This is a genomic window from Demequina globuliformis (assembly GCF_000975155.1).
GTDB classification, from domain to species: Bacteria; Actinomycetota; Actinomycetes; order Actinomycetales; family Demequinaceae; genus Demequina; species Demequina globuliformis.
The window spans coordinates 930,474-984,953 of record NZ_BBRG01000001.1; the positions used below are offsets into that span (position 1 = coordinate 930,474).

Here is a 54,480-nt window from a genome sequence, read left to right on the forward strand (position 1 = left end):
CTTCGTCATGGGCTCTCCTTGGTCCATCGGTCTCACCCACCCCCACTCGGCTCATTGTCTCTCATTTCCCTGAGACTCTTGTGCACTGCGCGTTGCGAGCGGTCCGCGCCGCTCTGCCAGGGGATACGCGGGCGACTATGCCAGCAGCGCGCGCGTGGCGCCGGCGGCGTTCGCGTCGGTGAGCATTCTCAACGGGTCGGCGAGGAGAGGCCGGAATGCGGCCTCGGCGGCGCCGACGGCGATGCGGTCGTTGCCTAGTTCGGCTCGGGCGATCTCGAGCCCGTCAGCCATGGGATCGAAGGCGTGCTTGGCGACCCCGCTCACGATCTCATCGTGACGGAAGTCGAGGAGGTCCCCAAGGAATCCGCCCAGCACGACCATGCCTGGGTTGAGCACAGACACGATGTTCGCGATCCCGCGCGCGAGGATGTCTGCCTGGCGACCGGCCTCTGCCTCGAGCGCCGGCGAATCCGACTGGGCGAGCCGAGTAGCCAGGCCGCCGGGGCCAAAACGGTCGACAGAGGCGGCGGCGCGGAGACGGCGGATGTTGACCTCGGACTCGAGGCAGCCGATGCGCCCGCAGTGGCATGCGATGCCGTTGCGGTCAACGGTGATGTGCCCCAGTTCGCCCGCGAAGCCGTCCTCGCCTGCCACGAGGCGACCGCCCGCGAGGATGCCGCCGCCAATGCCGGACGGGGATCCGTTGAGGTAGATCACATTTCTGGCCCCGCGTGCGGCTCCGAAGATCGACTCAGCGACGAGGCCCGCCTTCGCGTCATTCTCAACCCACACGGGCATCTGGAGCTCCTCCTGGAGCATTGCGCCAAAGGGCTCGTATTGCCACTCCAAGTGCGGGGCGCGGACCACGGAGCGTTCCGCGATGTTCACTAGTCCCGGGATCGCGACGCCCGCTCCCCATACGGTCCGGCCGGGGTGCGCCGTAAGGATGTCCCGCGCCATCGATACCGCCGTGGCGATGGCGTCGCGCGCGGTGATCGTCGCCGTGACCTCGGTCATGCGGGAGTCGAGCACGCGACCTCCGAGCGCGACGAGCGCGACCTCGATTCCGTCGACGTCGGGGTTGACCGCGATCGCGGTGTTGTCATCACACGGGCTCACCGCGGGGCTCGGACGTCCCACTCGCGTCGTGGCGGTCGCGGACTCGTACACCGCACCTGCCTCCACGAGGTCTCCCACCAGGGCGCCCACGGTGGAGCGGTTGAGGCCCGTTTGCTGCGTCAGTTGCGCACGCGTGATGCCGGGCGCGTGGTGAACCCGGGTGAGGACCGCAGCCAAGTTGCGCTGCCGGGTCGCCTCGTTGCGCGATCCCCGTTCAGCGGCGACGGCGCCGGTGGCCTCGTGTTCCATGAAGCACACTTTACTTACTTCCGACCTTTTGTGGCTACCGCAAACGTTTACAGCGACACGCACGCCACGCCCCACCCCCGCGGCGCCCCGAACGCGCACTGCACCCCGGCATCGGCCCGATTGACACGCATCCGCGTCGGGTTTATGTTGTTGCCATCACTTAAATAATGATCGACGATGATCGGAGAGCCGCCATGGCACCCACCCCCACTCGCGAGGACAAGTTCTCGTTTGGCCTCTGGACCCTGGGCTGGGAGGCGCAGGACCCCTTCGGCGGCCCCACCCGCCCCCGCCTCGACACCGTCGAGGCCATCCACGGGCTGGCCGACGCCGGCGCCTGGGGCATCACCTTCCACGACGACGACGTGTTCCCGTTCGGCTCCTCCGATGCCGACCGCGACAAGGCCATCGCCGACCTCAAGGGCGCGTGCGACGACACGGGCCTGGTGGTCGAGATGGTCACCACCAACCTGTTCAGCCACCCCGTGTTCAAGGACGGCGGCTTCACCTCCAACGACCGCGATGTGCGCCGGTTCGCGCTGCGCAAGGTGCTACGCAACATCGACCTCGCCGCAGAAGTGGGCGCAACCACCTTCGTGATGTGGGGCGGCCGCGAGGGCGCTGAGTACGACTCCGCCAAGGACATCCACGCCGCTCTCGAACGCTACCGCGAAGCAGTGAATCTGCTGGGCGACTACGTCACCGACAAGGGCTACGACATCAAGTTCGCGATTGAGCCCAAGCCCAACGAGCCCCGCGGCGACATCCTGCTGCCCACGGTGGGCCACGCTCTCGCCTTCATCAACTCCCTTGAGCGCCCCGAGCTGGTGGGCCTCAACCCGGAGACCGGTCACGAGCAGATGGCTGGCCTGAACTTCACGGCCGGCATTGCCCAGGCGCTGTATCACGGCAAGCTCTTCCACATTGACCTGAACGGCCAGCGCGGCATCAAGTACGACCAGGACCTCGTGTTCGGCCACGGCGACCTCCACAACGCGTTCTCGCTGGTAGACCTGCTTGAGCACGGCGGCCCCAACGGCGGGCCCAGCTACGACGGCCCCCGCCACTTCGACTACAAGCCCTCGCGTACAGAAGACAGCAAGGGCGTGTGGGAGTCCGTGCGCGCCAACATGTCCATGTACCTGCTGCTCAAGGAGCGGGCGGCGGCGTTCCGCGCGGACCCCGAGGTCCAGGAGGCGCTGCAGGAGGCCAAGGTCCTCGAGCTCGGCCAGCCCACCCTGGGCGAGGGCGAGTCGTACAACGACCTGCTCGCTGACCGTTCCGCCTTCGAAGACTTCAATGCGGACGCGTACTTTGGCGGCAACGGCTTCGGCTTTGTCCGCCTCCAGCAGCTCGCCTCGGAGCACCTGATGGGCGCCCGCGGCTAACTCCTCCTAGGGCCGATGCTCGGGTGGGGTCCGTACGGGCCCCACCCGAGCATCGGCTCGCCTCATTTCCTTACGAAAGGACGCGCGATGACGCTCGTCGCCGGAGTCGACTCCTCGACCCAAAGCTGCAAAGTGGTCGTGCGCGACCTCGACACCGGCGAGGTGGTGCGCACGGGCCGTGCCTCGCACCCCGACGGCACGGCAGTGGATCCCGCCGCATGGTGGGAGGCGCTTCAGTCGGCGGCCGCGGACGCCGGCGGCCTAGGCGACATCGCGGCCATCTCGGTGGGCGGCCAGCAACACGGCATGGTTGCGCTCGACGCCGATGGACGAGTGGTGCGGGACGCGCTGCTGTGGAACGACACCCGCTCCGCCGGCGCAGCCGAGGACCTGATCGCTGAGTACGGCGCCGAATCGCTCGTCGAGCGCACGGGGCTGGTGCCGGTCGCCTCCTTCACGTCCACGAAGCTGCGCTGGCTGCGTGACAACGAGCCAGACAATGCGGCGCGCGTCGCTGCTGTGGCGCTCCCGCACGACTGGCTCACGTGGCGCCTGCGCGGCTACGGACCCGCTGACGAATCGCCGCTGGGTCCGGTTCTCGATGAACTCGCGACGGACCGGTCCGACGCATCCGGCACCGGCTATTGGAACCCCGCCACCGGCGAGTACGACCGCGAGCTGCTTGTCGCGGCATTGGGACACGACTGCGTCCTCCCGCGTGTCCTGGGGCCATCGCAGCAGGCCGGGCGCGGCATCAGCGGGCTCGAGCCACAGGGCGCCGATGTTGTGGTGGGCCCCGGTGCAGGTGACAACGCGGGCGCGGCGCTGGGGCTTGGGGCCGTGACCGGTGACGTGGTGGTGTCGATCGGCACGTCCGGCACGGTCTTTGGGGTGTCAGCTGAGCCGGCGCGCGACGCGAGTGGGGTCGTGGCCGGATTCGCCGACGCCTCGGGGGCATTCCTGCCGTTGGTGGCGACCCTCAACGCGGCGCGCGTGCTTGATGCGTTTGCACGGGTGCTCGGGGTGACTCACGATGAGCTCGGCGCGCTTGCGCTCGACGCCGAGCCCGGCGCAGGCGGCGCGGTGCTCGTGCCCTACTTCGAAGGCGAACGCACGCCCAACCTCCCGGATGCGACCGCATCGCTCACGGGCCTGACGTTGGCATCGACCACCCGTGAGAACCTGGCGCGGGCGGCGATTGAGGGCATGCTGTGCGGCTTGGCGGACGGCCTCGACGCGGTGCGCGAGCAGGGCCTGTCGCCTCAGCGCCTGCTCCTGGTCGGCGGTGCGGCTCAGAACGAGGCCGTGCAGACCATTGCGGCGCAGGTGTTCGACGCGCCGGTCGAGGTGCCCGAGCCCGCCGAGTACGTCGCCCTTGGCGCCACTGTCCAGGCGGCGTGGGCGCTCACGGGCGAGCGGCCGGCTTGGGAGGTGTCGATCGTGGCATCGCCGCCGGTCGACACCCGCGATCACATCCGCAGCGCCTACCGCCAGATGGCTCCATCTCGCTGATGCCGACGCATTCCGGCGTTCTTCGCGCCGCTCATCCCTGCTTGCTGCTCATCGGAGCCTGAAATGGAGCACCGGCCGCCATACACGATCAAAGTTGGCGGCCTGTGCTCCGTTTCGCGCGTTCGTCGACACATTCGCACTACGCGTTCGGCTCGTACAGGCTGCGTTCCGCGAAGGTGGCGGCGTCTGGGCGGCCGTGCGCGCTCCCGGTGCTCGCTGACACCTCGCCGGTCTCCCGCGCCTGCCCCCACTGGTGACCCTGGACGACCTGACCGATGCGTGGCCCAAGCGTATTGATAATGATGGCGGCCGCGACCAAGGCGGCACTGAGCATCAGCGGGAATGTAGCGAGCATCCAGGTCACTGCGCTGGCCACGTAGTACCACCCGGGCACCGCTTCCCAGTCCAACAGCCAGTCGCCAAACATCCAATTCGTGATGGGGGTGGTGGCCGCCTGCGCCACGACTCCAAATGCAAGCGCTCCGAGCGCCGCCCACAAGCATGACTTCGCCGCCTTCTCCACGATCCCCACCTCTCTTGGGGCACGCCTAGCGCCCCGGTCGTAGCCCGACGGTAGTGCGGAAGCCGCTGCGAGGTGGAAGAAAATGCTTGTCTCGTTCGCGAAAAACAGCGAAATGGAGCCACTTGGCGAAAAAGGGCCGATGCCCGGGTCACCCGAGCATCGGCCCTTCTCTTGGTCGGGGTGACAGGATTTGAACCTGCGACCTCGTCGTCCCGAACGACGCGCGCTACCAAGCTGCGCCACACCCCGAAATTCAGCCGTGCCAGGATACCTGATTCACGGCGGGCCGCCTAACCGCGCGGTAGCAGCGTGAGCATCGTCGCCTCCGGACGGCACGCGAAGCGCACCGGGGCGTACGGCGACGTGCCGAGCCCCGCGGACACGTGAAGCCACGCGCTGTCCTCGCCGCCGGGGGCGTCGGGACGCGGCCCGGGCCACCCGTGCAGACCCGAGGCACGGGACGTGTCCAGGTCACAGTTCGTGACCAGCGCACCCATGCCGGGCACACAGACCTGGCCACCATGCGTATGGCCCGCAATCAGGACATCGGCCCCGTCACCGTGCAGCGCGCCCAGAGCACGCAGGTACGGAGCGTGTGTCACGCCAATGCGAAGGTCGCCACGGTCAGGCTCGGGCGCGGGAATCGCGTCCCGCTCCAGGTGGGGATCGTCGAGGCCCACGAAGGTCAGGCGCGACCCCATGACCGTCAACTCGCCGCGCGCGTTGTTCAAGTCGAGCCAGCCTGCCCCTGTCATGCCGGATGTGAGGCGCTCGATGTCGTGCTCCGCCTCGTCTCCCCGAACCTTGGTGGGTGCGGTGAAGTACGTGAAGGGGTTCTTGGGTCGTGGCGCGTAGTAGTCGTTCGAGCCGTGGACGAACACCCCCGGGAAGTCGAGGAGGGGCTCCATCGCGTCCAGAACTGCGGGGACCGCGTCCAGGTGCGCGAGGTTGTCGCCCGTGTTGATCACGAGGTCGGGGCGGAAGTGCGCAAGGTCGCGCACCCACTCAACCTTGCGGCGCTGGCCCGGCGTCATGTGGAGGTCGGACAGGTGCAGGATGCGCACTGGCCGGCTGCCAGGAGCCAGCGCCTGAGCCGACACCTGGCGCACGGTGAAGGACTGAGCCTCCACCAATCCCCAGGCGAGTGCCCCGGAAGCAGCGAGACCAACCGCGGTAGCGGCGCGCTTCATCGATCACCCTTTCGTGGTGTGCAGGCGGGGGTGGCGACCACCCCGCTAGTCATCGTCGTTGCCGCGACCGTTGCCGTTGCCGTTCCCGTTACCGTTACCGCCAGGCAGCGGGCAGGCCTCGTTGGTGTCTTCGTTCCACCAGTCGCTGTCGTCGGCGCACTGCTTGCCCTTGTCCTCCTCTTCCTCAACCCAGCCCTCGGGCGGGTTGGAGGAGAACTCAGCCGGAGGCCACGAGCTGCCCCAGTAGTCACTTGGCGCCTCGGACTTGTCCCAGCCCTCTGGCCACTTGGTCCACCAGCTGGGCCGGCTTTGGGTCGACAGCTGGATGGTGATGGTCGTGCCGGGGGTCATCATGGCGCCGGATCCAGGCGACTGCGTCATGACCGTGCCCTCTTCGACATTGGGCGCGTAGACCCGGGAGTCGGACACAGAGATCTGGAAGCCACTCTCGTTGGCGACCTTGCGTGCCCACCACTCGGTCGAGTCGGTCACGTACGGTACGCGGACGGGAACGCCGTTGAGGATCTCGTCGGTCGGCTCGTCGAAGTCAGAGATCTCGGTGCCGTCAAGCGCGCGGCTCATGAAGTCGGACCAGGTAGGACCGGCGATCGTGGAGCCGTACACGTAGTTGTACCAACGGTCGTTGATGGTGACGAACTGCTGCTCCACGTCTTCATCGGGGTTGCCGAGCCAGAACACGGACACCAAGTCAGGCGTGAAGCCCGCGAACCAGGTGTGCTTGTTGTTGTTGGCCGTTCCCGTCTTTCCAGCTGCCGGGCGGCTGTCCTCGAGCGGGAAGAACCGCCCTGAGCCTTCCGTCATCACGCCCTGCATCGCGTAGGTGACGCCGTCGGCGACCTCCTTCGAGATGGCCTGGCGGCAGTCAGGCTGGGGAACGTCGAGTTCATTGCCCTCAGCATCGGTGATCGACTTGATCGCGAGCGGCTCGCAGTGGATGCCGTCGTTGGCGAAGGTCTGGTAGATGCCGGCCATGGTCAGCGGCGAGGAGTTCTGCGGTCCCAGCACGGAGGAAGGCACCAGCTCAAAGTCGGCGCCGTCGGCGCGCTCAAAGCCCATCGCCTCAGCGGTGTCACGCACGTCACACAGGTCCAGCTGGCTTGCCATCGCCGCGTATGCGGTGTTGATCGAGTCTGCCGTGGCCTTCATTACGGTCATCTGGCCGCGGTTGTCGGCGTCGACGTTGCCTGGCTTCCATGGCTTCTGCCCCACGAGCACGGGGCCCTCACACGTTTCCGTCCAGTTCTCGCTGGTCCACTCTTGCTGGCGGCCGGAGACGTACTGGTTGAGCGAGTGACCTGTCTCCAGCCAGTTGGCGAGGATCACGGTCTTGAAGGTCGATCCCGGGGAGAATCCCTTCGAGCCACCCCACTCGCGGTCGACTGCGTAGTTGATCGACGTGGAGTTCTCCGCCTCCGCGGACGGGTCAAAGATGCGGTTCTGCGCCATCGACAAGATCTCACCCGTGGACGGCTCCAGCGCGACCATGGCCATCGCGAATCCGTTGGGGTCGTCGGCAGGCAGGGAGTCGTACAGCTCTTCGTTCGCGATGCGCTGCTTACCGATGTCGAGGGTCGTGACGATGTCGAGTCCACCACGCAGCAACAGGTCGCGGCCGTTCTGGTCGTCAGTGTTGAAGACCTCGTCCTTGGCAATCACCTTCGTGACGTAGTCACAGAAGAACGGAGCGTCTTGCGAGGCGGCGCATGACGACAGCGGGCGGGACACGTCAAGGGTGTCCTGCACGGGTACCGCTTCATACTCGTCGAACTCGGCCTGAGTGAGCATGTCCTGCTCGAGCATGGTGCCCAGCACCGTGTCGCGGCGCTTCTCTGCATCTTCGTAGTTGTCTTCACCGTCGAAGGTCCGGGTGGGGTCCCACCGGGACGGGTTCTGGGTCACGCCGGCGATGGTCGCGGCCTCGACGGCGTTAAGTTCCTTCGCGGGCTTAGAGAAGTAGTACTGCGCGGCAGCCTCGACGCCGTAAATGTTGGGGCCAAACTGCGCGATGTTGAGGTACTGCTGGAGGATCTCCTCCTTCGCGCAGTCCACGCCGGGGTTGTCGCCGGAACACTCGTTGCCCAGTGACTCGGTGAGGTTCTCTTCCAGGCCAAGCGCAAGGCGCCACTCGCGGATCTTGCGCGCGAGCGAGACCTCAGTCGCGGCGTCGGCTGCCTCGTCGTCCTCGGCGTTTTCCGCAGCGGTGCGGAGCTTGTTCTTCACGAGCTGCTGGGTCAGGGTCGAGGCACCGGGGTTGGAGTCAGAGGTGAGGTTCGTATATGCGGCGGACATGACGCCTTCGCCATCCACGCCGTTGTGCTCCCAGAAGCGCTTGTCCTCAACGGCGACGATCGCCTGCTGCATCCACGGCGAGATTTCCTCAAGCGGGACCACGACGCGGTTCTGGTCGTAGAACGTCGCCAACAATGTGGTGCCGTCGGAGGCGTAAATGTTGGACTGCTGAGGGAGTTGCACGTCCTGAAGTTCCGCCGGGAGTTCCTCGAAGAGTTCCGAGGTACCCGACGCCGCGGAGCTCGCGACGGTCGCAGCGGGCAGCGCGATGCCGGCGATCAAGAAACCGCCGATGACGGAGAAGGCGACGAATGCGACCAGCGCGCTAGCGAGCTGCACAACAGTCACACGGCCATCGCGGCGCGCGTCGTCAGACGTGAAAAAACCCATGAACCTACCTTACGTTGCCCGTGTAACGCTCCAGAGTGCCGGAACGTTTCCGGCACGCGCGCGATACGCTCGTCGTATGACGACCTGGGAATACGCCACTGTGCCGCTGATCGACCACGTGACCAAGCAGATCCTCGACCAGTGGGGCGAGGACGGCTGGGAACTGGTCCAGGTGATCACCGGCCCCACGGGGGGGCTGGTGGCCTATCTTAAGCGACCCAAGGCATGAGCGCACGGGCCCGTCTCGAAGCGCTAGGGCTCACGCTGCCTGAGGTCGCGACACCCGTCGGCACCTACGTGCCCGCGAAGGTGCACGGAGACCTGGTGTACACCTCCGGTCAGTTGCCGCTGGTCGACGGTGAACTGCTCGCAGTGGGGGTCGTGGGTCAGCGGTCGGGCGACGTGAGCCCCGAGCGAGCGCTGGAGTGTGCCCGCGCCGCCATCATGAACGCCATTGCTGCCGTGGCCTCGGCCGCCGGCGGCATCGACTCCATCCAGTCGATCGTGAAGATCACCGGATTTGTGGCGTCGGCGCCTGGGTTCACTGCGCAGCCTGCGGTGATCAATGGTGCGAGCGGGATTCTTGCTGATGTGTTTGGCGAGGCCGGTCGCCACGCGCGCTCGGCGGTGGGGGTCGCCTCGCTGCCGCTCGGCGCTCCCGTAGAGATCGAGATGATCGCGCAGGTGCGCTCGGCTTCCTAGGGCCGATGCCCGGGTCGCTTCCCGGCGGCACGGGTACGTGGGCTGCTGCAGTCATCACGCCGTGAGTGGCACTCCGAGCGCCGGTGAGGTGGCACGCCGAGCACCGGTGAAGTGGCACGAAATGGCTGTTTTAGCTGCCCAAAACAGCCAAATGGAGCCATTTGGCGGGGGAGGTGCGGGCGCGGCGGGGTTAGCGAGAGCGGGCGCGGAGGCGCTCGGGCTCGTACACGTCTACCGCGCCAATGTGCACGTCGATCCACCCGCGACCGGCGAAGTCGGCGAGCGCCTTGTTCACCGTCTCGCGCGAGGCACCGACCAACTGCGCAAGTTCTTCCTGCGTGAGGCCGTGACGCACGGTCACATGGCCGCGCTCCATGCGGCCAAACCGGTGGCCGAGGTCGAGGATCGCCTTCGCGACACGACCGGGGACATCGGAGAACACGAGGTCCGCCATCGAGTTGGACAGGCGGCGAATGCGCTGCGCCAGGGCGCGGTTGAGGTGGCTACCCATCTCGAGGTGGCCAGCGAGCCACTCGTCGAGTTCCTCCTTGGGAAGCTCATACACGACCGTGTCCTCAACGGCGTGGGCGCGCGCCACCCGCGGGCCGGGATCAAACACGGACAACTCGCCGAGCATGTCGCCCACACCAAGCAGCCCCAACAGGTTTTCGCGTCCATCGCGGGCAGTGCGGGCGAGCTTCACCTTGCCCTTGACGATGATGAACATCGCCGAGCCTTCATCGCCCTCGCTGAAGATCACGTCGCCTCGCGGCAACTCCATGCGCTCCATGCGCTCGATCAACGCGTGCGCGCTCGCGGCGTCCATGCCGCCCAGCAGAGGCGACGATCGCAGGAGCTGTTCCTCGCGCGTCGCGTCAGGCATGGCGGCCACTCTGAGCTTTCGCTCGATGCTGCTCACCCAGCGCCTTTACCATCTGTGCTGTCACCGCTTCCAGGTTCTCTTCCACTCGCGTCTCGTACGACTCTAGTCGGCTATCCAACGCAACGAGGGTCTCCACGCTGCTGGGTGTCGCACTCGGAGGCTCGGGCCATACCGAGCCCGCCAGTTCCGTGCTCGTGGGAGCGTCCGCTGCCAACGCCTCCCAGGCATCGGCCAAACCCAGGCGGTCGAGTTCGTCGGCGTCGGCCAATTGCGCTATCTCCAAGTCCTTACGGGCCTGGACCAGGCGACGCCACCATCGCACGCGAGCCAATTCGCGGCGCATCTCTTTGCGACTGTGGCGCAAGTGTGCGATCACAGCATCGTGCGCGGCCAACAATCACCTCCGAGGACTCGCGGTCAAGCGCGGCGCTTCACCACTGGCAATATCGGCCAATGCGGTGCCGCCCTTGAGGGTCGCCTAGGGTTTGAGGCATGGCTTCTCGCACTCCGCTCACCGTCGCCACCGCAGACATGGAGGCGCCGCCCGTGTCGCTCACCCGCCGTGCCCGCGCCGTGAACCGCGCTCTCGCGGAGGTCTACCCTGACGCGCACTGCGAATTGGACTACGAGACGCCGTTCCAACTACTCGTCGCGACCGTGCTGAGCGCTCAATGCACCGACGTCCGCGTCAACCAGGTCACGCCCGGACTGTTCGCCGTGTACCCCGATGCCCCAGCTATGGCCGCCGCCGACCGGGACCGCCTCGAGGCTCTGATCAAGCCCACCGGGTTTTACCGCGCCAAAGCTGAATCGCTCTTGGGACTGTCGCGCGACCTCACGGAGAAGTACGACGGCGAGGTGCCAGGCAAACTCACGGACCTCGTGACGCTACGCGGCGTGGGGCGCAAGACCGCCAACGTGGTGCTCGGCAACGCCTTCGACGTGCCGGGAATCACCGTCGACACCCACATGGGACGTCTCGCCCGGCGGTTAGGCCTCACGGTGAACGAGGACCCTGTGGTCGTGGAGCGCGAACTCATGGCCCTCATTGAGCGCCGCGAGTGGACGCTGTGGTCCCACCGCGTCATCTTCCACGGACGCCGCCGCTGCAAGGCACGCAAGCCCGAGTGCGGCGAGTGCGAGATTGCTTCGATGTGCGCGAGCGCGCCCGGAGCGAAGGTTCGCCCGGCTACATAGCCAGACGTGGGGGCGGGGACGCGACCGTTCGCCGCGTCCCCGTCCGCCTACTTCTGATCGCCGCCAGGGTTGTCGGCCTTGGCCTCGGGCCCAGGGTTGGGGTGCTGGTCGCCGGGTCCTGGCACATCTTCTGGTTCACCCTCGCGGTGCAGGTCGACCACGTCGATCTCCTCCGCCTTGCGCCCGTGCTTATTCGCCAGCGCCTGGGCAAGGTCGTCGTCGAGCGGGGTCGAACGCAGGTCGTACAGCTTGCGGTAGTAGCGGTCGCGCCACACGAGGATGATCACACCGATCAGCGCGGACGCCAGCGACGCGAACAGCACCGACATCTTCACTTCCTCGACGCGCTCACCGTCAAAGGCCAGTTCGCCAATGAGCAGCGACACTGTGAAGCCGATTCCAGCGAGCGAGCCCATTCCGAGCACGTCCCACCAGGACAGTCCGCGATCGAGTTTGGCCTTCGTGAAGGTCGCAACAAGGAAGGTCGCGGCCAGGATGCCCAGAGGCTTGCCCAGCACCAGGCCGGCCACTACACCCTGCGCGACCGGGTCGCTCACGGCCACGGAGATGGTCTCCGAGTTGATGGTCACGCCCGCCGCAAAGAGGGCGAAGACCGGCACGGCGATGCCCGCGGACACGGGGCGCCACAGGTGCTCCCAGTGCTCCGCCATGGAGTGCTTCTCGCCCTTGCGTGCAATGGCGGGAACCATAAGACCCAACGCCACACCGGCGATGGTCGCGTGGACACCGGAGGCGTGCATCATGGCCCAGGCCACGACGCCCAGCGGGATCATGACCCACCAGTACGTGATGCCCTTGCGTGCGAGCCAACCGAACAGCAAGATGACGGCGAACGAGGCCACGAGCCACAGGAACTGAACCTCGTCGGTGAAGAACACGGCGATGATCATGATCGCCAGCAAGTCATCGACCACGGCAAGCGTCAGCAGGAACGCACGCAATGCTGCAGGCAGCCAGCGGCCGACAACGGCGAGCACGGCGATCGCGAAGGCGATGTCCGTCGCGGTGGGCACGGCCCAGCCGTCCATGGAGCCGCCGTCTTGGAGGTTCACGACCACGTAGAAGGCGGCGGGGACGAGCATGCCGCCAATGGCGGCGACGATGGGCACAATCGCCGTCGACGGCTTGCGGAGCTCACCCGCCACGATTTCGCGCTTGAGCTCGAGGCCCACCACAAAGAAGAAGATCGCGAGGAGGCCGTCCTTGGCCCACGTTCCCACGGACAGGTGCAGGTGAAGCGACTCGGGGCCAAACTCGAAGTCCCGCAGCGATTCGTAGGAGTCAGCCCAGGCGGTGTTGGCCCACACGAGCGCGATCACCGTGCCGATGAGCAGCAAGATGCCACCCGCGCGTTCGGTGCGGAGGATGTCCGCGAGATTGCGCTCAGTCGAAGGAGTCAGACGCGAAAAGAGACGCGTGGGGCTGCTACCGGCCATGGATGGGTCCGTTCGCTCGGGGGGTACGGGTGAACGGAGAACAGCCTACCTAGAGGGTGATCGCGGTGACGATTCTGCCTGGTCAGGCTTGGGTGCCTTGGGCTGCGGCGGGTCAAAGCGGTAGCCCACGTTGCGAACGGTCCCGATGAGGTGCTCGTGTTCGGCGCCCAGCTTGGCGCGCAAACGGCGGACGTGAACGTCGACGGTGCGGGTACCCCCGTAATAGTCGAAGCCCCACACTTCTTGCAGCAACTGATCACGCGTATACACGCGACCGGGGTGCTGCATGAGGTACTTGAGGAGCTCGAACTCCTTGTACGTGAGGTCGAGCGGCACGCCCTTAAGCCGGGCGGTGTAGCCACCGACGTCGACGGTGAGTTCGCCTGAGGAGAACTCGACGGCCTTCTCGAGCGGGTCTTCCTGGCTCGCGCGCCCCATGAGGAGGCGGATGCGCGCCTCGACTTCAGCGGGAACCGCGTCCGCAAGCACCACGTCGTCAGCGCCCCAGTCGGCGTTGACGATCGACAGGCCGCCTTCACGCAAGACGAGCAACATGGGCGCGGTGACGCCGGTGACCTGGACCAACTTGCAGTTGGAGCGCGCCTGCGCAAGGTCGTGCCGGCCGTCGACGATCAGGACGTCGGCATCGAACGCGTCGAGCATCGCGGTCGGGTCTGGTGGGAGCGCTCTCACGCGGTGCGACAGGAGCCCGAGCGCAGGCAACACCTCATCTGCCCCGTCTGGTGACGGGGTCAGCACTAGTAGGTCAGCCATCGTGCGCCCTCCGTTATGGCTTTTACTGTAGCGGCACGAACTCTGAGACACTAAACCCCATGAATCCCACGACCCGCGCGTCGATCACCGCTGTCGCGGCTGCTGTCGTCGCTGGCACCGGCGTCTTGGGCACCCGTTGGCTGGCGTTGGGCGTGGCCGTCATCATGCTCGTCATGGCAGTGGGGTGGCCGCGCTTGTTGCGCGTCGCGCACACCTGGGTCAGCACGGCCGTGATCGGGGCGGGCTCGCTCATCGCGTTGGGCTCGGTCGTGATTGGCCGCACGGAGCCGTACTTGCGCTACATGGTGGTCGCGATCGCCGCCATCACTATCGCAGCGCTCCTCACAGAAGTGTTCTTCCCCTCCCCGCGCGGGCGTGCGGTGACCGGCGTCGCCGCGACCGCGGCAGGCGGCGCGATCACCGCGACTGGGGCCGCGTGGGTAGCCGCGAACCGCACCGCGGGAGCCGAGGACTTGGTCGTCACCGCCGCTGCCGCCCTGGCGGTGGCGGCCGTCGCATCCGTCCTCACCTCCAGCGGCAACGTCAACGCAGTGCTCGCCCTCTTGGCGGGCGCAGCCACAGGCTCCGGTCTCGCATTCGCCTTCGACTCCATGCCTTGGTACGCGGGCACCGTGGTGGGCGTTGTCGCGGGTGGGTCGGTGGTGCTGATGAATGAGCTGTCGCGCCGTGAGCCACGCCCCATCGACGTCTGGGCGGGAATAGCCTCGGGCGTCACCCCTGTTCTTGCTGCAGGAGTACTTGTGTACGTCGGCGGCGTCCTGCTCGTCGGCGCGTAGCCCGCTGTGGAGGGTTCCATGCTCGTCAATGCACTGGTGGTGCTCGTGCTGCTCGCGGTCGCGAGCGCGTTCTATTGGTGGTGGCAACGCCGTCAAGGGCGCGTGCAGCACGTGGAGCGGGCCGATGCCGTGACGAGTGAGCAGTTGGGCGCCACTCGCGGGTACTACGCGACTTTTGTGCAGTTCTCGACGCCCATGTGCTCCAAATGCCCTGGCGCAGCGCGCCTGCTCACGACCATTGCCGGCGAGCAGCCGCACGTGGTGCACATCGACATCGATGCCTCGCAGCGCTTGGACCTCGCTCGCCGCTTCGACATCATGCGCACCCCCACCACGCTCGTCCTCGACGGCGACGGTCTTGTCGTCGCGCGCATGGACGGCGCCCCCACCCCCGATCAAGCACGGGCTGCACTCGCCGAGGTTGACTCCGCCGGCACCGAGTACGCCATCTAGACCCGAGCACACCATCGAGACCAAGGAACCCTCATGACTGATTCCGCCCCCGCCGTTCAGGACCGCCAGGTTGACCCGCGCGGCGTCCGCTTCGGTGCGGCCGTCACACTCGCCTTCGCGCTGATTGCGGTGATCGCCGGCGCCAGCACCCTCGGACTGGTCACCATGGCCATCCTCGCCGTGCTGTTCGCGCCCGGCGCCATCGTTGGCCCCCAGGCCACAGCGCAGTCCTGGCTCTTCTCGCGCCTGGTGCGTCCGCGAATCGGCCCTCCCCACGAGACCGAGTCCTTCCGTCCTCCCCGGTTTGCCCAGCAGATGGGCTTCGCCATGTCGCTGCTCGCCCTCGTCCTCGGTCTGGCCGGCGTGGGAGTTGGTTACATGATCTTCGCCGCGATGGTCCTGGTGGCTTCCTTCCTCAACGCCGTCTTTGGGTTCTGCCTTGGTTGCGAGATCTACCTCGCGGTGCGCAAGGCCACCACTCGCGCGGCGTGAACACGCGGCCTTGCCGACCACCGCACAAGCCGTAGTAAAGTTGGGCACACTATGACTGCATTGGAAGCTGTCTTCACGGCCCTCGCTGTGCTTGCCTTCGGCGGCGCGGCTTGGACGTCTGGCATCGTCGCCTGGCGTCTGCTGAGGAGTCCTCGACGTTGACGTTCACCATTCCCGACGACATGGCGCCCGAGGCCTACCCCCTGGCGTGGCTCGTGGGCCACTGGCAGGGCCATGGGGAGATTGAATACCCCGGCATCCCCAAGGTAGAGATCCTCCAAGACATCGAGTTCGACCACGACGGCGGCCCCTACCTCACGTACAACTGCACCACGTGGCTGCGGGGCGAGGGTGACGATGCTGGCCAGGTGTGGAGCGTCGAGTCCGGATTTTGGCGCGTAGCGCCCCAGGCGCCCGAGGGCGTCGAGTTGCAGGACTTCCAGCACCCCCTTGAGATCGTCATGACGGAGGCTTCAGGGGTGCTGACCTGCTACATGGGCGCCGTTGGCAACGGACGCATCGATATGGCAACGCGGTTCGCGGCCGCCACCGAGTCCGGACCCGAGGTGCGCGGCGCCACCCGCATGTACGGCCTGGTCGAGGGCGAGCTGATGTGGGCGTGGGACCTCGCTGCCTTTGGGCAGGAGCTGCAGTCCTACCTGAGCGCCCGGCTCACGCGCGTCGAGTCCTAACCGCGCAGGCACGTAGCCTGGGTGGAATCTCTTCACCCTTGGAGGCGTTCCCCAGCCATGACTTCCCCCTTGTTGACCCACCACGGCGCGGTCGAGGCCGCGGGCCCAGACGCCGGCGTCGCCTGGCACTACGGTGACCCCACCGCGGAGCAGCGCGCCCTCGCTGGCGGGCGGGCGGTCGTCGACCAATCACACCTGGGCGTAGTGACCGTCACCGGTCCCGACCGACTCACGTGGCTGGACTCCCTCACGACCCAGCAGGTCGCGTCCCTCCAACCCGGCGAGTCGAGCGAACTGATGATCCTGTCCCCGCAGGGCCGGGTGGAGCACGTCGCAGGGATTGTGGATGACGGCGAGACTGCCTGGCTCATCTCGGAGACCGCGCCAGCCTTGGCCACGTTCCTGGACCGCATGAGGTTTATGTTGCGTGTCGAGGTGGCGGACGTCACGGAGCAGTGGGCCGCGCTCGGCGAGGCCGTGTCCGCGCCAGCCGCAGCCGGTGAGCCCGTGACCTGGGTGGACCCGTGGCCACACATCAGTGCCGGCGGCACCACCTACAGCGCCGACCCGACCGCCACCCACCCCGGCTCCGAGCGGGCCTGGCGTCTGGTGTTGGTGCCCCGGGAGGACATCGAGTCGGAGGTCGAGGCCCGCCTTGCCGCAGGGTGGATGCTGGCCGGAACGTGGGCGAGTGAGGCGGAGCGGATCGCCGCACACCGCCCCCGCGCCGCGACCGAGGTCGACGAGACCACGCTGCCGCACGAGTTGGACTGGCTCCGCACGGGCGTGCACCTCCACAAGGGCTGCTACCGCGGCCAAGAGACCGTCGCCAAGGTCCATAACGTGGGCCGGCCGCCGCGTCGCCTCACGATGCTGCACCTGGACGGGTCCGCACACGTGGTGCCTGATCTAGGCGCAGACGTCACGATGGGCGAGGACGGCAAGGTGGTTGGGCGGGTCACGTCCGTCGCGCGCCACCATGAGTATGGCCCGATCGCGCTGGCCGTTCTCAAGCGCTCGGTCGACCCTTCCGCGGTGGTCACGGTGCCCTCCGATGGTGGGTTGCTCGCGGCGAGCCAGGAGCTGATTGTGAACGCCGATGGCTTCTCCGCCGACCGTCCCGACAAGCCCGGCCCCACCATGAAGGGGCTGCTGATGGGCAAGGGTTGCGCAGCTGACGGCGGCGACATTCCGGCGTAACCCGTCGCGCGCCTGCCGCGCCCGTCGGTAACGGCGGGGTTACGGTGGGAGGCGTGGAACTCACAGTGACGCAGCTGCGAAAAGACCTGACACGGGCACTCGAAGCCGTGAAGGCAGGTGACGAGGTCGTCATCACCGAGCGGGGCGCGCCTATTGCGCGCTTGGGTGGAGTGGAGTCCTCCACGTTGCTGGCACAGCTCGAAGCCGACGGCGTTCTCACCCCACCTGCCCAGTCGCGCGCCGTGCCTCGCTTGCCGGAGGCGGAGGCCGCGAAGGACGCCCTGTCCAGCCTCCTGGGCCGGCTGCGGAGGTAAACGGTGGCGCTGGTCTATTTCGACACGTCCGCCCTGGTCAAGCTGTGCGTCCTGGAGACGGGTTCACCCCTGGCCGTCGCGCTGTGGAAGCGGGCCGATGCCGTGGTCACGTCCCGAATCGCCGACGCCGAAGTGCGGGCGGTGCTGGGCGCTGCCGAGCGCATAGGCCGCCTCGATGCCGCCCCCGCAGGGCAGGCACGGGCCAGATGGGACGAACTGTGGCCGTCGCTGGCCACCATTGAGGTCGCATCCGACGTCGCGGCGCTGAGCGGTGACCTCGCAGACCGACGGCCGTTGCGGGCAGGGGACGCGCTACACCTCGCGAGCGCCCTGCAACTGAGAGACGCCGACCCGGTGTTCGCCGCGTGGGACCGGGGCCTCGCCGCTGCGGCGCACGCGGAGGGCCTGACTGTCCTTCCCCCTACACTGGCGTGAGTCTGATCGCACTCGACAGTCAAGGGAAGTCATGTTCGGCACTTTGCAGCAGCTCATCGTGTTCGCCCTGTCGACGGCCGCCTTCGTAGGCGCCATCTGGGGTCTCATCGACGCGGCCCGCCGTCCCAACTCCGCCTTCCAAGCCGCGGGCAAGCAATCCAAGACGTTGTGGGTCGTGATTCTTGCCGCCGCGACCGTCGTGGCGTTCCTCGCGCTGCCGTGGCCGCTGGGCACCGGCGGGGGCATTGGCGGCATTCTCGGGATCGCTGCCGTCGTGGCCGTCATCGTCTACTTCGTCGACGTGCGGCCAAAGGTGTCACAGTATGGAGGGCCGCCTCAGGGCCGCAACCGCATGAATCAGGGCGGCTGGTAGGGCCCGTGCGCGCGGTCGTGCAGCGCGCCAAACGCGCTTCCGTCACGGTGGACGGCGCCGTGACGGCCTCATTCACGACGCAAGGACTCGTCGCATTGGTGGGCGCCACCCACGACGACGGCGCGGACCAGGTCGAGACGATTGCGCGCAAGATCGCTGAGCTGCGCATCCTGGACAACGAAAAGTCCGCAACGGACGTGGGTGCCCCCGTCATTGTGGTGTCCCAGTTCACCCTGTACGCGGATGTGCGCAAGGGCCGCCGGCCCTCGTGGAACGGCGCCGCGCCCGGGCCCGTCGCGGAGCCCCTGGTGGAGGCCGTGGTCGATGCGCTCCGAGCCCGCGGGCTCACCGTTGGTACGGGGGTCTTTGGCGCCATGATGGACGTTGAACTCGTGAACGACGGCCCCATGACGATTCTTATCGAGGCGTAGGCCCGTCGGCCCCGTTCTCGCGCTGCATGGCCGGGTAGCGCCCTCAGCGGCACCACCCGGCCATGTCCCCCCGCGTGGGACCGCTACTGCGTTGGCAGCGCGAAGAACACGTCGTCGCCAAAGAGGCCGGGCGTCACCCGCATGAGGCCATCCAGGGAGTCGGGCACCAGGTACGCGATGCGGCCGTCCTCGGTGGCGTCGGTGTACAGCTCTGCGAGGGAGTCGAAGTCGGGCTCCAGGCCCATCACGAACGAGTCGTGAGCGCCCACCACAGTGCCGTCGGCGGTGACGTAGTCAAAGCTGAGCTCAAAGGTAGAACCGGTGTCCTCGCCCAGGTAGGTGGCGGCGACGTCCGCGATGACCCACTGGCTGCCCTCGGGGGCCTCGTCGTTGAACTCGTTTGCGGCCGCGATGTCCGCAGCGGCGTCGGCGGTGAAGTCGGTGAGCTCGACGCGCCAGTCGTTGTTCTCAATCACGTCACCAAAGGCATACGGGTTGTCGCGAGTGCCAGCCTCGGCGGTGGCCTCCTGGGGCGCGGCATCCTCGTCGCCCGCCTCAGCCGCTGCGCTGGGCTCAGCCCCGGCATCGGCCTCATCCTCGGTCACCACCACCGTGTCGCCGCCACCGGCCTCCTCGAATGCGTCCGAGACCGCCGTGGCAGCCACCGCGAGGAACACGATCACTCCCACGATGGTGCCCACCACGGAGACGATGATCGCCGCGATGCCCATGCCCTTCTTCTGGCCCTTGCGAGTCACCGCGACAATTCCCAGGATGAAGCCGACTGGCAAGAGAATCCAGCCCACAATCAGTGCGCCGGGGATGCACGCGAAAAGGAAGCCCGCGGCGGCCGTGATCAGCGCGATCAGTCCCATGCGGTTCTTGGCGGGCGCCTCGGCGGCGGGCGTCGGCATGGGCTGGGGAGCGCCGGCGGGAGCGGCCGGAGGCGTGGGGTTCTGCGTCATGATGTCCTCAGTTCGTAAGGTCGGGCGGCGCCGGTCGGAGCCGCTGTCCCGGATGGGTTGACACCACCCTGTCCGGGGGCCTGTGCCGGGCGCATCGGCCATTCGGTCAGCGTGCATGGCCGATCGGACACCAACCGTGGCCAAGCGGCGGGTGTGCGTGTCGCCCCCTGCAAATAGGGTGTGCGGTATGGAACCGCCCGTGACTCAGCCGCCGCCCCTGCGCCGCTCCGGTGTGCGGGCATGGGACTTTGGGCTGTACGGGCTGGGCTTCCTGTTCACGGTGATCGGGCTCATGAATCTCCCGCCAGCGTGGACAAACGGGTCTTCGAGCATGCTCGTTCTGGCGTGGGCCCTCGGCGTCGGCGCATGGGTGACGGTGTTCTTCCGTCGCTCGCGCCCGCTCCTGGTAGTTGGCGCAGGCGCCGTGCTGGCGCTGATAGGCAGCGAGTACCTGCTCATGCTCATCGGCGTGTACCACGCGCTCGTAGTCGCCAACAGGCGCCGTCAGCTCGTTCTCGGCGGCGCCGCCACGGGAATCGTGGGCCTCTTTTGGCTCCGCGAGATCACCACCGTATGGGGCGACCAGGCCGCCTACGCCGCCGACGAGTCCGCACTAACAGCCGCGATCGTCAGCGGCTTCGTTGCCTTGGCAAGCCTGGCCGTGACCTTCGGACTAGCGGCGCTGTCGCATAGCCAGCGCGCAGCCGACTCCCAGCGCGCGCGGGCCGACACCGAGCACACGCTCGCCACACAGTTGGGCGACGAACTTGCCCGCCAGGCCGAACGCAGCGAGATCGCGCGCGAGATTCACGATGGCCTCACGAACAAGTTGGCGTTGGTGTCGATGATGAGCGCCAATGTGGAGAAGGCGGTGGTCCAGGGTGACCCGCGGGCACCGGGACTGGCGCGCGAACTGCAAGGCCAGGCGCGGCTCGCGCTCGCCGAGTTGCGTGGCCTGGTGGAGAACCTGCGCACCGAGCCGGATTCAGCGCACGCTGCTCGGGGGAGCATGCGGACGGTGGGCGAGGTCATCACGGCTACGCGCGCGGCGGGAACGCCCGTCGACGCGATCGTCATCTTGGACGGCGCGCACCATGCGCCCGAGTCCCTGGACTCCGCGGTCTACCGACTCGTTCAAGAGGCCCTCACGAATGCGGTCAAGCATGCACCGGGGCGCACCATCTCGCTCTTCCTGGAGGCCAACCCCACCTCCGGAGTGCGACTGCGTGTCACGAATGTGCTCGCGGCCGTGCCGCACTCGGGCGATGGTCGAGGCGCCGGCGCTGGGCTGGTCGGCATCCGCGAGCGCGTCACCGCCTTGCACGGGACGCTCTGGGCAGGGCCGTACGAGGGCGAGTTCATCGTGGACGTGACCGTCCCGTGGCCGGCGCCGTCCGTCTCGGCGGCCGATGCCCCTGCTGGGGCGGCAACCGGCGTTCCGGGAGAATCTAGGGTGGGCCCATGAGCTCTGACGGCCCGCACGCGTCGCCCGCCACCATCACGGTCGTGATCGCCGACGACGACCCGATGGTGCGCAACCAGGTGCGCTTCCTGCTCGACACGAACGACTCGGTCAGGATCGCGGGCGAAGCGGCCGATGGCCACCAGGCCGTCGCCGCTGTCGCCGCCCATCGTCCCGACCTTGTGCTGATGGACGTCTCGATGCCAGGGATCTCCGGCATCGAGGCCACCCGTGCGATCGCGGCCACCGGAGCAGGCACGCGCGTCATCGCGTTAACCGCCCTTGGCCATGACGACGTGTTGATGGGCATGCTTGCGGCCGGCGCGGCCGGGTTTGTTCCCAAGGAGTACGCGATCGAGGATCTCGAGGCCGCGATCACGTGCGTCGCCCGTGGCGACAGCTATGTGTCACCCCACTGCCAGCCCGCGCTCATTCGCCAGTTGACACAGGGCGGGGCCCACGCGGGGCGCGATCAGGCTCGGCAGCAGTTGTCCTCGCTGTCCGACCGGGAACGTGAGGTCGCCAACCACGTGGCGACGGGCGCCAAGACCGCCCAGATAGCGTCGGCGCTGTACGTGTCCGAGTCGACCGTGAAGAGCCAACTGGACTCCATCCGCACCAAACTGGGCGTGTCCAGCCGCGAGGAGATCGCCGTCTTGGTCGAGCGAGCGCGTTAACTGGGGCGAGCAGCGTCCCGCACCAGCAAGTCGCCCACCTCGCAATCGAGCACCGCGCAGATCGCGGCCAGCGTCGAATAGCGGATGGCCTTCGCGCGGTCATTCTTGAGCACAGACAAGTTCACGACAGAGACCCCGACCGCCTCGCTCAGCGCAGTCAGAGTCATGCCTCGCGCATCCAGGAGCTCGTCGAGCCGGCAGTGAATGCCCGTGTCCTCGTTGCTCTCCGCTGGGCTCATACCAGGCCCTCCGTGTCGCGCTGGAGGCGTTCGCCCACCTGAAAGGCGGCCGCAAACGCTCCCACCACGAGATACACAAAGAACGGCGCAAGACTCGTCTCGAAGATGACGTAATCGTCGTAGGTGTAGTCGCTCAACGCGGACAATGCACCGTTCGTCGTCATGTTCATCAGCACTCCTGAACCAAACCACCCGACCAAGAGCACGCCAGCTCCAATGTAGATCAGTCGCGATGTCCGCCCGCTAAACGCAGTGCCGCGGGCAAGGCGAAGGAACAGCGCAGCAGCGAATCCGCACGCGACAATGACCATGAGGGCTGTCCAGATGGGTTGGGCGTAGAGCGCAAAGAGAGTCGCCGGCGCCGGGTTCGGCACCACCACCGTGGCCGTGTCGACGGAGGCGGTCACCGCCGCACCGTCAGGGCCCAACGGCAGCTCGGCCTCGTGGCCAGACAGGGGCACGGTGACGGGCACATCGCGCCCATCGCCCACCTCGCGAAGTCGCCCCACCGCCGGCACCAACGCCAGCAATGACCCCAACGCCACCACGCCGATCGAGATGTACATGCCGATGCGATCGGCCTTGTCCAACATCCGCTGATTGCCCGCAGGCCCCGTGCCGCTTGATGACTCACCCATGGCGTCCCCTTATCGATTTTCGTTGTTATCGATAAACGATACATATCGATGATCGTTACGTCAACGGCGGGCCCGCCCGGCCCGCGCGGGACGCAGGGCGACCCGAGTGCGGGCGCCCAACGGGCATCGGCCCTCATCACGCTCACGGCGTAGTGTTCATGCCCCTAGCGAACACGGCAATATAGGCCCCCTCCCGCTCGTTAGCCTGGACAGCAGATACCGGTGAACTGAGGCGACCCCGCCCACGAGCCGGCTGGTCTTGAGGAGGCAAAAATGTTCGAGCGGTTCACTGATCGGGCCCGACGAGTCGTGGTGCTGGCGCAGGAAGAAGCGCGCATGCTCAACCACAACTACATCGGCACCGAGCACATCCTGCTGGGTCTGGTTCGCGAGGGCGAAGGAGTCGCCGCCAAGGCGCTGGAGTCCATGGACATCTCGCTGAACGCCGTGCGCGAGCAGGTCCAGGAGATCATCGGAGAGGGCTCGCACGCCCCATCCGGCCACATCCCCTTCACCCCGCGCGCCAAGAAGGTTCTGGAGCTGTCCCTGCGCGAGGCGCTGCAGCTGGGTCACAACTACATCGGCACCGAGCACATCCTGCTGGGCCTCATCCGCGAGGGTGAAGGCGTCGCGGCGAAGGTGCTCGACAAGCTGGGTGCTGACCTCGGTTCGGTTCGCCAGCAGGTCATTCAGCTCCTCAGCGGCTACGAGGGCAAGGAGCCGGCCACTGCTGGCGCCGGTCCCGCAGAGGGCACCCCGGCCGGGTCCACGGTGCTGGACCAGTTTGGCCGTAACTACACGCAGGCAGCGCGCGAAGGCAAGCTCGACCCCGTCGTGGGACGCGAGCTCATCCAGGAGCGCGTGATGCAGGTGCTCAGCCGCCGCACCAAGAACAACCCCGTCCTGATTGGCGAGCCCGGCGTCGGTAAGACCGCCGTCGTCGAAGGCCTTGCCCAGGCGATCGTGCGCGGCGACGTGCCGGAGACCCTGAAGGACAAGCACCTCTACACGCTTGACCTCGGATCGCTCGTGGCTGGCTCGCGCTACCGCGGTGACTTCGAGGAGCGCCTCAAGAAGGTGCTGAAGGAGATCCGCACCCGCGGCGACATCATCCTGTTCATCGATGAGATCCACACCCTCGTGGGCGCAGGTGCGGCCGAGGGCGCCATCGACGCGGCCTCGATTTTGAAGCCGATGCTTGCCCGCGGTGAGCTGCAGACCATCGGTGCCACCACGCTGGACGAGTACCGCAAGAACGTGGAGAAGGACCCCGCGCTCGAGCGTCGCTTCCAGCCCATTCAGGTTCCCGAGCCCGAGCTCGCGCACGCCATCGAGATCCTCAAGGGTCTGCGCGACCGCTACGAGGCGTTCCACCGCGTCACCATCACGGACGAGGCCATCGTGGCCGCCGCCCAGATGGCTGACCGCTACATCTCCGACCGGTTCCTGCCGGACAAGGCGATCGACCTGATCGATGAGGCCGGTGCGCGCCTGCGCATCCGTCGCATGACCAGCCCGCCGGAACTGCGTGACCTCGACGAGCGCATCGCAGAGGTGCGTCGCGAGAAGGAGTCGGCGATCGACGAGCAGCAGTTCGAGAAGGCTGCGAACCTTCGCGATGTTGAGCGCCGCCTGTCCGAGGAGCGCGCGGAGAAGGAAGAGGCCTGGAAGTCCGGCGACCTCGACGTTGCCGCTGTGGTCGACGAGGAACTGATCGCCGAGGTTCTCGCAATGTCCACCGGTGTGCCGGTGACCCGCGTGTCCTCCGACGAGTCCTCGCGCCTGCTCCAGATGGAGTCCGAGCTGCACAAGCGCGTCATTGGTCAGGAGCAGGCCATCAAGGTCCTGTCCCAGTCCATCCGCCGCACCCGTGCCGGCCTGAAGGACCCCAAGCGTCCCGGTGGTTCGTTCATCTTCGCCGGTCCCACCGGTGTCGGAAAGACGGAGCTCGCCAAGACCCTTGCCGAGTTCCTGTTCGGCGACGAGGACGCGCTCATCTCGCTCGACATGTCCGAGTACGGCGAGAAGCACACCGTGGCTCGCCTCTTCGGTGCGCCTCCCGGCTACGTGGGCTTCGAAGAGGGCGGCCAGCTCACCGAGAAGGTCCGCCGCAAGCCGTTCTCCGTGGTGCTGTTCGACGAGGTCGAGAAGGCCCACCCGGACATCTTCAACTCGCTGCTGCAGATCCTGGAAGACGGAAAGCTCACCGACGCCCAGGGCCGCGAGGTCAATTTCAAGAACACCATCGTGATCATGACCACGAACCTGGGTGCAGACGCCATCTCGCGTCGCCAGGCCACGGGCTTCTCGGTGCAGTCGGAAACCGGCCACACCTACGAAGAGATGACCAAGCTGGTGAACGGAAAGCTCAAGGAGCACTTCAAGCCTGAATTCCTCAACCGCGTGGACAACGTGGTGGTCTTCCCGCAGCTCACGCAGGACGAGATCGTGGAGATCGTGGACCTCATGGTCGCCCGCCTCGACGAGCGTATGCGCGACAAGGACATGGCGATCGAGCTCACCGATGCCGCGAAGCGCCTGCTGGCGGAGAAGGGCTACGACCCCGTGTTGGGTGCCCGTCCCTTGCGCCGCGCCTTGCAGCGTGAGATCGAGGACCCGTTGAGCGAGAAGATCCTCTTTGGCGAGGTCACGTCCGGCCAGTTGGTGCAGGTTGACGCTCAGGGCGAAGGCATCCTGGGTGAGTTCACCTTCACCGGTATTGACCGCAGCGACCTCCTCAGCGACGCCGACATCCCTGCCGAGGAGCGCGAGGTGCGCGTCGGAGGCGGCGAGGCCGAGGGTGCGGATGTCCCCCGCGACGGTGGCTCGTCCGACAACGGCGGCGATGCTCAGGCAGCCGCCAACGAGTAAGTCTCAGTAAGCCGAAAGGCCCCGGCTCCCTCGAGGGAGCCGGGGCCTTTCGCGTTGATGCTGCCTGCCGCACCGCGTGCGGCGACGATGACTAGTTGCCGCCGAGCGAGAACTCGCCAATGCGGCCCACAAAGACGATGAGCGCAATCACCATCAGCAGCGCCGGCACAGTGATGTTGGCCAGCGGGTCACCGCGACGAATGTGCACGAACGCCGCGCCACCGCCAATGACCATGAGTCCGGCTGCGGCCACGGGGACAATCCACGGGATGAAGCCGATGATCGGAAACAAGACGACGGCGATAGAGCCCACGATCTCCGCCGCACCAATGAGGCGCACCTGCTTGTCGTCGAAGTCGTTTGCCCAGTCCTGGCCCAGTTCAATTGAGCGAGCCTTGCCGCGCACCAAGTGGACAAAGCCCGACGGGATAAAGACGGCGGCGAGTGCGATCACAGCGACCCATAGAGCTGCATCCATGGTGGTCCTCCTCAGTTGAACTTCCTTGCTGAGGTCAGACTATTGCAGGTGGGCGTTCCGCACGGCCTGCGCCGGGCCAATACCGCCGTGTCCCACCTCCTACCAAACGGTCAGCAGAACCCGAGAATCGGCCCTACCCTAGAAAGATGACTCACACACCCCACGTCGCCGCCGACGATCGCTACGAGACCATGAAGTACCGCCGCTCCGGTAAGTCGGGCCTGAAGCTCCCCGGCGTCAGCCTGGGGCTGTGGCACAACTTCGGCGGTGCGAACGACACCGACACGATGCGCGACACCATCCGCACCGCTTTCGACCTGGGTGTCACGCACTACGACCTCGCGAACAACTACGGCCCTCCCGCCGGCTCCGCCGAGGAGAACTTTGGTCGCATTTTCCACCAGGACTTGGCGCCGTACCGCGACGAGATCCTGATCTCGTCCAAGGCGGGGTACTACATGTGGCCCGGGCCCTACGGCGAGTGGGGCTCGCGCAAGAACCTGCTGTCATCGCTCGACCAGTCGTTGACCCGCATGCGCCTGGACTACGTCGACATCTTCTACTCGCACCGCTTTGACCCCGACACGCCGCTCGAGGAGACCATCGGGGCGCTGGACACCGCGGTGCGTAGCGGCCGCGCGCTGTACGCGGGCATCTCCAATTATGGACCCGAGCAGACGCGCGAGGCGGTGCGTATTGCTCGCGACCTCGGCACGCCCATCCTCATCAACCAGTTCCCGTACTCGATGTTTGAGCGCACCCCTGAAGACGGGCTGCTCGACACCCTCGATGCTGAGGGCCTGGGGTCGATCGTGTTCTCGCCGCTCGCGCAGGGGATGCTGACCGACCGCTACCTCAACGGCGTGCCAGAGGGCTCGCGCGCGACGCACTCGCAGTTCCTCAGCGAGAACCAACTGACCCCCACCTACCTCGAGCGGGTGGGCGCCCTCAACGAGATCGCGAAGGGCCGCGGCCAGACGCTGGCACAGTTGGCGATTCAGTGGGTGCTGCGTGGCGATCGCGTCACGTCCGCGCTCGTGGGCGCGTCTTCGGCCAAGCAGCTGCGGGACACGGTCGCGGCGCTGGACTTCGCGCCGCTTAGCGAGGACGAGGTCGCAGCGATCGAGCCGCACGCCGTTCACGGCACGCACCACCGCTAATCCCACCCTCCCCCTTTAGCCAAATGGCTCCATTTCGCTGTTTTAGGTCACCTAGACAGCGAGATGGAGCCATTTGGCGTGGAGGGGAGGGGGGTTAGAGCGTGTAGGTGACCGGTTCGCCACCCCGGGCTTCAACCAAACCATCGGCCACCAAGGAGGCAAGACAGCGGTCGCGCTGCTCGGGTTCCACGTCTTCTAGTTGAGGGCAACTAGCCAAGTCCACCGGGGCATCGGCCTCCCGCAACAGGGCCATCATGCGCCCCCGCACCTGCCGGTCCGTGCCGTGCCACGCCTGCGTGCGCCGCGGCGCCTCCTCCAAGCCGGGGGCGCCGGCCGCTACCCATGCGCACTCGGCCTGCAGCGGACACTCGTCGCAGCGAGGCCGCCGCGCCGTGCACACCAGCGCCCCCAATTCCATTGATCCCGCGTTCCACGCCGCCGCTTCGAGGGCCGATGCCGGGACAAGCGCCGCTGCGTGCTCACGTTCGGCTCGGGTGAGGTGCGCTGTGGGCAACGGTTGGGCGCGCCACGCCCGGCCGATGACGCGGCGCACGTTCGTGTCGAGCACCACCGCGCGCTCACCAAACGCGAAGGCGCGCACCGCGTTCGCCGTGTATTCGCCAATGCCCGGCAGTGCGAGCAACTCGTCCAGCTCGCGCGGCACATCGCCACCGTGACGCTCCACCAGCACGGCGGCGCATTCCTTGAGGCGCTTGGCGCGGCGGGGGTACCCCAACCGTCCCCAGGCCCGCAGCACATCCGCTTGGGGCGCCGCGGCCAGGTCGTGGGCAGTTGGCCACCGGCTCATCCACTCGCGCCACACGGGCTCGACGCGGTTGACGGGGGTTTGCTGCAGCATGATCTCGGACACGAGCACACCCCACGCCGAGCAGCCGGGGTCTCGCCATGGCAGGTCGCGCGCCTCGCGTGCGAACCACGCGATAACGTCCTCCACGCGGGAGTCGATGCGAGAAGCGGGCGGCATGCCTTCATTGTCCCAGCGCCCGACGGGGTTACGGTTTCTGTAAGCCACTCGAGGAGGACGCGATGGGATCGCTACAACACCCGGTGGGCGACCAGCCGCCGCAGGTGTACTGGTTCCGCCGCGTGCTGGTGCTTGTCGTACTGATTGCCATCATTGTGGGCGGGTGGTTCCTGGTCTCAGCGCTGACCGGCGGGGACAACGCGTCGACCGAGAACGGCACGCCCGCGACCTCCGGCAGCCCAGAGCCCACGGTGACGACCTCCACGGGCGCCGCCTCGCTCGAGGATCCGTCGCAGCCGTGCACGGCAGACGATGTCACGGTGGCCGCCGTCGCCTCCCCCGAGAGCCCCGAGATTGGCACCATGCCCGCCTTCGATCTGTCGATCAAGCACACCGGCATCTCCGCGTGCACGCTGTCGACGGATGCGGATGGCACGGAACTCGCGATTAGCTCAGGTAACGACCAGTACTACTCGACCAACTGGTGTCCCGAGGACCCGGGCTTTGAGTCCAAGGAGTGGATCCTGCAGCCGGAGGACTCAGAGGCGCTCCAGGTCGTGTGGCCCGGCATCTGGCAGAACGAGGAATGCGGCGGACCCGTGGGTGACGTCCGCCCTGGCACGTACAACGCGGCTATCTCGGTCGCCGGCATCACCGCGGACGTCGTGCCCTTCGCGATGGTCGAGGCCGCGTCACCCTAGTCCCGCGGCAGTGCCGCGTTCACAGCCTCCCGCAACGTCGCAATCCGGTGCACTCGGATGCCGGCTGGATCCTTGTCCTTGCCGCCGGACTCGGGCACGATCACATCGGTGAAGCCCAGCCGCGCGGCTTCCGCAATGCGCTGCGCCATCGCGTTCACGGGGCGGACCGCTCCCGAGAGCGCCACCTCACCGATGGCCGCAAATCCCGGCCGAACCGGGGCATCGGCCCGCGCGGAGGCAAGAGCGAGCGCTAGCGCCACGTCTGCGCCGGGCTCGGTGACGCGAGCTCCGCCAATGGTGGAGACGTACACGTCATCCGCCGCGACGGCGAGACCCACCCGCCGGTGGAGGACCGCCAGGATCATGGACACGCGGGCGGAGTCAATCCCCGACGTTGCGCGGCGAGGGTTGCTGAGCGCGCTGGGAGCAACGAGCGCTTGAATCTCCGCGGGAAGGGGGCGCTTGCCGTCGATCGTGATCGTCGCGCAGGTGCCGGGAACCTGCGTCCCCTCCCGCGACAGGAACAGCCCCGACGGGTCCGCGACTCCCTCAATTCCCGTGTCATGGAGCTGGAAACAGCCAACCTCATCCACGGAACCGAAGCGGTTCTTGATGGCCCTCAGCAAGCGCAGCTGGGAATGCTGCTCGCCCTCAAACTGACAGACCACGTCGACGAGGTGCTCGACAATGCGCGGGCCAGCGACGGATCCGTCCTTAGTGACGTGACCCACGATGACCATGGCGAAACCGCGGCTCTTCGCCGCTTGAATCAGCGCCGAGGCCACCTCGCGTACCTGCCCCACGCCGCCGGGCGCGCCATCAATCTGCGCGGAGGCGATGGTCTGAATCGAGTCCACGACGAGGAGGTCCGGCTGGACGGCATCAATGTGGGCGAGCACGGCTCCGAGGTCGGTCTCTGCGGCAAGCATGAGCCCCGGCTCGAGAGCGCCGATGCGTTCAGCACGCAGTCGCACCTGCCCGGCAGACTCCTCACCAGTCGCGTACAACACGCGTTGTTTCTCGCGCGCCGCGCGGGCAGCGACATCAAGCAAGAGGGTTGACTTGCCGACACCGGGCTCACCGGCGAGCAAGATCACCGCCCCGGGGACGAGGCCGCCGCCCAGGACCCGGTCGAATTCCGCCACCCCGGTGCCGCGGCGTGCCGATGCTGTGGCATCCACGTCGCTGATGGGCGTCGCAGGAGTAGTCGCGGCGGTTGCCTTGGTCGCCGGGCCGGCGGGGGCGGCGCCAGCCTCCTCGACAGTCCCCCATTGTTGGCATTCGCCGCACCGGCCCACCCACTTGGCGGCCGTCCAGCCGCATTCGGTGCAGCGGTAGGCAGGCTTGGAGGTACGGCTCGCGGTTGGCATGGTGACTACGCTATCCGGGCCCTGTGACACGCGGGACCGCCTGCGCTTCCCGCGCGTCACACCTGCACCGTACGCTGGGGTCATGGCGCAGGAAAAGAGCGACGGCACGGCCACTCCATGGCTTCCCATCAACGGCGAGCGCGAGCCCGTCGCCCCCTCGAAACCCAGTGTGCCGTCCACCGGGTCCGTGCCCGTGGTGCCGCAGTCCATCGAGGGCGATGACGGGGAGATCATCCCGCCAGTAGCCCAGCCGGACCAGGACGAAATCATGCCCGGCCCCGGCTCCAACCCCTGGCGACCGGGAGACCAGACGGCGTCCCCGACTGAGCCCGACGCCATCCGCGAGCTAGGCGACTCCGCAGTCCGGTCCGCCTCACTGTCAGCCTCTGGTGCTCCGACGCCGCTGGGAGGCGTGCCGCTCGTGACGAGTGTTCAACCTGGAAAAGACGCCGACGGAGTGCGGCCCGCGTGGGCCGCCGGCGACCCCGGGACCAACGCCCCCGACGCCGCCTCGCCGTGGTCAGCGCGCACACCCACGGAGGGTTCGCCCGAGACCCCGGAGTCGCCCGTCAGCCCGGGGTCAGGGCCTTCGACCGACTCGGCAGCAACGCCCGACGAGGGGGCCGATGCCTGGGTCGCCACCGCCGCAGGAGCGGCGGTAGCCGCGGAGCGGTCCCCGGACACCCAGGAAGACGAGGAGCCCACTCAGGCCATGCCCGTTCACGACTTCGGTGACGACCAGCCCGCATACGAGCCCGAGGTGATCGCGGCATCGGCCCCCTCCCAGGACGGGAGCGGTACCGAACCGCCAAAGGGCATCGCCGAGCGCGACGGAGGCACCCCCTGGTACGCAGGCGCCCCCTTCCTCATCGCTGTCGGTCTGCTGGTACTGGGAGGCATCGGATTCGCGGCGTATCAACTGTTCTTCGCTCCCGAGGATGTGGAGCTGACGCCTGAGGTCCTGGTCGAGGCGCCCCCCGAGGCGACCCTTGACCCCATCACCTTGGATGAGCCCACCGACTTCCTCGCAGCCATGCCGGGCACGGTTGGCACCTTTGCGATGACGGCAGCCAGCCCCGTCGAGGCGGACGATGCTGGGCTCACCGCGAGGGCGGCCGAGGTGAATGACGTCACCTACTCCGACGGCACCACCGACATGACGGTGCGCGCAATCCAGCACTACAACGAGGACGACGCGACCGAGCAGTACACGGCGCTGGCAGAAGGCGGCACCGACCCGCAGCCGGTGATGGTCGGTGACACCGAGGCCGGAGAGCGCGTGACCCTCGAAGGCGACCCGACCACCTACGTGTGGCGCAACGGCACCGCGGTCTTCGAACTCACCGGACCCGCGGACCAGATCGAAGCGTTCTACGCCCAGTTCCCCCTATAGGGATGTCCCATACGTAGGGGTTTGCCACAATTGTGCGCCTGATCAAGCCTGCCTAGCCTCGGACCAGGATGCGCGTCAGCGCCGAGTCTGACCCCGGGCATCTCGCCGCGCGTCCTCCCTACGACCTGGGAGTGATCGATGCACAGCACAACCCCAATGAGGCGACCGCTCAGCCGTCCGGCGCGCGTCGCCATCATGGCGGTGATCGCCACACTACTGGCCGTTGTCGCCGTCCCCGCGCTCACGTCAACCACGGCGTCCGCGCACGGATGGGTGACATCCCCGCCAAGCCGCCAGGACCACTGCGCGGCTGGCACCACCTCGTTCGACTGTGGGCAGATCGCCTACGAACCTCAGTCGGTCGAGGCGCCCAAAGGCTCACTGAAGTGTTCGGGAGACTCCGGCTACGCGGTACTCGACGACGAGTCCTTGCCGTGGCCCCGCACCCAGACCGGCACCGACGTCACGTTCCAGTGGAAGCTCACCGCCGCGCACTCCACCAGCACCTGGGAGTACTTCGTGGACGGCGAGCTCTTCGCCACGTACGACCAGGGCGGCCAGCAGCCTCCGTCGAACATTCAGCACACGCTGACCGGCCTGCCAGAGGGCGATCACACCATCCTCGCCCGCTGGAACATCGCGGACACAGCAATGGCGTTCTACAACTGCGTCGACCTCACCATCGGCGACGGCGGACCCGACCCCGAGCCCACTACTGACCCGGAACCCACTCCCGACCCGACCACGACGCCGGGGCCGACTGAGTGCGCTCCCGCGTGGAACGCGGATTCGGTCTACAACGGCGGCGCCACGGTCAGCCACAACGGCTCCGAGTGGAGCGCGAAGTGGTGGACGCAGGGCGAGGCACCCGGTGGCCAGTGGGGCCCGTGGAACGAGCTCGGCGAGTGTGGCACCCCGTCGTCCCCCGAGCCGACGACGGATCCCGAGCCGACATCGGCCCCCAGCCCGACCCAGACCACCTCGCCCACTCCCACGCAGACGGCCACGCCGACGCCTGACCCGACTCAGACGTCGCTACCCAGGTGCGCCTCCCCTGACTACGAGCCCGGTCAGGTCTACGTAGGCGGCGACACCGTCGTGTTCGACGGCCAGGAATGGAAGGCGCGCTGGTGGAACCAGGACGAGCCCTCCGCCCAGCCATGGGGACCATGGGAGTCGCAGGGCACCTGCGCTGACCCGCGCTAGCAGACTAAGAGGTGCCCGGTACGTAGGTTCCGGGCACCTCTTTGAGCGGGTCGGGACGCTACGCGCCGATCACGATCCGGGTGATCGAAGTCCAGGCGCCAGCGTCAGTGACGTTGCGGCCGTCGACGAGGGCCACAATGCCGGGGAGTTGTGCGGGCGTCAGGTCCGCATACTCGGCGTGGTCTGCCTGGATCACGGCAGCGTCCACCGGCTCGCCGATGGTGTACGGCGTCCAACCGAACGCTGCGAGCTCGTCGTCGGTGTACATCGGGTCGTGAACGACCACCGTCGCACCGCGCTCTTGCAGGGCGGCAACCGTTGCGAACACGCCTGAGAAGGCCGTCTCCTTGACGCCACCACGGTAGGCAGCACCCAGGACTGCGACGGTCTTGTTGGCGACTGACCCGCCCAGGGCGGCGGCGGCCAGGTCAACGGCGTAGCTCGGCATAGCGGCGTTGGCTTCGCGCGCCGAGCGCACCACGGTCGCGTCCGGGTCGTTGAACAGGTACAGGCGCGGGTACACGGGAATGCAGTGGCCGCCCACCGCGATGCCGGGACGGTGAATGTGGCTGTACGGCTGCGAGTTCGACGCGTCAATGACCTTGTACACGTCAATGCCGTTGCGGTCAGCGAAGCGCGCAAACTGGTTGGCGAGGCCGATGTTGACGTCGCGGTAGGTGGTTTCCGCAAGTTTCGCTAGTTCCGACGCTTCCGCGGAGCCCAGGTCCCAGACACCGTTGGGCTGGTCTAGGTCGGGGCGCTCGTCGAAGTCCAGCACGGCTTCGTAGAACTCACGGGCCTGGGCTGCGCCGGCTTCGGACAGTCCACCAATGAGCTTGGGGTAGGCCCGCAGGTCGCGGAACACACGGCCCGTGAGCACTCGCTCAGGGGAGAACACGGCGTGGAAGTCGACGCCTTCCTTGAGGCCGGACACTTCCTCAATGAGCGGCACCCAGCGGGTACGGGTGGTCCCGACCGGCAGGGTCGTCTCGTACGAAACGAGCGTGCCAGGCGTGAGGTTTTCTGCCAGCGAGCGGGTCGCAGCATCCATCCAGCCAAAGTCGGGCTGCCACGTTTCGTCGTTGACGAACAACGGCACCACAATGACGACGGCGTCCGCGCCGGGCACAGCGTCCGAGTAGTCGGTGGTGGCACGGAGTTTGCCCGCGGGAACGAGTTCGCTGAGGCGGTCTTGTAGCTCTGCCTCTCCGGGGAAGGGCTCGATGCCCTTGTTGACGGAGTCAACGACGGCCTCGTTGACGTCGACACCGGTGACCTCGTGGCCCTTCGATGCAAACTGCACTGCCAACGGCAGTCCAATCTTGCCCATCGCGATGACGGCAATCTTCATGAATGGCTCCTCACCATCGTGGCGCAGCACGCGTCCACGTGTGTCAGTTGGAATGTCAAAGAGTGACGGTCTGGCGGGACCGCGCGGACTCAAGCACCGCATTGGCCACACGGACAGTCGCAAGGCCCTGCTCCATCGTGACGATGTCTGCTTCCTTGCCCAGCACTGCGTCGCGGAAGGCCTCGTGTTCAGTCTTCAGCGGCTCTGGCTTGGCGAAGGAGAAGCGCACCATATCGCCCTCAGAAACACCACGGAAGCCAGCGACCGCGTCCCATTCGGTCTGCACGGTGCCGTTGGCATAGAAGTACAGATCTGCCGTGAGGGTGTCCGCGACAAAGGCGCCGCGTTCACCGGTGACGACGGACAGACGTTCCTTGATGGGGGACAACCAGTTCACCAAGTGGCTGGTGACAGCGTCGTTGGCGAGGCGGCCCGTGATGGCGATCAGGTCTTCGTGTTCACGACCGGAACGGAAGCCGGCTTGGGCGGCTACGGTCGCAAACTCGGACTGTGTCACCCATGCGGTCAGGTCGATGTCGTGGGTCGCGAGGTCCTTGACGACGCCCACGTCCGCGATGCGCGCGGGGAACGGGCCCTGGCGGCGCGTGACGACTTGGTACATCTCCCCCAAGTCGCCTTGAGCGAGACGTGCGCGCAGCTGTTGCAGGGCGGGGTTGTAACGCTCGATGTGGCCCACGGCTCCGACCAGACCGGCGGCCTTGAAGGCGTCCGTCACCCGCTCGGCTGACTCCGGCGAGGGAGCGAGGGGCTTTTCCACCATGGCGTGAACGCCAGCTGCGGCAGCCTTGAGCGCAAAGTCCTCGTGGAGGTGAGTAGGGACCGCGATCATGACGTAGTCGAGGCCCATCTCCAGCAGTCCGTCGAACGACTCGTGGACGGGCAGACCGGCGGCAACGCCGTGAGCGTCGCCAGCAGCATCGGCGATTCCAACCAAGTCAATGCCGTCGAGTCCACGCAGCACACGCGCGTGGTGACGGCCCATCATTCCGACTCCGGCGAGTCCTACACGCAAGTTCGCCATTACGCACCTGCCTTTGCCACGGTGTTGACTGCTTCGACGATGCGGTCCAGGTCTTCCTGAACGAGCGACGGGTGAACGGGCAGTGACAGTGCCTCATCGCACGCGCTGCGAGTCTGAGGCAAGTCGAGCTCCAGGCCAAAGGACGGGAGTTCGTGGTTCGGGATGGGGTAATACACGCCGGAACCGACGCCGTGCTCGTCGAGGAGCGCCTTGGCGAATCCGTCACGGTCGCCTTCAACGCGAATCGTGTACTGGTGGTAGACGTGCGTGGCATTGTCCGCGACCTTGGGAACCGTCACGCCCTCGATGTTGGTGCTGAGGAAAGCGGCGTTGCGCTGGCGGTCTGCCGTCCATCCGGGAAGCTTGGTCAACTGCACGCGGCCGATGGCGGCGTGGATGTCCGTCATACGGGAGTTGAATCCCACGACTTCATTCTCGTAGCGGCGTTCCATGCCCTGGTTGCGCAGCAACTTGACCATGCGCGCGATCTCGTCGGTAGCGCACGACACCATGCCGCCCTCACCGGAGGTCATGTTTTTGGTGGGGTACAGGCTGAACATGGCAAAGTCCCCGAACGACCCCACGGGAGCGCCATCCCAGGTGGCGCCGTGTGCCTGGGCTGCGTCTTCGTACAGCGCGATGCCGTGCTTGTCCGCGATGGCCCGCAGGGCCGTCATGTTCGCGGGGTGACCGTAAAGGTGGACGGGCATGATCGCTTTAGTGCGCTCAGTGATCGCGGCTTCGACAGCGACGGGGTCCAAGCAGAAGAAGTCCGGCTCAATGTCCGCGAAGACGGGAGTGGCGCCGGTCAATGCAACAGAGTTCGCGGTCGCAGCAAACGTGAACGACGGGACGATGACCTCGTCTCCCGGGCCTACGCCTGCAGCAATGAGGCCAAGGTGGAGGCCTGCTGTGCCTGAGGAAACGGCCACACACTGGCGACCGCCCACGAGTTCCTGCGCGAACTCTTCTTCGAAGGTCGCGACCTCTGGGCCTTGGGCAATCATGCCGGAGCGCATGACTCGATCAACGGCCTCGCGCTCTTCGTCACCGACGATGGGCTTAGCCGCTGGAATGTTCGGTTGTGTCATAGGGGGTCCTCCGGCGCGGGCGCACCGCGCTCCTAGTTGTCGTGGGGGGACACTTGTGGTGTGAGTTTACCGTCGCGCTCCAGGTACGCGTCACCTGTCGCAGGGCACTTCCATTTGCCTTCGCCTGCCGGCTCGAGTGGAACGCCAGCGCGCCCAACCCAGCGAATCTGCTTCGCCGGCACCCCAGCAACGAGAGCGTAGGCCGGCACATCCTTCGTGACGACTGCGCCGGCGGCGATCATCGCCCACGCGCCAATCGTTACCGGCGCTACACACACTGCGCGCGCTCCTACCGAGGCGCCATCCTCAATTTTCACGCCAACCGGTTCCCAATCGGCGGTGGACTTCGGAGTGAGATCGCCATTGACGGCTCGGGGAAAGTGATCGTTGGTGAGCACTACTGCGGGTCCAATAAAGACGCCGTCACCGAGGCTCGCAGGCTCGTAGACAAGGGCATAGTTCTGAATCTTGCAACCCCGGCCCATGGTCACGCCGGTGCCTATATAGGCACCCCGACCGATGACGCAGTTATCGCCCATCACCACGTCCTCACGCACTTGCGCGAGGTGCCAGACCGAGGATGCGTCGCCGATGGTGGCATTGGCGGCAACATCCGCAGAGTCGACAATCCGTACGGTCATGGAAACTCAGTGCCCTCTCATTGTTTCCCGGACCGCACAGGGCGGGTCTGGGGTGTCGCTAGTAGTCATGTCTACTGTAGTTGCTTTGCTCCGGTACTTTTGGCCTCAGTTCGCGTGGTGGCGCAAGGCCGCTACGTTGACACCCGAACACTGGATTAGGGGGACAGAGCCTTGGCGCGAATTGCCTATATTGCAGGAAACAACATCCTGGTCGACGCTCGTGTGCTGAAGTACATCGATTCGGCTGTGGGGGCAGGCCACGAGGTGCGGGGCTTTGGCTCGGACACCACTCAACCGGCGCGCGTAGAGCACTACAAAGGGGTGGAGCTCGATGTCCACGGGCGCGACTCAGACGTATCCCCGCGGATTCCCCGGTGGGACGAGGCTCCGCACCGGGTCGTGCTGCGGTGGCGCTACACCTACCCGTGGCAGTTGGAGACCGCTTCGACGCAATTGCACAGTTGGCAACGACGGGCTCGCCGTGCCAGAGGTATTCAGAAGGTGGTGCGGACCGCCCACGTGCGCCTAGCAGGCGCATGGGTACGAGTCGCGGGCTCGTGGTCAAAGCCATGGCTGCGTGCAGACAATGCCGGCGTCGATGACCCCAGCCTCAAGATGGCCGAGGTGATGCCCTTCATCGATTCGCCTGATTTCGACGGCGAGGATGAGTTCACCGTCTACGACGGAGCTGAGTCGTATTTGGGGCCCCGCATCGATGCCTTCGAGCCAGACATCATCCACGCCCACGACGTCCACCTCCTGGGCATCGCGGTTCGCGCGGCGAAACGCGCGCGCGCACGTGGACGCCGCGTCACGCTCATCTACGACGCTCATGAGTACGTGAAGGGGCAGACTCACCTGCCCCCCCGCTACCGGGCCGGGCTGATCGCAATGGAGAACGCCCTGATGGGGGACGTTGATGAGGTCATCACGGTGTCTGATCGCCTTGCCGACTACCTCATAGCAGATTTCAAATTGTCACGACGACCACGCGTCGTGATGAACGTCACTGAGCCAGAGCCGCCGCCATCAGACTTGGGGACCGTGCGCGAGAAACTCGAGATCGGTGACGCACCGCTCATGGCCTACTCAGGAAATGTCAATCTCATGCGAGGCCTAGATACGGCTATTGCGGCACTTCCCGCCCTGCCAGGCACCCATCTCGTTGTCCTCACGCAGGCGAACAACAGGACGATGCCGCGGTACATGACGTTGGCGCGAGAGCTCGGTGTGGACGATCGCGTGCACCAACTACCATTCGTAAATGCACGACACGTGAGCCCTTTCTTGCATGACGCCACGATCGGAATCAGTCCACTTCAACGCACTCCAAACCACGACGTGGCCATCACCAACAAGTTCTGTGAGTACATCCACGCGCGTCTACCGATCTTAACGAGCGACACACCCGCACAAGCCGACCTCGTGCGTCGTTACGACATCGGGGCAGTCCATGTCGCTGGGGACAGTGAGTCATTCGCGACCCAAGCCGCAGAGCTCATGCGTCGCGCGCACGAGGTGCGGCAACGTTTGGACAATGACCGAGAACTCAATGAGACTTTCACCTGGCACCGCCAGGCTCAGGAGTTCCTGGAGCTCTACGAGGAAGTGGCCGCCAGGTGACGCGCGTTCGCGGCGAGCAGTTTCGCCTGGGTCGGCATTAGACCCTTATCGGTCGCGTACGAAGAGAAGTTAAGCGGGACTAAGCCCAAAGGTAAGGACAATATTGCGCTGAAGATTGTTGCCGCCGCCGAAAGCTGGTCTACAGACCGCTGCTATTGAGCGGGTGCTGTCCCTGTGACAGGGCGATGAGGTCCGTCGTGGTCTCGCCGAACGTGCACTGCATGAGTTCGGCTGCGGTGGGGTTGTCTGCGGCGTCGGGCATCCGCATCGCGAGCAACGTGGTGGTGAGCATGCCACGAGCGAAGAACGCGCTGGCTTCCTCGGGCGACAACCCGGCCTCGGCCCGCACAATCTCGTAGGTATCCAGAAAGCACGACCGCGCCAACGGCCCAAAGGACTCGTCGTGGCCAAGCGAGAACAGGTGCAGCAACGTGAGCAAAATGCCGCGATCAGCCACCAACTCCGTGTACGCCACCGCCAACTTAAGCGTCTTGTCGTGAGTGTCGTCGCCCTCGTCGAAGGTCGCAATCGCGCCTCGGAAAGCCTCGCTCACCTTGGCGGCAGCGCGCTGAGCCGACGCTCGGAACAGTTTTTCCTTGCCGCCGAACATCCGCACCACGTAGGCCTGCGATACCCCTGCCTGCTGTGCGATGGCGTCCGTCGTGCCACCCGCATAGCCGCGCTCGCCAAACACGACAGAGGCGGCCGCAAGGATCTGTTCACGGCGGTCCGCTGAGGCGAGACGTTGGCCTTCTTCTGGCGACATGTTGACATGTTATCAACCGATAACTTAATCTCTCGTCTTGTAGTAATCAGTTGATTACATCAAGAGAGGAAACCATGTCCCCCACCCGCCGCGCGCCGCTCCCGCTGGTGATCATCGCCGCCTCCTTACCCATGTTCATGGCCATGCTCGACAACCTCGTCGTCACGAATGCGCTGCCCGCACTCGCCCAAGACCTCGACGCGTCGATCGAGCAGCTGCAGTGGTTCATCAACGCGTACTCGCTCAGCTTCGCCTCATTCATCCTGATGGCCGTCGCGCTGGGCGACCGAATGGGACGCCGACGCATCTTCACCGCTGGCATCGCCCTGTTCACGCTGGCCTCGATTGCGTGCGCGCTCGCCGGCTCCCCCACTGAACTGATCATCGCCCGCGCCGTGCAAGGCGCCGGCGCCGCGGCCCTGCTTCCCCTCTCGCTCGCGATCCTCGCCTCCAACGTGACGCCGCGCCAACGTCCCCTCGCGATCGGGGTGTGGGGCGGAATCTCAGGGCTGGGCGTGGCGCTCGGCCCCGTCATCGGCGGAGCCGTCGTGGAGGGGATGACCTGGCACGCGATCTTCTGGCTCAACGTGCCAGTCGGCATCATCGCCATCCCCCTGGTGCGCTACGCCCTCGCGGAGTCGCGCGGTGAGCGGGCCCCACTGGACGTCCCCGGCCTGCTGCTTGGCATGAGCGGAGTGTTCGCGCTCGTCTTCGGCATCATCCGCGGCAATGAGGCGGGTTGGACCAGTCCGCAGGTCCTGGCAGGGCTCGTGGGCGGCACCGTGCTCACGGCGACCTTTATCGCCTGGGAGAGGCGGGCATCGGCCCCGTTGCTCCCGCTCGGACTTTTCCGGGACAGGTCGTTCTCCGTGGCAAACGCCGTAGGGCTGCTGTTCAGCCTGGGCATGTTCGGGTCCGTCTTTATCCTCATTCAGTACCTGCAGGTGGTGCAGGGCCACTCCCCGCTTGAGGCAGGCGTGATGACCATGCCGTGGACCATGGCGCCACTCATCGTTGCGCCCATCACGGGATTCATCACACCGCGCGTGGGCACGAGGACACCCATCGTGGCCGGGCTGGCGTCCCAGGCGGTCGGGCTCGCGTGGATCGCGACAGTGATGGACGTCAGCACGCCGTACGTGCAGTTCGTACCGGCATTCATCCTGTGTGGGGTAGGCATGGGGCTCGTGTTCGCCCCCTCGGCAACCGCCGTCCTCGCGCACATGCGGGAGGTCGACCACGCCAAGGCGTCCGGCACCAACTCGACGGTTCGCGAAATTGGGGTCGCGCTCGGCATCGCGATCCTGACCGCCGTCTTCACCGGGACAGGCGGCGACTTCACACCGACTGGATACACCGATTCCGCCGTGATCGCCGTGTACGTGGGCGCCGCAATACTCGCGCTCACGACCGCGATCGGGACAATGCTGCCGCCCCTGCGCGCACGGGGTGAAGCGGGCCTCTCCACTGGGCCGGGCGCTGGCGCGAAGGAGTCGGGCGCTGGCGCTCAGGAACAGCCGGGCGTTCCGACGCACGTGCCGGCCATGCGCTCCTAGGCGGCGGCGACGACGGGCCGGAGCGCCGTGGCCGCACGTTGGACATCGACCTCATCGTTGTACACATGAAAACTCAGCCTCACGCGGCCGGCGCGTTCCGAGGCCCGGACTCCCGCTGCACGGAGCCTGTCGGCCTCCGCGGCAAGCGTCACGATCGCGGACCCGGTCGGCGCCAGGCCCACTTCTTCACAGAACGCATCCGCGAGTCCAACGCAGTGATCGTGAACCTGCCGACTGTCCTGCCGCGCGTGAAACTCAAGCGCCAGCGCCCCCGCCTCACACAACTGCCACGGCGGGGAACTATCGAAACGGCGCGCGCCGTGGCTGAGGCCAAGGGGCGCGTAGAGGTTCTCCCACGGCGAGTCAGATCCGTACCAGGAGGCGTACACGGGGCGTAGCCAGGTCGCGTCCGGGTGGATCGCGGCCAGCGCAAGCCCCCGGGGCGCATTGAGCCACTTGTAGGCGGACACCACCACGACATCGAACCGCTCAGCATCGACCGGCAGCCACGGCGTGGCTTGCGTGGCGTCCACCACCGTCCGTGCCCCGGCCCTTCGTGACGCCTCGTGCAGCGCCTCGAGGTCAATGAGGCGCCCGTCACGCGACTGCACTGCGGACACCGCCACGAGGTCCACGGCAGGCGTGATGGCGTCCACGAGCGCCTCGAGCGGAAGGGACCGCACTCGCAGGCGAGGGTCCGCGAGGAATGGCCTCACCAACGACCCGAAGTCCCCGTCGGCCACCAACACCCGGGCACCCTCGGGCAAGGACGCGGCCACCATGCCGACCACCTGCGACGTCGAACCCGCGAGCGCAACGCTCGTACTGGGCACCCCGACGAGCGCACCGAAAGCCGCCCTCAACCGCTCCACCGCGGCATCGGCCTGCTCGGGTGCGAAGGCGCCGGTCTCCCAGGTTCCGGCCGCTCGCCGCAGGGCGCGTGCCGTCTCCCACGAGGGCAGCCCATAGCTCGCGGTGTCGAGGTACCCGCGGCTGTGCGCAAAGGCTGCGGGCGTACGTGGCGTGCTCATGCCTTCATGGTGCGCGACGCACAAGACTGCGACAAGATGGTGTCATTATGGTCCTCACCACGAAATGATCGAGGTCTCATGATTGACGCAGAGCGGCTGTTGATCCTGCGCGAGGTCGCGCGCCATGGATCCAAGGCCGGGGCAGCGCGCGCGCTGTCGCTGTCCGAGCCGACCGTGGCGCACCACCTCGCCTCGCTCGAACGCCAAGCACGCGTGCCGCTGACGGCACGCGTGGGGCGCGTCACGCGCCTCACCTCCGCAGGCGAGGCACTCCTTGAACACGCCGACGCCATCGCCGCGTCGCTCGCCAGCGCCGAGCGCGCCATCTCCCAGCACGCTGACCTGTCCAGCGGCCGCCTGCGCATCGCGGCATTCACGTCTTACTGCGCGGTCGCACTCCCCAGCCCCCTCGCACAGTTTGCACGCCGGTACCCAGGCGTCGAGGTGGGGCTCGTGGAGACGGAGACGGACGATGCACTCGCGCTCCTTGCCGCCGGCGAGGTGGACGTCGTGATTGGCTTCGCCGACGACGTCACCCCCGCACCCCGCGACATTCCGGTGCGCATGCTCGAATCCGACGAGTACCTCGCCGTGATGCCCGCGACCCATCCCGCCGCTCGCCGTGAAACGGTCGACGTCGCCGCGCTCGCGCATGACACCTGGATATCCGGCTGCCAGCGCTGTCGCGCACACGTGCACGCACTTGCAGACTCCGGTGGTTTCACCCCGCGCGTGGCCTTCCAGACCGAGGACTACGTGACCGTGCAACGCCTCGTAGCCGAAGGCTTGGGAGTGGCACTCCTGCCACGCATGGCGCTGGCGGCGAGCCCCGAGGTCGCTGGCATCGTCACCGCGCCCACCTCGCCCACCTCGTACCGCGAGGTATTCCTCGCGACCCCGCTGGAGGCGTCCGCGGCCGCCCGCACGTTCGTGGGGCTCTTGGCGCCACTGCGCGAGCCGGCAGCCTCGGAGGCGACCACCCGGGCGTGACGTGCGCGCTGGCACACACGAGAACTAGGCGCAGCGGAGAGCAACCCCGCGCAGCGGCGGAACTGTGAGCAACGACGGAACCCTGCGCACCGCGTAGCCCTGCCCAGCGAGCGGCAAACCGGGGTAGCCGAGCGCTACACGAGCGCGCCAGCCTCCCGCTGCAGCAGCGCCCGCTTGACGCCGACGCCCCACGCAAAGCCGGTCAGTGCCCCTGACGCTCCCGTCACGCGGTGGCACGGCACAAACAGCGCGACCGGGTTGGCTCCACAAGCGGCCCCCACTGCGCGGCTCGCGCCAGGAGATCCCAGCTGGGCCGCTAGTTCACCGTACGTGCGGCGCTGGCCCGATGGGATCTGGCGCAGCGCCTCCCACACTCGCGCCCGGAACGCCGTGCCTTGCGTGGCCACCGGTACCCCCAGAACCGCCGCGTGCTGGCCTGCGTAGAACCGCATGACGGCGTCGGCAGCCTGTACGGTGCCGGCGCTGCCAGGCTCGCCCACGCGCGACCTGCCCGCGAGCGCGGCCACATCCGCAGTCCAGCCAGCGGCGATGACCGCGCCGTCCTCCTCGACTACTGCGAACGGGCCGTCTGGCGTGTCGAGTACTTCATAGGTCCGCATGGTGTCCTCCAGAGGTCGGTGACGCTGCGCGCCACAGGTGCATCATCAGGTAGCTGCGCCACGGCGCCGCTGACGCGGTGGCGGCAACGAGGTCTCGAGGCGCGTCGGGCAGGCCCAGGGCCCTGGCCCCGGTCCGGACCGCGACGTCTCCTGTGAGCAGCACGTCGGTGGCTCCGAGCGCACGGAGGGTCACGTAGCCGGCGGTCCATGGGCCGATGCCACGGAGGCTTTCAAGGGCCGAGGCGGCATCCGCGACGGCAACCCCTGGGTCTAGGCGCACGGTGCCGTCGGCGAGCGCAGCGCACGCACCTACGAGGGCCGCCTGGCGCGCACGGGGGCCGGACAGCACGCCCGCTCCGGCATCGGCCACTGTTGCGGACGTGGGGAAGAGCCGGGTCACGCCGTCGACCGCGAGCGCCTCCGGGACACGATCCCCGACGGCGTCCACGAGGCGCTGCACGGCTATGCGGGCCGCAGCGACGGAGACCTGCTGGCCGAGGATCGCGCGCACGAGCATCTCGCCGCCGTCGACCGCGCCCGGAATGCGGATGCCCGGCACCGCCGCCACGCAGGCGCGCATGGCTGGCAGCGCCGCAAGCGCCTCATCGATCGCCACCGGGTCCGCGTCCAGGTCCATGAGCCGGCGCACGCGTGCCAGCAATTCGGGGAGGTCAGCGAGATCAGTGAGCCGCGCCGTGACGGCCACGTAGGCCCCGTCGGGGCGGAGGTCGACCGTCGCCGGCCCCCGAGCGAGCCGAAGACTCCTCGAGTAGCCGTGTGCACTCACCCGCTCCACGCCATCGATTGCACGCTGGCGCAGCCACGTCAGCACGCCGTCGCCGTCGAAAGGCTCGCGCGCCCTCAGCCGCACGGTGAGCGCGCCCGGTTCAGCCGTCCGCTCGCTGCGGCGTGCATGCGACCGCAGTTGCGTGGGGGTCGCACCGTAAATCTCCTTGCACGTGTCGTTGAATTGCCGCACAGACGCGAACCCCGCGGCGTGCGCCACGTCGGTGGTCGGCATGAGAGTCGACACGAGCAGATGACGCGCCGTCTGGGCTCGCTGGGCCCGTGCCAGCGCGAGCGGTCCAGCGCCGAACTCGTCGACGAGGATGCGTCCCAATTGGCGAGATGAATAGCCCAGCCGCGCAGCCAACCCCGGCACACCCTCGCGGTCGACCAGGCCTGTCGAGATCAGTCTCATGGCCCTGGCCGCCACGTCCTGGCGGAGGTTCCACGCGGGACTGCCAGGCGTCGCCTCCGGCAGACACCGACGGCACGCCCGGTAGCCGGCCGCGTGCGCGGCTGCGGATGTCACAAAGAACGTGCAATTCCCCGGCTTGGGAGTCCTCGCGGGGCACGACGGGCGGCAATAGATACCCGTCGACCGCACCGCCGTCACGAACTGCCCGTCAAACCGAGCGTCGCGCCCGCTCACCGCGGCGTAACGGGAAGCGAAGTCGGTTGGAGCGGTCATCACACCAATATGCCCGCCAATCGCCATGGGTGCTAGCGGTTTTCGGACACGACAGTCGCGCGCCGCAGATCCCACAGGAGCACTAGACGACGGAAACGTAACTGCGCAACGTGCGCGCCCATCGGTTGTGAGGGAGCTCGGGGTGTAGGGCCGCGAGCGACGTGCAGTACTTGGAGACCTTGGACGGGCGCACCCCGTGGTTCCACAGGGCGCGGTCCACCACGCCCGCACGCGATGCGGACTTGGTCTCCACGATCAGGTGCCTCGCGAAGGCCGCCTGGCGGCCCTGTGCATCAACCCCGGTGACGCCGGCGTCCACGGTGACCCGGGCATCGGCCGTCACCACGGTGGTGCGCCGGTATTCGGTGGTGAGCACCGCGGCTAGATCTGCCACGGCGATGCCGGGAAAGCCGGACACGAAATTCATGGCTGCGGCAGGCAGCCGATCCGTGCGTCCCACCGGGGTGTTGAGAAACTCGCGGTGTTTGACCGTGTCTCCCGTGCGGGAGCGCAGCTTGACCTCGATCGCGGCCGTGCCCGTGTCCACGTAGGAACGGGTGCGGACCTTGTATCGCGCCGGGCGGCGGTGTGCGGCGGCCCGGTAGCTGTCCCACGTGGGGGTGTCGTAGTACGTCGACGAGTAGCGGAACGCGCGCACGCCATCGATCTCGAGGGTCCGTGGCCGTTCGGGCAGCGTCGCCACCACGTTCGCCCAGGTCGCGGGGCTGATCAGGTACTTGCGGTCCACGCGTTGCTGGAGCGCGGCGGCCGCGTTGACCTCCTCGAGGGAGATGGGCGCGAGGTCGTCCGTCCAGGACACGGCAGTAGCGGCGTCGATCATCGCGCCACCGCCGCCTGCGCCCGCTCGGCCGCCGTGCCCTCGTGGCGGGGGGCCGGCGCCTCATCACGCACGTTGTAGCGCACGTCGCACAGGGTCGTCTGCTGAACCACGTCGGTCTTGCGGATCACCACCCGGCGCACGTCCGCGTTGAGGAGGTCCTCGAGCATCCGGGTAGCCTCCGCCTCCGTGCTCACGACGCGATCGAGCATCACCTGCTGGGAGCGCGAGCGGGACAACAGGCGCGGGCTGTCGCCGACGGCGATGGCGAGCAAAAGAATCGCCATGAGGACCAGGCCCACCGCTCCGTGGATTCCGGGGAAGCCGCCCAGCAGACCAAGTGCAATCGCGGTGAAGTAGTACGCGATCTCCGAGTGATCCATCTCCGTGGACCGCAGCCGGATGATCGACAGGACTGCGAAGATCCCGAGCCCAAAGCCAAGCGAGACGTCCGCGGTCGCCATGGCGTAGGTGACGCCCATGACGCCCACGTTGATGGCCAGGAAGGCGACGATCATCTCGCGGCGCCGGTGGCGCGGGAAGTACAAGCCAAAGACGAGCAGCGTGATCGCGATCAGGTCTGCGGCGATGAGGGCGTAGATAGACATGGGTTTCAACCTTCGGTGTGGGGGCTCCAGGGTGAGCCGGCAATAACTCCATGGAATCCGGGGTGCCTGGGAACTCCCTGGGAACGGCGGCACAACCCCCTGGGAACCCAACCCCCGCCACAGCCCGCGGTCCCAGCGATTTCCCAGGCCAGAGTGCTTGACTGGAGTCATGACCGACCGACGCATCCTCGTGGTGGACGACGAAGACAACCTGCGCACCATGCTCGTGGCCGCCCTCAAGTACGAGGGCTACGACGTGGTGCAGGCCGTCGACGGCGCCGAAGGCCTGAAGGCCGTCAAGGAGCACCGCCCTGACCTCATCGTGCTCGACGTGATGATGCCGAACATCGATGGGTTCGCCATGTGCCGGCGCCTGCGCGATGCGGGCGACCGCACACCTGTCATTTTTTTGACCGCGCGCGACAGTTCCGAGGACAAGGTCGAAGGGCTTCGCATTGGCGGCGACGACTACCTCGACAAGCCCTTCAACCTTGACGAACTCGTGGCCCGCGTCGAGGCCGTCTCGCGCCGCTTTGAGCGCGACCCGTCCTCCGCGGACACCTATGAGGTTGCCGACCTGGTGCTCGACGACGTCTCTCACCGCGTGACGCGCGGCAGCAAGGAGATCTCGCTGTCGCCCACGGAGTACCGCCTGTTGATGTACCTGATGCGCCACGTGGGGCGGGTGCTCTCGCGAGGCCAACTCTTGGAAAACGTGTGGGGCTACTCGCCTGACGATGACCCTGCGGTGGTCGAGACGTACATCGGGTACCTGCGCCGCAAGGTGGACGCCTCCGAACCCAAGCTCATTCACACCGTCCGCGGGGCCGGGTACACGCTGAGGGCGCCGTGACCGCACGACGCACCCTGTCGCTGCGGGACCGCCTGTGGATGGGACTTGCCGGCATTGGCCTCATTTCCGTGGTGGTCGCCGTGATCGTCGCCGTCACCACGCACCAGTTCCTCATGACCCAGATGGACGACCGCCTGGATTCCTATGCCGCGCCCAGCTTCTACGACCAACCACGTCAACAACTGCCTGGGGCACTGCAAGACCTCGAAGACGAGGAGCGCGTCACCGAGGCCACGCGCGGATACGTCGACTCTGGCGGCACCCTGTACGTCTTCGTCACCTCCAACGTCGAGGGCGCCACGGACGCCATCCCGGTCATCCCGCTCGCCGAACTGACCGACGAGCCTTCTCACTTCACGACCGACGCCTCCGAGGGCACCTCGCAGTTCCGTGTGCTCGCGCGGCCAGCGGGCAACGGCTGGGACATCACCGCGCTGCCGCTGGACGACGTGAAGTCCGCGACCGGCCGTCTGGTCCTGATTGAGAGCATCGGCATCGCGCTCGTGCTGGGGACCCTGGCGCTCGTGGCGTGGTGGGTGAACCGACTGGGGATCGCGCCCATGCGCCGCATGGTGGACGCGTCCAAAGAGATCGCCGGTGGGGACCTTGATGTCAGGCTCGACACCGATCAGGGCGGGACCGAGACAAACGAGTTGGCACAGTCGCTCAACCGGATGATCGCGCACCTGACCAGCGCTCTGGCCGAGCGCGAGCGCTCCGAGGCGCGGCTGCGCGAGTTTGTGGCCGATGCCTCTCACGAGCTCCGCACGCCTCTCACCACCGTGTTGGGGTACGCCGAGCTCCACCGCAAGGGCGCCTTGGACGCACCCGAGGCGCAGGACGATGCCTGGGCCAGGACAGAGTCAGAGGCTGCGCGCATGCGCCGGCTCGTGGAGGACATGCTCACCTTGGCGAAGTACGACGCGGAGCCGCACCTCGACGTACGAGGCGTTGACCTCGCGGCACTAGCGACCGAGGTGGTCGCAGATGCCACCGTTGCGTACCCGGACACCGCTTTCGAGTTCGCGGGAGGCAGCGCCTCAGTTCCGGCCGACGGCGACCGCCTCCGCCAAGCTCTCCTCAACGTGATCGCCAACGCCGCCGTCCATGGCGGCGACCGCGTGACCGTGAGCGTCCACGCCACGGCGACCCAGGCATCGGTCCTGATCCACGACAACGGGCCGGGGATGGAGCCGCACGTGGCGGCGCGCGCGACCGAACGGTTTGTGCGCGGCGACAGCTCACGCCAGCGAGCCACCGGCGGCGCTGGCCTGGGCCTGGCGATCACCGCCGCCATTGTCGACGCCCACCACGGCACGCTATCGATCGAGTCCGCTCCCGGGGCTGGCACGACCGTCACGCTGACCCTGCCGGGCTCGGCTGCGGTGTGACACAGTGAGGGGGTGACGACCTCCCAGGACCAAGCCCGCCTCGCCGTCCTCATCGATGCCGACAACATTCCCAGCAAGTACGTCGACGCGCTCTTCGTGGAAATCGCGAGGTTCGGGAGCGCAGACATTCGGCGGGCATATGGAGACTGGACGACCAACCAGTTGGCGCCGTGGAAAAAGGTAGTGCTCGCGAACTCCATTCAGCCGGCGCAGCAGTTCTCGAACACCCAGGGCAAGAACTCAACCGACAGCGCACTCATCATCGATGCGATGGACTTACTTCACGCGGGAAACATCGACGGCGTTTGCCTCGTTTCAAGCGATGCCGACTTCACCCGCCTTGCCGCCCGAATCCGTGAACAGGGCCTGCGAGCATATGGGTTCGGCGAAAAGAAGACTCCTGACGCGTTCATCAACGCGTGTAACACCTTCGTTCTCCTCGAGAACATTCAGGGCGGAGAAGCAGACGCGGGCAATGTCCCACAGCGCGACTACAGGTCCGACCAGGACCTCGCACGGTTGTTGTCGGAAGCCATCGACACTTCTGCGGGTGACGACGAGTGGGCGGACTTAGCGGCGGTGGGGAGCAATCTCCAACGACTCAAATCCGATTTCGACACCCGTACGTGGGGCTTCAAGAAGCTCAAGGACCTGGTTGTCGCGCATCCACGCGTGGATGTCAAGTACTTGTCCCCGGGCCAAGGCAAGCCAAAGACTCTTCAAGTCCGGCGACGGCCCGCACCGAAGAAGAAGTAGTTAAGCGAGCCAATACCGCGAGCCATCCTCGGCGCGCTCCACGAGCCCCGCGTCGACCGCGTAGCGCCGCAGACCGGCCTCGTCGAAGAACAGCATTCCCACGCGCGCCGTCAACTCAGCTTCTGTCAGCCAGCCCCGGCTCACACCGGCGAACACGCGCGCCATCACTGCCGCCACGAACGCCGGCTTGTCACCGTCGCGTGCCGGCCACTGAGAGATGGGACCGTAGGCCAGGATGCCTCGCTCGGATGCCAGCATGGACAGCTCCGTGTGGTGGTCTCCTACCCGCTCGGCATCGATCCCCTCCGGTGACAGCCAGTCGAGCCCTCCCAGTCGCGGCTCCACCTCGCCGCCGCCCAGGGCATCGACGAGGGCGATGCGCCCCTTGGGGTCGCGGATCAGGCTCATGAGCATGCGGGACTGTTTGAGCGCGGCGTGTGCCTGGCCGTCGGTCATGGTCGGGTCCTCTCTGGTCTGCGCCGCAGGCGACGCACCGCGGCGAGACCCGCGAGCTGCGCTGCCAACGGCGCCGGCGCTATCCGGCTAAGGCGTTCGTCCCCGCCCTTAGGTCCGGGGACACGTGTGGTGCACGAGCCTGCCACACCCGCCCGCGCACCGTCACGGCGTGGCGCCAATCTCGTCGTAGAAGCGGTCCGCTTCTAGCCGCCAGTGGCGCGTGGGCGCCAGCGCCGCCACAAACTCCGCGTCGTGGCTGACGACAATGAGTGCCCCGTGGAATCCCTGCAGCGCCTCCAGCAAGTGCGCACGGGAGGCGAAGTCGAGGTTGTTCGTCGGCTCATCGAGCACGAGCAATTGCGGCGCTGGTCGGGCGAGCAGCACGGTCGCGAGCGCCGCCCTCAGGCGCTCGCCTCCGGACAGCTGAGCTGCGGGCGCGTCCCCCGCCGCCCCGCGGAACAGGAACTTCGCGATTCCCTCGCGCACCTCGTGGGGACTGGCGCCCTGGGCTCGGGCACGCACGTTCTCGGCCACAGTGAGGTCCGGGGCGAGGATGTCGAGGCGTTGCGGCAGGTACCCGCCCGGAACGCTCAAATGCGCGTGTCCCTCGAGCGGCGCACGTTCTCCCAGGAGCGTGCGCAGCAGGGTCGTCTTGCCTGAGCCGTTAGACCCCGTGAGCACAATGCGCTCCGGGCCCTGGACCTGAGCCGTCACATGCACGCCGGTCGCGATCCGGCACTCCAGGTGAGCGACTTCCCTGCGGGACGGCACAGCCGACTCTGGCACGTCGACGCGAATCTCGCGGTCGCGGTCCGCGGCAGCCTGGGCCGCCTCTAACCGTTCTCTGGCCTCTCCCAAACGGTCCTCGTGGATCGCGGTGACGCGCGCCTGCGTCACCTGCGCCTTGCGCTTCATGCCGCCCATCATGATCTTCGGCATCCCCGCTTGCCGCGCCCGGCGCTCGCCATCGCGCTGCCGCTTGCCGGCGCCCTCGACGTGCACGCGCAGTTCGCGATGCTGCTTCGCGACATGGGTTTTGGCATTCGAGAGTTCCGCCAGCGCCTGCTCGCGCTCGGCCTGGATCGCTGCCTCGTAGTCGTCGATGGTGCCGCCGAACCACCGGAGGCTTCCGCGCCGCAGTTCGCCCACGGCCGTCACGCGGCGCAGCACCCGCCTGTCGTGGCTCACCACAAGGGTCGGCTGGCTGCGACGCTCGAGCGCGCCCATCACAAAGGCGACGGCGGCTTCGTCCAGGTTGTTTGTCGGCTCGTCAAGCAGCAGCACGTCCGGCCGCTCCCACAGCGCAGCCGCGAGCGCGAGCCGCGTGATCTCGCCGCCGGAGAGTTCGCCCACGGTCCGGTCGAGCGTGCCGTCGGGCAGGCCCAACGACGCAAGCGTCGCGACCGCGCGTTCCTCGACGTCCCAGTCGTCACCAAGGACGTCGAAGTGAGCGGGGTCCACGTCGCCAGACTCGATTGCGCGCAAAGCCGCGCGCTTGGGCGCCAACCCCATCGCGGCATCGGCCCTCATCGCCGAGTCAAGGGCCACGTCCTGCGGGACGTACGCCACGTGCGCCGGCCGCTGGATGCTGCCGGAGTCGGGTGTGAGGTCGCCCGCGAGCAGGCGCAGCAGCGTGGTCTTGCCGGTGCCGTTGGTGCCGACGAGGGCGCTCAAGGACCCGTCGACGGAGCCGGACATGTCTCGCAGCACAGATGTGCCGTCGGGCCACGAAAAGGTCAAGTGGGAAAAGGACAGGGAAGGCATAGGTTCTCGCAATAGCGTCTGGGGCAGATGTGCCGGTGGCAGATGTGCGCGTGGCCAGACGAGCGTCTGGCGAACCTAGATCTTCAACGGAGTGCTCCTCGCGACTCGGGGTGTGTCCAAGCGCCAGTGTACGCCCCCAGCTTCGTGCATGTCAGTGCCGGAAAATGTCACAATCTCGGCACTGACATGCACGAACGGGAGGTACCGGGGCATCGGGCCGATGCCGGAGTCACCAGGGCATCGGGCGATCGGTAATGGGGTGGGCATCATCTGGCAGGTGGGGTAGTTCACCGCCGTCGCCACGGATGCAGAACCACGTGAGCGGCTCCGTGCCGTCTGGCGCACACCGCCACGTTCGCATTACGCCCTGGCCCACGCGGATCACGGTGCCGGGACCCACGTCGAGGACCTCATCGTCCAGACCCATCTGGCCGCGACCGGTGAGAAAGATGTACAACTCCTCATCGGACGAGTGGGCGTGCCAGTAGCCCGCCTCCTCGCCCGGCGCCATCGAGTTCGCCGTGACGCCGATGAACTGCATGGGAAGTTCGTGATCGAGTACCCGGCGACCATTCTTGGACCGGGCGGGCACGAACCCGCCAAAGTACTCGCGCCAGGATTCGATGGGGCCCAGTTCCATGCGTTGCACATCGCTCATGAGCACCACGCTACTTGGCGAGCTGCGCCTTCACCCACGCGACGACCGCGTTGGCGTGGCCGTGCCCCATCCCGTGTTCGTCCTTGAGCGCCGCCACCACTTCCATGTGGGCTTGCCCTGCCTCGAGCCCCTCCGCAGCCACGTCAATCCAGTGCTGCATGGGTTGCCCGTACGTCTTCTCGATGCTCGGGAAATAGGAGAGGGGGCCCTTGAGCGTGGCCCCGGGCTCGATGACCGGGGCCACGACGCGGGGCGTGCTCACGCGAGCACGTCGCTCTCGAGGCGAGCGTAGGAGGTCTCCATACCGTCGACCATGCCGGTGCTGAGGACCATGTCGCGCACCTCGGCACTGGGGTAGGTGATGACCAGCGTCAGGAGCGTGCCGCCCTCAACGGGGGTCAGCGTCATTTCGTTGACGTTCGGCTCGCCCGGCATACCGATCATCGCCTCGGTCGTCACAGCACGGTAGGGTTCCTCGATCTCGAGGGCCTCGCCCGTGAAGCCAAAGCGCTCGCCCTCGACGCCAGCGTCGGGCTCCCATTCGTTGCGGTACGTCTGCCCCACCTCGGTGGCAACCTCACAGACGGGCATGGACCAGCCGTCCGGCCCCAACATCCAGCGGCGAATGAGCTCCGGCTTGTGGTGCGCGTCCCACACCTGCTGCGCAGTGCCGCGAATGACGCGGGAGACGCGGACCTGGGTGTCGGAGAGGATGTGCGCCTCCGCGCCACGGCCCGCAGCAAAGGACTCGAGGTCCGCGAGCACGGCGTCGATCTGGCTCATGGCAGACGTCATGCCTTCTTCCATACCCATGCCGATGAGCTGCTCCAGCTGCTCGAGCGAACCAAAGTAGGTGGTGGTGATCAGGCGCGAGCCGGCATCGGTCGCCTCGAATTCGAACGTCATCCGCATGTCCGGCATGTCAGTGTTCTCCGCGCCGTCATCTCCGGCGAAACCGTCGCGCACCTCGAATGAGCGTCCGGGCTCAACGGCGAGGAACTCCCAAAAGCCACCCGAGCGCTCGCCGTCGGGTCCGGTCATGTAGTACTCGGAGCGGCCGCCGGGGAAGACGTCGTGCCTCGTAAACGTCGCGGGCCACTCGACAGGGCCCCAGAATTTCTCGAGCTGGCGAGGATCGGTGTACGCCTCCCACAGGCGTTCGCGGGTGGCAGCGAACTCTGCCGTCACGGTCATGGTGAGAGCGTCGAGGTCCTTCTCGACAGAAGTGATGGGCATGGCGGTGACCTTTCAGTCGGTGAGGTGTGGAGCCGGGGTTTCGGGCTCCGCGAGGAGAGCGTCAAGGCGGCCGATGCGGTCGCGCCAGATGCGCTCATAGGCGTCCAAGAGTTCTTGGGCACGACGGATGGCGTCAGGGTTGCCGCGAACGAGACGCTCGCGGCCGTGGGGGTGCTTGGTCACCAGACCGGCTCCCTCCAGGACGGCGACGTGTTTGCTGACCGCCGCGAAGGACATCTCGTACGCAGCCGCGAGCGAGGAGACGGAAGCCTCCTCCACGAGGGTGCGGCGGACAATGTCGCGGCGCGTGGCATCGGCGAGGGCCCGGAAGATCCGGTCGACCTCGACGTCGGAAAGTTCAGTATCTACAACCATTTGGTTATACGTTACGCCCGCCGACGAGAGCCGTCAACAGATGCGCCGCATTCGGGGTTTCCTGGAACAAAATCGACACTGTTACCAGGGGCAACATAGGCTCATGGAATGACCGATGGCTCGTTCACTCTTGTCCCCGCACCCATGCACGCCACTGCCAACGACGGCACGTGGGCGCCCTCCCAGCCCGTCACCGTACGCACGTGCGAGGCCTTCCTGCCCGCCGCGCGCAGGTGGGCACGCGACACCCTCGCAGCATTCGACCTCGATGTCGCCGTCACCACCTCCAGCGGCGACGCGGACGTCACCTTCGACATTGACCCGGACCACCGCC

The 54,480-nt window shown here is 67.0% G+C and carries 59 protein-coding genes and 1 tRNA gene (2 of these 60 running past the window's edge); 28 read left to right on the top strand and 32 right to left on the bottom strand.

From position 1 onward, the window contains the following. Both AOP75_RS04285 and AOP75_RS04290 read right to left on the bottom strand, forming a co-directional pair. On the bottom strand, positions 1–9 hold the beginning of the coding sequence (locus AOP75_RS04285) for an ROK family transcriptional regulator (RefSeq protein ID WP_062077075.1). Its footprint begins 1,185 nt before the window's first position; the window shows 9 of its 1,194 coding nt (coding positions 1–9); its start codon is at positions 7–9; its stop codon lies off the left edge, out of view. 126 nt (positions 10–135) lie between these two features. Next, complete coding sequence (locus AOP75_RS04290) at positions 136–1,368, bottom strand: ROK family transcriptional regulator (RefSeq protein ID WP_083966688.1); 1,233 nt, start codon at positions 1,366–1,368, stop codon at positions 136–138. A 194-nt stretch (positions 1,369–1,562) separates the two neighbouring features. On the opposite strand from AOP75_RS04290, the gene xylA reads away from it, so the two are divergent. Together xylA and xylB are read left to right on the top strand one after the other, a co-directional pair. After that, a complete protein-coding gene (gene xylA / locus AOP75_RS04295; RefSeq protein WP_062077076.1) occupies positions 1,563–2,756 on the top strand; it encodes a xylose isomerase in 1,194 nt (397 codons plus the stop codon). Positions 2,757–2,843: 87 nt separating this feature from the next. Continuing rightward, complete coding sequence (gene xylB, locus AOP75_RS04300; RefSeq protein WP_062077077.1) at positions 2,844–4,268, top strand: xylulokinase; 1,425 nt, start codon at positions 2,844–2,846, stop codon at positions 4,266–4,268. A gap of 139 nt (positions 4,269–4,407) precedes the next feature. Here xylB and AOP75_RS04305 read toward each other — a convergent pair whose 3' ends face one another. The 4 genes from AOP75_RS04305 to AOP75_RS04320 form a co-directional block, all read right to left on the bottom strand. Further along, entirely contained in the window at positions 4,408–4,791 is a 384-nt protein-coding gene (locus AOP75_RS04305) for a hypothetical protein (RefSeq protein WP_062077078.1), read from the bottom strand. 172 nt (positions 4,792–4,963) lie between these two features. After that, positions 4,964–5,040: transfer RNA gene (locus AOP75_RS04310), tRNA-Pro, on the bottom strand. Between the two features lie 41 nt (positions 5,041–5,081). After that, positions 5,082–5,981, bottom strand: a complete 900-nt coding sequence (locus AOP75_RS04315) for a metallophosphoesterase (RefSeq protein ID WP_062077079.1) — start codon at positions 5,979–5,981, stop codon at positions 5,082–5,084. Positions 5,982–6,026: 45 nt separating this feature from the next. Next, on the bottom strand, positions 6,027–8,681 hold the full coding sequence (locus AOP75_RS04320; RefSeq protein WP_062077080.1) for a transglycosylase domain-containing protein: 2,655 nt from the start codon (positions 8,679–8,681) through the stop codon (positions 6,027–6,029). Between the two features lie 76 nt (positions 8,682–8,757). Here AOP75_RS04320 and sp36 point away from each other — a divergent pair, with 76 nt between their 5' ends. Next, on the top strand, positions 8,758–8,910 hold the full coding sequence (sp36, locus tag AOP75_RS12510; protein ID WP_152649938.1) for a Sp36 family protein: 153 nt from the start codon (positions 8,758–8,760) through the stop codon (positions 8,908–8,910). Then, the gene (locus tag AOP75_RS04325) at positions 8,907–9,383 is read left to right on the top strand and encodes a RidA family protein (RefSeq protein ID WP_062077081.1); all 477 of its coding nucleotides are present in this window, start codon (positions 8,907–8,909) and stop codon (positions 9,381–9,383) included. Before sp36 ends, AOP75_RS04325 begins: the two co-directional genes overlap by 4 nt. A 190-nt stretch (positions 9,384–9,573) precedes the next feature. On the opposite strand, the gene AOP75_RS04330 is transcribed toward AOP75_RS04325, so the two are convergent. Both AOP75_RS04330 and AOP75_RS04335 read right to left on the bottom strand, forming a co-directional pair. Continuing rightward, positions 9,574–10,266 (bottom strand): Crp/Fnr family transcriptional regulator, encoded by a 693-nt coding sequence (locus tag AOP75_RS04330; protein ID WP_062078408.1) that lies wholly within the window; start codon positions 10,264–10,266, stop codon positions 9,574–9,576. Next, positions 10,259–10,609, bottom strand: coding sequence for a hypothetical protein (locus AOP75_RS04335; protein ID WP_152649939.1), 351 nt, complete (start codon positions 10,607–10,609; stop codon positions 10,259–10,261). Before AOP75_RS04335 ends, AOP75_RS04330 begins: the two co-directional genes overlap by 8 nt. Before the next feature lie 149 nt (positions 10,610–10,758). On the opposite strand from AOP75_RS04335, the gene nth reads away from it, so the two are divergent. Then, positions 10,759–11,463, top strand: coding sequence for an endonuclease III (nth, locus tag AOP75_RS04340; RefSeq protein ID WP_062077083.1), 705 nt, complete (start codon positions 10,759–10,761; stop codon positions 11,461–11,463). A gap of 47 nt (positions 11,464–11,510) precedes the next feature. Here nth and nhaA read toward each other — a convergent pair whose 3' ends face one another. Both nhaA and AOP75_RS04350 read right to left on the bottom strand, forming a co-directional pair. After that, positions 11,511–12,920 (bottom strand): Na+/H+ antiporter NhaA, encoded by a 1,410-nt coding sequence (gene nhaA / locus AOP75_RS04345; RefSeq protein ID WP_083966689.1) that lies wholly within the window; start codon positions 12,918–12,920, stop codon positions 11,511–11,513. Between the two features lie 45 nt (positions 12,921–12,965). Further along, complete coding sequence (locus AOP75_RS04350) at positions 12,966–13,694, bottom strand: winged helix-turn-helix transcriptional regulator (RefSeq protein WP_062077084.1); 729 nt, start codon at positions 13,692–13,694, stop codon at positions 12,966–12,968. A gap of 59 nt (positions 13,695–13,753) precedes the next feature. Here AOP75_RS04350 and AOP75_RS04355 point away from each other — a divergent pair, with 59 nt between their 5' ends. From AOP75_RS04355 to dtd, 9 genes are all read left to right on the top strand, one after another. Further along, the gene (locus AOP75_RS04355) at positions 13,754–14,491 is read left to right on the top strand and encodes a hypothetical protein (protein ID WP_062077085.1); all 738 of its coding nucleotides are present in this window, start codon (positions 13,754–13,756) and stop codon (positions 14,489–14,491) included. A gap of 18 nt (positions 14,492–14,509) precedes the next feature. After that, a complete protein-coding gene (locus tag AOP75_RS04360) occupies positions 14,510–14,944 on the top strand; it encodes a thioredoxin family protein (RefSeq protein WP_062077086.1) in 435 nt (144 codons plus the stop codon). A gap of 33 nt (positions 14,945–14,977) precedes the next feature. Beyond that, positions 14,978–15,436, top strand: a complete 459-nt coding sequence (locus tag AOP75_RS04365) for a DUF4395 domain-containing protein (RefSeq protein ID WP_062077087.1) — start codon at positions 14,978–14,980, stop codon at positions 15,434–15,436. Positions 15,437–15,546: 110 nt separating this feature from the next. Then, the gene (locus AOP75_RS04370; RefSeq protein WP_369345455.1) at positions 15,547–16,128 is read left to right on the top strand and encodes a heme-binding beta-barrel domain-containing protein; all 582 of its coding nucleotides are present in this window, start codon (positions 15,547–15,549) and stop codon (positions 16,126–16,128) included. Between the two features lie 57 nt (positions 16,129–16,185). Continuing rightward, the gene (gene ygfZ, locus AOP75_RS04375; protein ID WP_062077089.1) at positions 16,186–17,328 is read left to right on the top strand and encodes a CAF17-like 4Fe-4S cluster assembly/insertion protein YgfZ; all 1,143 of its coding nucleotides are present in this window, start codon (positions 16,186–16,188) and stop codon (positions 17,326–17,328) included. Positions 17,329–17,381: 53 nt separating this feature from the next. Beyond that, positions 17,382–17,642, top strand: coding sequence for a type II toxin-antitoxin system Phd/YefM family antitoxin (locus AOP75_RS04380; protein ID WP_062077090.1), 261 nt, complete (start codon positions 17,382–17,384; stop codon positions 17,640–17,642). Between the two features lie 3 nt (positions 17,643–17,645). Further along, complete coding sequence (locus AOP75_RS04385) at positions 17,646–18,077, top strand: type II toxin-antitoxin system VapC family toxin (protein WP_062077091.1); 432 nt, start codon at positions 17,646–17,648, stop codon at positions 18,075–18,077. 31 nt (positions 18,078–18,108) lie between these two features. Continuing rightward, positions 18,109–18,450, top strand: a complete 342-nt coding sequence (locus tag AOP75_RS04390) for a DUF2516 family protein (RefSeq protein ID WP_062077092.1) — start codon at positions 18,109–18,111, stop codon at positions 18,448–18,450. Positions 18,451–18,455: 5 nt separating this feature from the next. Further along, positions 18,456–18,881 (top strand): D-aminoacyl-tRNA deacylase, encoded by a 426-nt coding sequence (dtd, locus tag AOP75_RS04395; protein ID WP_062077093.1) that lies wholly within the window; start codon positions 18,456–18,458, stop codon positions 18,879–18,881. 83 nt (positions 18,882–18,964) lie between these two features. Here the strand turns inward: dtd and AOP75_RS12600 are convergent, their stop codons facing one another. Further along, positions 18,965–19,846, bottom strand: coding sequence for a hypothetical protein (locus AOP75_RS12600; protein WP_062077094.1), 882 nt, complete (start codon positions 19,844–19,846; stop codon positions 18,965–18,967). 199 nt (positions 19,847–20,045) lie between these two features. On the opposite strand from AOP75_RS12600, the gene AOP75_RS04405 reads away from it, so the two are divergent. Together AOP75_RS04405 and AOP75_RS04410 are read left to right on the top strand one after the other, a co-directional pair. Beyond that, positions 20,046–21,311 (top strand): sensor histidine kinase, encoded by a 1,266-nt coding sequence (locus AOP75_RS04405; protein WP_161794531.1) that lies wholly within the window; start codon positions 20,046–20,048, stop codon positions 21,309–21,311. Continuing rightward, positions 21,308–21,985, top strand: a complete 678-nt coding sequence (locus AOP75_RS04410; RefSeq protein WP_062077096.1) for a response regulator — start codon at positions 21,308–21,310, stop codon at positions 21,983–21,985. Before AOP75_RS04405 ends, AOP75_RS04410 begins: the two co-directional genes overlap by 4 nt. On the opposite strand, the gene AOP75_RS04415 is transcribed toward AOP75_RS04410, so the two are convergent. Together AOP75_RS04415 and AOP75_RS04420 are read right to left on the bottom strand one after the other, a co-directional pair. After that, positions 21,982–22,224, bottom strand: a complete 243-nt coding sequence (locus tag AOP75_RS04415; RefSeq protein ID WP_062077097.1) for a helix-turn-helix domain-containing protein — start codon at positions 22,222–22,224, stop codon at positions 21,982–21,984. The two genes, AOP75_RS04410 and AOP75_RS04415, sit on opposite strands and share 4 nt — an antisense overlap. Continuing rightward, complete coding sequence (locus AOP75_RS04420) at positions 22,221–22,862, bottom strand: hypothetical protein (protein ID WP_062077098.1); 642 nt, start codon at positions 22,860–22,862, stop codon at positions 22,221–22,223. Before AOP75_RS04420 ends, AOP75_RS04415 begins: the two co-directional genes overlap by 4 nt. 273 nt (positions 22,863–23,135) lie before the next feature. Between AOP75_RS04420 and AOP75_RS04425 the strand changes: the two genes are divergently transcribed. Continuing rightward, the gene (locus tag AOP75_RS04425) at positions 23,136–25,733 is read left to right on the top strand and encodes an ATP-dependent Clp protease ATP-binding subunit (RefSeq protein ID WP_062077099.1); all 2,598 of its coding nucleotides are present in this window, start codon (positions 23,136–23,138) and stop codon (positions 25,731–25,733) included. A 91-nt stretch (positions 25,734–25,824) separates the two neighbouring features. Here AOP75_RS04425 and AOP75_RS04430 read toward each other — a convergent pair whose 3' ends face one another. After that, the gene (locus AOP75_RS04430) at positions 25,825–26,211 is read right to left on the bottom strand and encodes a DoxX family protein (RefSeq protein ID WP_062077100.1); all 387 of its coding nucleotides are present in this window, start codon (positions 26,209–26,211) and stop codon (positions 25,825–25,827) included. A 146-nt stretch (positions 26,212–26,357) separates the two neighbouring features. On the opposite strand from AOP75_RS04430, the gene AOP75_RS04435 reads away from it, so the two are divergent. Beyond that, positions 26,358–27,371 (top strand): aldo/keto reductase, encoded by a 1,014-nt coding sequence (locus tag AOP75_RS04435; RefSeq protein WP_062077101.1) that lies wholly within the window; start codon positions 26,358–26,360, stop codon positions 27,369–27,371. Positions 27,372–27,465: 94 nt separating this feature from the next. Here AOP75_RS04435 and AOP75_RS04440 read toward each other — a convergent pair whose 3' ends face one another. Further along, complete coding sequence (locus tag AOP75_RS04440) at positions 27,466–28,356, bottom strand: iron-sulfur binding domain-containing protein (RefSeq protein ID WP_062077102.1); 891 nt, start codon at positions 28,354–28,356, stop codon at positions 27,466–27,468. A gap of 62 nt (positions 28,357–28,418) precedes the next feature. Between AOP75_RS04440 and AOP75_RS04445 the strand changes: the two genes are divergently transcribed. Continuing rightward, entirely contained in the window at positions 28,419–29,057 is a 639-nt protein-coding gene (locus AOP75_RS04445) for a hypothetical protein (RefSeq protein ID WP_062077103.1), read from the top strand. Here AOP75_RS04445 and radA read toward each other — a convergent pair. Then, positions 29,054–30,427, bottom strand: a complete 1,374-nt coding sequence (gene radA, locus AOP75_RS04450; RefSeq protein ID WP_062078410.1) for a DNA repair protein RadA — start codon at positions 30,425–30,427, stop codon at positions 29,054–29,056. The two genes, AOP75_RS04445 and radA, sit on opposite strands and share 4 nt — an antisense overlap. An 82-nt stretch (positions 30,428–30,509) precedes the next feature. Between radA and AOP75_RS04455 the strand changes: the two genes are divergently transcribed. Continuing rightward, a complete protein-coding gene (locus tag AOP75_RS04455; protein ID WP_062077104.1) occupies positions 30,510–31,820 on the top strand; it encodes a hypothetical protein in 1,311 nt (436 codons plus the stop codon). A gap of 156 nt (positions 31,821–31,976) precedes the next feature. Beyond that, entirely contained in the window at positions 31,977–33,026 is a 1,050-nt protein-coding gene (locus AOP75_RS12840; RefSeq protein WP_083966692.1) for a lytic polysaccharide monooxygenase, read from the top strand. Between the two features lie 58 nt (positions 33,027–33,084). On the opposite strand, the gene AOP75_RS04465 is transcribed toward AOP75_RS12840, so the two are convergent. The 4 genes from AOP75_RS04465 to AOP75_RS04480 are packed head-to-tail and all read right to left on the bottom strand — an operon-like array spanning position 33,085 to position 37,151. After that, positions 33,085–34,377, bottom strand: coding sequence for a nucleotide sugar dehydrogenase (locus AOP75_RS04465; RefSeq protein ID WP_062077106.1), 1,293 nt, complete (start codon positions 34,375–34,377; stop codon positions 33,085–33,087). Between the two features lie 55 nt (positions 34,378–34,432). Continuing rightward, entirely contained in the window at positions 34,433–35,419 is a 987-nt protein-coding gene (locus tag AOP75_RS04470) for a Gfo/Idh/MocA family protein (protein ID WP_062077107.1), read from the bottom strand. Further along, on the bottom strand, positions 35,419–36,510 hold the full coding sequence (locus AOP75_RS04475) for a DegT/DnrJ/EryC1/StrS family aminotransferase (protein WP_062077108.1): 1,092 nt from the start codon (positions 36,508–36,510) through the stop codon (positions 35,419–35,421). The genes AOP75_RS04470 and AOP75_RS04475 overlap by 1 nt, the downstream gene beginning before the upstream one ends. A gap of 32 nt (positions 36,511–36,542) precedes the next feature. Next, a complete protein-coding gene (locus tag AOP75_RS04480) occupies positions 36,543–37,151 on the bottom strand; it encodes an acyltransferase (protein WP_062077109.1) in 609 nt (202 codons plus the stop codon). Between the two features lie 171 nt (positions 37,152–37,322). Between AOP75_RS04480 and AOP75_RS04485 the strand changes: the two genes are divergently transcribed. Beyond that, positions 37,323–38,774 carry a glycosyltransferase family 4 protein gene (locus AOP75_RS04485; RefSeq protein ID WP_062077110.1) on the top strand — a complete coding sequence of 484 codons (1,452 nt, stop codon included), beginning with the start codon at positions 37,323–37,325 and terminating at the stop codon, positions 38,772–38,774. Positions 38,775–38,913: 139 nt separating this feature from the next. On the opposite strand, the gene AOP75_RS04490 is transcribed toward AOP75_RS04485, so the two are convergent. Next, the gene (locus tag AOP75_RS04490; protein ID WP_062077111.1) at positions 38,914–39,540 is read right to left on the bottom strand and encodes a TetR/AcrR family transcriptional regulator; all 627 of its coding nucleotides are present in this window, start codon (positions 39,538–39,540) and stop codon (positions 38,914–38,916) included. A gap of 74 nt (positions 39,541–39,614) precedes the next feature. Between AOP75_RS04490 and AOP75_RS04495 the strand changes: the two genes are divergently transcribed. Then, positions 39,615–41,096 carry a DHA2 family efflux MFS transporter permease subunit gene (locus AOP75_RS04495; protein WP_062077112.1) on the top strand — a complete coding sequence of 494 codons (1,482 nt, stop codon included), beginning with the start codon at positions 39,615–39,617 and terminating at the stop codon, positions 41,094–41,096. On the opposite strand, the gene AOP75_RS04500 is transcribed toward AOP75_RS04495, so the two are convergent. After that, positions 41,093–42,127 (bottom strand): aminotransferase class V-fold PLP-dependent enzyme, encoded by a 1,035-nt coding sequence (locus AOP75_RS04500; RefSeq protein ID WP_062077113.1) that lies wholly within the window; start codon positions 42,125–42,127, stop codon positions 41,093–41,095. The two genes, AOP75_RS04495 and AOP75_RS04500, sit on opposite strands and share 4 nt — an antisense overlap. Positions 42,128–42,205: 78 nt before the next feature. On the opposite strand from AOP75_RS04500, the gene AOP75_RS04505 reads away from it, so the two are divergent. Then, positions 42,206–43,117 carry a LysR family transcriptional regulator gene (locus AOP75_RS04505; RefSeq protein WP_062077114.1) on the top strand — a complete coding sequence of 304 codons (912 nt, stop codon included), beginning with the start codon at positions 42,206–42,208 and terminating at the stop codon, positions 43,115–43,117. A gap of 134 nt (positions 43,118–43,251) precedes the next feature. Here AOP75_RS04505 and AOP75_RS04510 read toward each other — a convergent pair whose 3' ends face one another. The 4 genes from AOP75_RS04510 to AOP75_RS04525 form a co-directional block, all read right to left on the bottom strand. Next, a complete protein-coding gene (locus tag AOP75_RS04510) occupies positions 43,252–43,737 on the bottom strand; it encodes a methylated-DNA--[protein]-cysteine S-methyltransferase (RefSeq protein WP_062077115.1) in 486 nt (161 codons plus the stop codon). Beyond that, a complete protein-coding gene (locus AOP75_RS04515; protein WP_062077116.1) occupies positions 43,724–45,211 on the bottom strand; it encodes a DNA-3-methyladenine glycosylase 2 family protein in 1,488 nt (495 codons plus the stop codon). The genes AOP75_RS04510 and AOP75_RS04515 overlap by 14 nt, the downstream gene beginning before the upstream one ends. An 82-nt stretch (positions 45,212–45,293) precedes the next feature. Continuing rightward, on the bottom strand, positions 45,294–46,052 hold the full coding sequence (locus AOP75_RS04520; RefSeq protein ID WP_062077117.1) for a polyphosphate polymerase domain-containing protein: 759 nt from the start codon (positions 46,050–46,052) through the stop codon (positions 45,294–45,296). Beyond that, positions 46,049–46,657 (bottom strand): DUF4956 domain-containing protein, encoded by a 609-nt coding sequence (locus AOP75_RS04525; RefSeq protein ID WP_062077118.1) that lies wholly within the window; start codon positions 46,655–46,657, stop codon positions 46,049–46,051. Before AOP75_RS04525 ends, AOP75_RS04520 begins: the two co-directional genes overlap by 4 nt. A 169-nt stretch (positions 46,658–46,826) precedes the next feature. Between AOP75_RS04525 and AOP75_RS04530 the strand changes: the two genes are divergently transcribed. The 3 genes from AOP75_RS04530 to AOP75_RS04540 are packed head-to-tail and all read left to right on the top strand — an operon-like array spanning position 46,827 to position 49,657. After that, positions 46,827–47,510, top strand: coding sequence for a response regulator transcription factor (locus AOP75_RS04530; RefSeq protein ID WP_062077119.1), 684 nt, complete (start codon positions 46,827–46,829; stop codon positions 47,508–47,510). Further along, positions 47,507–48,901, top strand: a complete 1,395-nt coding sequence (locus tag AOP75_RS04535) for a sensor histidine kinase (protein ID WP_062077120.1) — start codon at positions 47,507–47,509, stop codon at positions 48,899–48,901. The genes AOP75_RS04530 and AOP75_RS04535 overlap by 4 nt, the downstream gene beginning before the upstream one ends. A gap of 12 nt (positions 48,902–48,913) precedes the next feature. Further along, a complete protein-coding gene (locus AOP75_RS04540; protein WP_062077121.1) occupies positions 48,914–49,657 on the top strand; it encodes an NYN domain-containing protein in 744 nt (247 codons plus the stop codon). On the opposite strand, the gene AOP75_RS04545 is transcribed toward AOP75_RS04540, so the two are convergent. From AOP75_RS04545 to AOP75_RS04570, 6 genes are all read right to left on the bottom strand, one after another. After that, positions 49,658–50,113, bottom strand: coding sequence for a DUF2087 domain-containing protein (locus tag AOP75_RS04545; RefSeq protein ID WP_062077122.1), 456 nt, complete (start codon positions 50,111–50,113; stop codon positions 49,658–49,660). A gap of 162 nt (positions 50,114–50,275) precedes the next feature. After that, positions 50,276–51,811 (bottom strand): ABC-F family ATP-binding cassette domain-containing protein, encoded by a 1,536-nt coding sequence (locus AOP75_RS04550; RefSeq protein WP_201774139.1) that lies wholly within the window; start codon positions 51,809–51,811, stop codon positions 50,276–50,278. 295 nt (positions 51,812–52,106) lie between these two features. Next, positions 52,107–52,535 (bottom strand): cupin domain-containing protein, encoded by a 429-nt coding sequence (locus AOP75_RS04555; protein ID WP_062078412.1) that lies wholly within the window; start codon positions 52,533–52,535, stop codon positions 52,107–52,109. Positions 52,536–52,545: 10 nt separating this feature from the next. Continuing rightward, positions 52,546–52,797 (bottom strand): DUF4287 domain-containing protein, encoded by a 252-nt coding sequence (locus AOP75_RS04560; protein WP_062077124.1) that lies wholly within the window; start codon positions 52,795–52,797, stop codon positions 52,546–52,548. Continuing rightward, positions 52,794–53,771: an SRPBCC family protein gene (locus AOP75_RS04565; RefSeq protein ID WP_062077125.1), complete on the bottom strand. Its 978-nt coding sequence runs from the start codon at positions 53,769–53,771 to the stop codon at positions 52,794–52,796. The genes AOP75_RS04560 and AOP75_RS04565 overlap by 4 nt, the downstream gene beginning before the upstream one ends. A gap of 12 nt (positions 53,772–53,783) precedes the next feature. Beyond that, on the bottom strand, positions 53,784–54,146 hold the full coding sequence (locus AOP75_RS04570) for an ArsR/SmtB family transcription factor (protein WP_062077126.1): 363 nt from the start codon (positions 54,144–54,146) through the stop codon (positions 53,784–53,786). 108 nt (positions 54,147–54,254) lie between these two features. On the opposite strand from AOP75_RS04570, the gene AOP75_RS04575 reads away from it, so the two are divergent. After that, a protein-coding gene (locus tag AOP75_RS04575) for a beta-N-acetylhexosaminidase (RefSeq protein WP_083966695.1) crosses the window boundary here: on the top strand, positions 54,255–54,480 show its beginning. 1,541 nt of this gene lie beyond the right edge of the window; 226 of the gene's 1,767 nt are visible here — the first part of the coding sequence; it begins with the start codon at positions 54,255–54,257; its stop codon lies beyond the right edge, outside the window.

What these genes read in the sequence shown, in the direction of transcription:
- AOP75_RS04290 (WP_083966688.1), bottom strand. Translation starts at nt 1,368, where the DNA reads ATGGAACACGAGGCCACCGGCGCCGTCGCCGCTGAACGGGGATCGCGC.
- xylA (WP_062077076.1), top strand. Translation starts at nt 1,563, where the DNA reads ATGGCACCCACCCCCACTCGCGAGGACAAGTTCTCGTTTGGCCTCTGG.
- xylB (WP_062077077.1), top strand. Translation starts at nt 2,844, where the DNA reads ATGACGCTCGTCGCCGGAGTCGACTCCTCGACCCAAAGCTGCAAAGTG.
- AOP75_RS04315 (WP_062077079.1), bottom strand. Translation starts at nt 5,981, where the DNA reads ATGAAGCGCGCCGCTACCGCGGTTGGTCTCGCTGCTTCCGGGGCACTC.
- AOP75_RS04320 (WP_062077080.1), bottom strand. Translation starts at nt 8,681, where the DNA reads ATGGGTTTTTTCACGTCTGACGACGCGCGCCGCGATGGCCGTGTGACT.
- sp36 (WP_152649938.1), top strand. Translation starts at nt 8,758, where the DNA reads ATGACGACCTGGGAATACGCCACTGTGCCGCTGATCGACCACGTGACC.
- AOP75_RS04325 (WP_062077081.1), top strand. Translation starts at nt 8,907, where the DNA reads ATGAGCGCACGGGCCCGTCTCGAAGCGCTAGGGCTCACGCTGCCTGAG.
- AOP75_RS04330 (WP_062078408.1), bottom strand. Translation starts at nt 10,266, where the DNA reads ATGCCTGACGCGACGCGCGAGGAACAGCTCCTGCGATCGTCGCCTCTG.
- AOP75_RS04335 (WP_152649939.1), bottom strand. Translation starts at nt 10,609, where the DNA reads ATGCGCCGCGAATTGGCTCGCGTGCGATGGTGGCGTCGCCTGGTCCAG.
- nth (WP_062077083.1), top strand. Translation starts at nt 10,759, where the DNA reads ATGGCTTCTCGCACTCCGCTCACCGTCGCCACCGCAGACATGGAGGCG.
- nhaA (WP_083966689.1), bottom strand. Translation starts at nt 12,920, where the DNA reads ATGGCCGGTAGCAGCCCCACGCGTCTCTTTTCGCGTCTGACTCCTTCG.
- AOP75_RS04350 (WP_062077084.1), bottom strand. Translation starts at nt 13,694, where the DNA reads ATGGCTGACCTACTAGTGCTGACCCCGTCACCAGACGGGGCAGATGAG.
- AOP75_RS04355 (WP_062077085.1), top strand. Translation starts at nt 13,754, where the DNA reads ATGAATCCCACGACCCGCGCGTCGATCACCGCTGTCGCGGCTGCTGTC.
- AOP75_RS04360 (WP_062077086.1), top strand. Translation starts at nt 14,510, where the DNA reads ATGCTCGTCAATGCACTGGTGGTGCTCGTGCTGCTCGCGGTCGCGAGC.
- AOP75_RS04365 (WP_062077087.1), top strand. Translation starts at nt 14,978, where the DNA reads ATGACTGATTCCGCCCCCGCCGTTCAGGACCGCCAGGTTGACCCGCGC.
- ygfZ (WP_062077089.1), top strand. Translation starts at nt 16,186, where the DNA reads ATGACTTCCCCCTTGTTGACCCACCACGGCGCGGTCGAGGCCGCGGGC.
- AOP75_RS04390 (WP_062077092.1), top strand. Translation starts at nt 18,109, where the DNA reads ATGTTCGGCACTTTGCAGCAGCTCATCGTGTTCGCCCTGTCGACGGCC.
- AOP75_RS12600 (WP_062077094.1), bottom strand. Translation starts at nt 19,846, where the DNA reads ATGACGCAGAACCCCACGCCTCCGGCCGCTCCCGCCGGCGCTCCCCAG.
- AOP75_RS04410 (WP_062077096.1), top strand. Translation starts at nt 21,308, where the DNA reads ATGAGCTCTGACGGCCCGCACGCGTCGCCCGCCACCATCACGGTCGTG.
- AOP75_RS04415 (WP_062077097.1), bottom strand. Translation starts at nt 22,224, where the DNA reads ATGAGCCCAGCGGAGAGCAACGAGGACACGGGCATTCACTGCCGGCTC.
- AOP75_RS04420 (WP_062077098.1), bottom strand. Translation starts at nt 22,862, where the DNA reads ATGGGTGAGTCATCAAGCGGCACGGGGCCTGCGGGCAATCAGCGGATG.
- AOP75_RS04425 (WP_062077099.1), top strand. Translation starts at nt 23,136, where the DNA reads ATGTTCGAGCGGTTCACTGATCGGGCCCGACGAGTCGTGGTGCTGGCG.
- AOP75_RS04430 (WP_062077100.1), bottom strand. Translation starts at nt 26,211, where the DNA reads ATGGATGCAGCTCTATGGGTCGCTGTGATCGCACTCGCCGCCGTCTTT.
- AOP75_RS04435 (WP_062077101.1), top strand. Translation starts at nt 26,358, where the DNA reads ATGACTCACACACCCCACGTCGCCGCCGACGATCGCTACGAGACCATG.
- AOP75_RS04440 (WP_062077102.1), bottom strand. Translation starts at nt 28,356, where the DNA reads ATGCCGCCCGCTTCTCGCATCGACTCCCGCGTGGAGGACGTTATCGCG.
- AOP75_RS04445 (WP_062077103.1), top strand. Translation starts at nt 28,419, where the DNA reads ATGGGATCGCTACAACACCCGGTGGGCGACCAGCCGCCGCAGGTGTAC.
- radA (WP_062078410.1), bottom strand. Translation starts at nt 30,427, where the DNA reads ATGCCAACCGCGAGCCGTACCTCCAAGCCTGCCTACCGCTGCACCGAA.
- AOP75_RS04455 (WP_062077104.1), top strand. Translation starts at nt 30,510, where the DNA reads ATGGCGCAGGAAAAGAGCGACGGCACGGCCACTCCATGGCTTCCCATC.
- AOP75_RS12840 (WP_083966692.1), top strand. Translation starts at nt 31,977, where the DNA reads ATGAGGCGACCGCTCAGCCGTCCGGCGCGCGTCGCCATCATGGCGGTG.
- AOP75_RS04465 (WP_062077106.1), bottom strand. Translation starts at nt 34,377, where the DNA reads ATGAAGATTGCCGTCATCGCGATGGGCAAGATTGGACTGCCGTTGGCA.
- AOP75_RS04470 (WP_062077107.1), bottom strand. Translation starts at nt 35,419, where the DNA reads ATGGCGAACTTGCGTGTAGGACTCGCCGGAGTCGGAATGATGGGCCGT.
- AOP75_RS04475 (WP_062077108.1), bottom strand. Translation starts at nt 36,510, where the DNA reads ATGACACAACCGAACATTCCAGCGGCTAAGCCCATCGTCGGTGACGAA.
- AOP75_RS04480 (WP_062077109.1), bottom strand. Translation starts at nt 37,151, where the DNA reads ATGACCGTACGGATTGTCGACTCTGCGGATGTTGCCGCCAATGCCACC.
- AOP75_RS04490 (WP_062077111.1), bottom strand. Translation starts at nt 39,540, where the DNA reads ATGTCGCCAGAAGAAGGCCAACGTCTCGCCTCAGCGGACCGCCGTGAA.
- AOP75_RS04495 (WP_062077112.1), top strand. Translation starts at nt 39,615, where the DNA reads ATGTCCCCCACCCGCCGCGCGCCGCTCCCGCTGGTGATCATCGCCGCC.
- AOP75_RS04500 (WP_062077113.1), bottom strand. Translation starts at nt 42,127, where the DNA reads ATGAGCACGCCACGTACGCCCGCAGCCTTTGCGCACAGCCGCGGGTAC.
- AOP75_RS04505 (WP_062077114.1), top strand. Translation starts at nt 42,206, where the DNA reads ATGATTGACGCAGAGCGGCTGTTGATCCTGCGCGAGGTCGCGCGCCAT.
- AOP75_RS04510 (WP_062077115.1), bottom strand. Translation starts at nt 43,737, where the DNA reads ATGCGGACCTATGAAGTACTCGACACGCCAGACGGCCCGTTCGCAGTA.
- AOP75_RS04515 (WP_062077116.1), bottom strand. Translation starts at nt 45,211, where the DNA reads ATGACCGCTCCAACCGACTTCGCTTCCCGTTACGCCGCGGTGAGCGGG.
- AOP75_RS04520 (WP_062077117.1), bottom strand. Translation starts at nt 46,052, where the DNA reads ATGATCGACGCCGCTACTGCCGTGTCCTGGACGGACGACCTCGCGCCC.
- AOP75_RS04525 (WP_062077118.1), bottom strand. Translation starts at nt 46,657, where the DNA reads ATGTCTATCTACGCCCTCATCGCCGCAGACCTGATCGCGATCACGCTG.
- AOP75_RS04530 (WP_062077119.1), top strand. Translation starts at nt 46,827, where the DNA reads ATGACCGACCGACGCATCCTCGTGGTGGACGACGAAGACAACCTGCGC.
- AOP75_RS04545 (WP_062077122.1), bottom strand. Translation starts at nt 50,113, where the DNA reads ATGACCGACGGCCAGGCACACGCCGCGCTCAAACAGTCCCGCATGCTC.
- AOP75_RS04550 (WP_201774139.1), bottom strand. Translation starts at nt 51,811, where the DNA reads ATGTCCGGCTCCGTCGACGGGTCCTTGAGCGCCCTCGTCGGCACCAAC.
- AOP75_RS04555 (WP_062078412.1), bottom strand. Translation starts at nt 52,535, where the DNA reads ATGAGCGATGTGCAACGCATGGAACTGGGCCCCATCGAATCCTGGCGC.
- AOP75_RS04565 (WP_062077125.1), bottom strand. Translation starts at nt 53,771, where the DNA reads ATGCCCATCACTTCTGTCGAGAAGGACCTCGACGCTCTCACCATGACC.
- AOP75_RS04570 (WP_062077126.1), bottom strand. Translation starts at nt 54,146, where the DNA reads ATGGTTGTAGATACTGAACTTTCCGACGTCGAGGTCGACCGGATCTTC.